Source organism: Roseovarius sp. (genome assembly GCF_048262375.1).
Lineage (GTDB): Bacteria > Pseudomonadota > Alphaproteobacteria > Rhodobacterales > Rhodobacteraceae > Roseovarius.
Map to the genome: position 1 here is coordinate 112,325 of NZ_JBLXFE010000001.1, position 54,832 is coordinate 167,156.

The 54,832-nt window shown below is 61.1% G+C and carries 57 protein-coding genes (2 of these 57 cut by a window edge); 37 read left to right on the plus strand and 20 right to left on the minus strand.

Annotated elements, in window-relative coordinates; all coding sequences use genetic code 11:
- Positions 1-1,465, plus strand: the 3' portion of a protein-coding gene (locus ACN0SW_RS00545) for a phosphomannomutase/phosphoglucomutase (RefSeq protein WP_417725932.1). It extends 32 nt beyond the left edge of the window; the window shows 1,465 of its 1,497 coding nt (coding positions 33-1,497); its start codon lies beyond the left edge, outside the window; the stop codon is at positions 1,463-1,465.
- 127 nt (positions 1,466-1,592) lie between these two features.
- Here ACN0SW_RS00545 and ACN0SW_RS00550 read toward each other — a convergent pair whose 3' ends face one another.
- From ACN0SW_RS00550 to ACN0SW_RS00575, 6 genes are all read right to left on the minus strand, one after another.
- Complete coding sequence (locus ACN0SW_RS00550; protein WP_417725933.1) at positions 1,593-3,605, minus strand: M3 family metallopeptidase; 2,013 nt, start codon at positions 3,603-3,605, stop codon at positions 1,593-1,595.
- Positions 3,583-4,653 carry a HesA/MoeB/ThiF family protein gene (locus ACN0SW_RS00555; RefSeq protein ID WP_417725934.1) on the minus strand — a complete coding sequence of 357 codons (1,071 nt, stop codon included), beginning with the start codon at positions 4,651-4,653 and terminating at the stop codon, positions 3,583-3,585. Before ACN0SW_RS00555 ends, ACN0SW_RS00550 begins: the two co-directional genes overlap by 23 nt.
- Complete coding sequence (dut, locus tag ACN0SW_RS00560; protein WP_417725935.1) at positions 4,653-5,108, minus strand: dUTP diphosphatase; 456 nt, start codon at positions 5,106-5,108, stop codon at positions 4,653-4,655. The genes ACN0SW_RS00555 and dut overlap by 1 nt, the downstream gene beginning before the upstream one ends.
- Before the next feature lie 36 nt (positions 5,109-5,144).
- Complete coding sequence (coaBC, locus tag ACN0SW_RS00565) at positions 5,145-6,338, minus strand: bifunctional phosphopantothenoylcysteine decarboxylase/phosphopantothenate--cysteine ligase CoaBC (protein ID WP_417725936.1); 1,194 nt, start codon at positions 6,336-6,338, stop codon at positions 5,145-5,147.
- A gap of 67 nt (positions 6,339-6,405) precedes the next feature.
- Entirely contained in the window at positions 6,406-7,176 is a 771-nt protein-coding gene (locus ACN0SW_RS00570) for a ChaN family lipoprotein (protein ID WP_417725937.1), read from the minus strand.
- Positions 7,173-8,006 (minus strand): RNA polymerase factor sigma-32, encoded by an 834-nt coding sequence (locus ACN0SW_RS00575; RefSeq protein ID WP_417726311.1) that lies wholly within the window; start codon positions 8,004-8,006, stop codon positions 7,173-7,175. Before ACN0SW_RS00575 ends, ACN0SW_RS00570 begins: the two co-directional genes overlap by 4 nt.
- Before the next feature lie 150 nt (positions 8,007-8,156).
- Between ACN0SW_RS00575 and cobU the strand changes: the two genes are divergently transcribed.
- From cobU to ACN0SW_RS00590, 3 genes are read left to right on the plus strand one after another with little or no spacing between them, the layout of a single operon-like run.
- Positions 8,157-8,684, plus strand: a complete 528-nt coding sequence (gene cobU / locus ACN0SW_RS00580) for a bifunctional adenosylcobinamide kinase/adenosylcobinamide-phosphate guanylyltransferase (protein ID WP_417725938.1) — start codon at positions 8,157-8,159, stop codon at positions 8,682-8,684.
- Complete coding sequence (locus ACN0SW_RS00585) at positions 8,681-9,253, plus strand: histidine phosphatase family protein (RefSeq protein ID WP_417725939.1); 573 nt, start codon at positions 8,681-8,683, stop codon at positions 9,251-9,253. The genes cobU and ACN0SW_RS00585 overlap by 4 nt, the downstream gene beginning before the upstream one ends.
- Before the next feature lie 58 nt (positions 9,254-9,311).
- A complete protein-coding gene (locus ACN0SW_RS00590) occupies positions 9,312-10,190 on the plus strand; it encodes a glutathione S-transferase (protein ID WP_417725940.1) in 879 nt (292 codons plus the stop codon).
- 7 nt (positions 10,191-10,197) lie between these two features.
- Here the strand turns inward: ACN0SW_RS00590 and ACN0SW_RS00595 are convergent, their stop codons facing one another.
- Complete coding sequence (locus ACN0SW_RS00595; protein WP_417725941.1) at positions 10,198-11,199, minus strand: DUF2125 domain-containing protein; 1,002 nt, start codon at positions 11,197-11,199, stop codon at positions 10,198-10,200.
- 72 nt (positions 11,200-11,271) lie between these two features.
- On the opposite strand from ACN0SW_RS00595, the gene ACN0SW_RS00600 reads away from it, so the two are divergent.
- From ACN0SW_RS00600 to ACN0SW_RS00610, 3 genes are all read left to right on the plus strand, one after another.
- Positions 11,272-11,796 carry a gamma-glutamylcyclotransferase gene (locus ACN0SW_RS00600; RefSeq protein ID WP_417725942.1) on the plus strand — a complete coding sequence of 175 codons (525 nt, stop codon included), beginning with the start codon at positions 11,272-11,274 and terminating at the stop codon, positions 11,794-11,796.
- Between the two features lie 67 nt (positions 11,797-11,863).
- On the plus strand, positions 11,864-13,090 hold the full coding sequence (locus tag ACN0SW_RS00605; protein WP_417725943.1) for a biopolymer transporter ExbB: 1,227 nt from the start codon (positions 11,864-11,866) through the stop codon (positions 13,088-13,090).
- 2 nt (positions 13,091-13,092) lie between these two features.
- Entirely contained in the window at positions 13,093-14,925 is a 1,833-nt protein-coding gene (locus tag ACN0SW_RS00610) for a peptidoglycan -binding protein (RefSeq protein WP_417725944.1), read from the plus strand.
- Positions 14,926-14,943: 18 nt separating this feature from the next.
- On the opposite strand, the gene ACN0SW_RS00615 is transcribed toward ACN0SW_RS00610, so the two are convergent.
- The 3 genes from ACN0SW_RS00615 to gloB all read right to left on the minus strand — a co-directional run bounded on the left by ACN0SW_RS00615 (position 14,944) and on the right by gloB (position 19,176).
- Entirely contained in the window at positions 14,944-15,921 is a 978-nt protein-coding gene (locus ACN0SW_RS00615; protein ID WP_417725945.1) for a M23 family metallopeptidase, read from the minus strand.
- Positions 15,918-18,254 (minus strand): ATP-dependent Clp protease ATP-binding subunit ClpA, encoded by a 2,337-nt coding sequence (clpA, locus tag ACN0SW_RS00620; RefSeq protein ID WP_417725946.1) that lies wholly within the window; start codon positions 18,252-18,254, stop codon positions 15,918-15,920. The genes ACN0SW_RS00615 and clpA overlap by 4 nt, the downstream gene beginning before the upstream one ends.
- 154 nt (positions 18,255-18,408) lie before the next feature.
- The gene (gene gloB / locus ACN0SW_RS00625) at positions 18,409-19,176 is read right to left on the minus strand and encodes a hydroxyacylglutathione hydrolase (RefSeq protein WP_417725947.1); all 768 of its coding nucleotides are present in this window, start codon (positions 19,174-19,176) and stop codon (positions 18,409-18,411) included.
- Between the two features lie 63 nt (positions 19,177-19,239).
- Here gloB and ACN0SW_RS00630 point away from each other — a divergent pair, with 63 nt between their 5' ends.
- The gene (locus ACN0SW_RS00630) at positions 19,240-19,980 is read left to right on the plus strand and encodes a methyltransferase domain-containing protein (protein ID WP_417725948.1); all 741 of its coding nucleotides are present in this window, start codon (positions 19,240-19,242) and stop codon (positions 19,978-19,980) included.
- 45 nt (positions 19,981-20,025) lie between these two features.
- Here ACN0SW_RS00630 and ACN0SW_RS00635 read toward each other — a convergent pair whose 3' ends face one another.
- Positions 20,026-20,448: an Rrf2 family transcriptional regulator gene (locus ACN0SW_RS00635; protein WP_417725949.1), complete on the minus strand. Its 423-nt coding sequence runs from the start codon at positions 20,446-20,448 to the stop codon at positions 20,026-20,028.
- Positions 20,449-20,564: 116 nt separating this feature from the next.
- Here ACN0SW_RS00635 and ACN0SW_RS00640 point away from each other — a divergent pair, with 116 nt between their 5' ends.
- The 10 genes from ACN0SW_RS00640 to tsaA all read left to right on the plus strand — a co-directional run bounded on the left by ACN0SW_RS00640 (position 20,565) and on the right by tsaA (position 29,411).
- A complete protein-coding gene (locus tag ACN0SW_RS00640; protein WP_417725950.1) occupies positions 20,565-21,260 on the plus strand; it encodes a 5-formyltetrahydrofolate cyclo-ligase in 696 nt (231 codons plus the stop codon).
- A complete protein-coding gene (locus ACN0SW_RS00645) occupies positions 21,257-22,462 on the plus strand; it encodes an NnrS family protein (RefSeq protein WP_417725951.1) in 1,206 nt (401 codons plus the stop codon). Before ACN0SW_RS00640 ends, ACN0SW_RS00645 begins: the two co-directional genes overlap by 4 nt.
- Position 22,463: 1 nt before the next feature.
- Positions 22,464-23,129: an NnrU family protein gene (locus ACN0SW_RS00650; RefSeq protein ID WP_417725952.1), complete on the plus strand. Its 666-nt coding sequence runs from the start codon at positions 22,464-22,466 to the stop codon at positions 23,127-23,129.
- Positions 23,130-23,514: 385 nt separating this feature from the next.
- Positions 23,515-24,081 (plus strand): F0F1 ATP synthase subunit delta, encoded by a 567-nt coding sequence (locus ACN0SW_RS00655; RefSeq protein ID WP_417725953.1) that lies wholly within the window; start codon positions 23,515-23,517, stop codon positions 24,079-24,081.
- Positions 24,082-25,620 carry a F0F1 ATP synthase subunit alpha gene (gene atpA / locus ACN0SW_RS00660; RefSeq protein ID WP_417725954.1) on the plus strand — a complete coding sequence of 513 codons (1,539 nt, stop codon included), beginning with the start codon at positions 24,082-24,084 and terminating at the stop codon, positions 25,618-25,620.
- 15 nt (positions 25,621-25,635) lie between these two features.
- Positions 25,636-26,511 (plus strand): F0F1 ATP synthase subunit gamma, encoded by an 876-nt coding sequence (locus ACN0SW_RS00665; protein ID WP_417725955.1) that lies wholly within the window; start codon positions 25,636-25,638, stop codon positions 26,509-26,511.
- A gap of 18 nt (positions 26,512-26,529) precedes the next feature.
- Positions 26,530-27,954, plus strand: coding sequence for a F0F1 ATP synthase subunit beta (gene atpD / locus ACN0SW_RS00670; protein ID WP_417725956.1), 1,425 nt, complete (start codon positions 26,530-26,532; stop codon positions 27,952-27,954).
- Between the two features lie 66 nt (positions 27,955-28,020).
- On the plus strand, positions 28,021-28,446 hold the full coding sequence (locus ACN0SW_RS00675) for a F0F1 ATP synthase subunit epsilon (RefSeq protein ID WP_417725957.1): 426 nt from the start codon (positions 28,021-28,023) through the stop codon (positions 28,444-28,446).
- A gap of 114 nt (positions 28,447-28,560) precedes the next feature.
- Positions 28,561-28,914, plus strand: a complete 354-nt coding sequence (locus ACN0SW_RS00680; RefSeq protein ID WP_417725958.1) for an H-type lectin domain-containing protein — start codon at positions 28,561-28,563, stop codon at positions 28,912-28,914.
- Between the two features lie 14 nt (positions 28,915-28,928).
- A complete protein-coding gene (tsaA, locus tag ACN0SW_RS00685) occupies positions 28,929-29,411 on the plus strand; it encodes a tRNA (N6-threonylcarbamoyladenosine(37)-N6)-methyltransferase TrmO (protein WP_417725959.1) in 483 nt (160 codons plus the stop codon).
- Positions 29,412-29,501: 90 nt separating this feature from the next.
- Here tsaA and ACN0SW_RS00690 read toward each other — a convergent pair whose 3' ends face one another.
- On the minus strand, positions 29,502-30,452 hold the full coding sequence (locus ACN0SW_RS00690) for a fatty acid desaturase (RefSeq protein ID WP_417725960.1): 951 nt from the start codon (positions 30,450-30,452) through the stop codon (positions 29,502-29,504).
- A 108-nt stretch (positions 30,453-30,560) separates the two neighbouring features.
- Here ACN0SW_RS00690 and ACN0SW_RS00695 point away from each other — a divergent pair, with 108 nt between their 5' ends.
- Entirely contained in the window at positions 30,561-31,424 is an 864-nt protein-coding gene (locus ACN0SW_RS00695) for a helix-turn-helix domain-containing protein (protein ID WP_417725961.1), read from the plus strand.
- A gap of 141 nt (positions 31,425-31,565) precedes the next feature.
- Here the strand turns inward: ACN0SW_RS00695 and ACN0SW_RS00700 are convergent, their stop codons facing one another.
- Positions 31,566-32,609: an aldo/keto reductase gene (locus ACN0SW_RS00700; RefSeq protein ID WP_417725962.1), complete on the minus strand. Its 1,044-nt coding sequence runs from the start codon at positions 32,607-32,609 to the stop codon at positions 31,566-31,568.
- A 244-nt stretch (positions 32,610-32,853) separates the two neighbouring features.
- Here ACN0SW_RS00700 and ACN0SW_RS00705 point away from each other — a divergent pair, with 244 nt between their 5' ends.
- The gene (locus tag ACN0SW_RS00705; RefSeq protein ID WP_417725963.1) at positions 32,854-33,219 is read left to right on the plus strand and encodes a cupin; all 366 of its coding nucleotides are present in this window, start codon (positions 32,854-32,856) and stop codon (positions 33,217-33,219) included.
- A gap of 251 nt (positions 33,220-33,470) precedes the next feature.
- Here ACN0SW_RS00705 and ACN0SW_RS00710 read toward each other — a convergent pair whose 3' ends face one another.
- Genes ACN0SW_RS00710 through ACN0SW_RS00725 form a run of 4 tightly spaced genes read right to left on the minus strand, consistent with a single transcriptional unit; the run spans position 33,471 to position 35,962 of the window.
- A complete protein-coding gene (locus tag ACN0SW_RS00710) occupies positions 33,471-33,998 on the minus strand; it encodes a DUF6505 family protein (protein ID WP_417725964.1) in 528 nt (175 codons plus the stop codon).
- Positions 33,995-34,705: a DUF4444 domain-containing protein gene (locus ACN0SW_RS00715; RefSeq protein ID WP_417725965.1), complete on the minus strand. Its 711-nt coding sequence runs from the start codon at positions 34,703-34,705 to the stop codon at positions 33,995-33,997. Before ACN0SW_RS00715 ends, ACN0SW_RS00710 begins: the two co-directional genes overlap by 4 nt.
- Positions 34,702-35,766 (minus strand): Mrp/NBP35 family ATP-binding protein, encoded by a 1,065-nt coding sequence (locus ACN0SW_RS00720; protein ID WP_417725966.1) that lies wholly within the window; start codon positions 35,764-35,766, stop codon positions 34,702-34,704. The genes ACN0SW_RS00715 and ACN0SW_RS00720 overlap by 4 nt, the downstream gene beginning before the upstream one ends.
- Position 35,767: 1 nt before the next feature.
- Positions 35,768-35,962, minus strand: a complete 195-nt coding sequence (locus ACN0SW_RS00725; RefSeq protein ID WP_417725967.1) for a DUF6494 family protein — start codon at positions 35,960-35,962, stop codon at positions 35,768-35,770.
- A 63-nt stretch (positions 35,963-36,025) separates the two neighbouring features.
- Here ACN0SW_RS00725 and ACN0SW_RS00730 point away from each other — a divergent pair, with 63 nt between their 5' ends.
- Positions 36,026-36,805: a hypothetical protein gene (locus ACN0SW_RS00730; RefSeq protein ID WP_417725968.1), complete on the plus strand. Its 780-nt coding sequence runs from the start codon at positions 36,026-36,028 to the stop codon at positions 36,803-36,805.
- On the opposite strand, the gene ACN0SW_RS00735 is transcribed toward ACN0SW_RS00730, so the two are convergent.
- The gene (locus ACN0SW_RS00735) at positions 36,799-38,754 is read right to left on the minus strand and encodes a 4Fe-4S binding protein (RefSeq protein ID WP_417725969.1); all 1,956 of its coding nucleotides are present in this window, start codon (positions 38,752-38,754) and stop codon (positions 36,799-36,801) included. The two genes, ACN0SW_RS00730 and ACN0SW_RS00735, sit on opposite strands and share 7 nt — an antisense overlap.
- Positions 38,755-39,142: 388 nt before the next feature.
- Between ACN0SW_RS00735 and ACN0SW_RS00740 the strand changes: the two genes are divergently transcribed.
- From ACN0SW_RS00740 to ACN0SW_RS00785, 10 genes are all read left to right on the plus strand, one after another.
- Positions 39,143-39,697: a DUF3305 domain-containing protein gene (locus ACN0SW_RS00740; RefSeq protein ID WP_417725970.1), complete on the plus strand. Its 555-nt coding sequence runs from the start codon at positions 39,143-39,145 to the stop codon at positions 39,695-39,697.
- Positions 39,694-40,308: a DUF3306 domain-containing protein gene (locus ACN0SW_RS00745; protein WP_417725971.1), complete on the plus strand. Its 615-nt coding sequence runs from the start codon at positions 39,694-39,696 to the stop codon at positions 40,306-40,308. The genes ACN0SW_RS00740 and ACN0SW_RS00745 overlap by 4 nt, the downstream gene beginning before the upstream one ends.
- Positions 40,305-40,934, plus strand: coding sequence for a TorD/DmsD family molecular chaperone (locus ACN0SW_RS00750; RefSeq protein ID WP_417725972.1), 630 nt, complete (start codon positions 40,305-40,307; stop codon positions 40,932-40,934). Before ACN0SW_RS00745 ends, ACN0SW_RS00750 begins: the two co-directional genes overlap by 4 nt.
- A gap of 54 nt (positions 40,935-40,988) precedes the next feature.
- Positions 40,989-41,180, plus strand: coding sequence for a ubiquinol-cytochrome c reductase iron-sulfur subunit N-terminal domain-containing protein (locus ACN0SW_RS00755; protein WP_417725973.1), 192 nt, complete (start codon positions 40,989-40,991; stop codon positions 41,178-41,180).
- 104 nt (positions 41,181-41,284) lie between these two features.
- Positions 41,285-44,170, plus strand: coding sequence for a formate dehydrogenase subunit alpha (locus ACN0SW_RS00760; RefSeq protein WP_417725974.1), 2,886 nt, complete (start codon positions 41,285-41,287; stop codon positions 44,168-44,170).
- 12 nt (positions 44,171-44,182) lie between these two features.
- Positions 44,183-44,779 (plus strand): formate dehydrogenase FDH3 subunit beta, encoded by a 597-nt coding sequence (fdh3B, locus tag ACN0SW_RS00765; protein WP_417725975.1) that lies wholly within the window; start codon positions 44,183-44,185, stop codon positions 44,777-44,779.
- 126 nt (positions 44,780-44,905) lie between these two features.
- A complete protein-coding gene (locus ACN0SW_RS00770) occupies positions 44,906-46,114 on the plus strand; it encodes a formate dehydrogenase subunit gamma (protein WP_417725976.1) in 1,209 nt (402 codons plus the stop codon).
- Between the two features lie 2 nt (positions 46,115-46,116).
- Positions 46,117-47,427, plus strand: a complete 1,311-nt coding sequence (locus ACN0SW_RS00775; RefSeq protein WP_417725977.1) for a c-type cytochrome — start codon at positions 46,117-46,119, stop codon at positions 47,425-47,427.
- Positions 47,428-47,431: 4 nt separating this feature from the next.
- Positions 47,432-47,569 carry a hypothetical protein gene (locus tag ACN0SW_RS00780; RefSeq protein WP_417725978.1) on the plus strand — a complete coding sequence of 46 codons (138 nt, stop codon included), beginning with the start codon at positions 47,432-47,434 and terminating at the stop codon, positions 47,567-47,569.
- Positions 47,566-48,927, plus strand: coding sequence for a sigma-54-dependent transcriptional regulator (locus tag ACN0SW_RS00785; protein ID WP_417725979.1), 1,362 nt, complete (start codon positions 47,566-47,568; stop codon positions 48,925-48,927). The genes ACN0SW_RS00780 and ACN0SW_RS00785 overlap by 4 nt, the downstream gene beginning before the upstream one ends.
- Positions 48,928-48,948: 21 nt before the next feature.
- Here the strand turns inward: ACN0SW_RS00785 and ACN0SW_RS00790 are convergent, their stop codons facing one another.
- Positions 48,949-49,683 carry a FadR/GntR family transcriptional regulator gene (locus tag ACN0SW_RS00790; RefSeq protein ID WP_417725980.1) on the minus strand — a complete coding sequence of 245 codons (735 nt, stop codon included), beginning with the start codon at positions 49,681-49,683 and terminating at the stop codon, positions 48,949-48,951.
- Between the two features lie 85 nt (positions 49,684-49,768).
- On the opposite strand from ACN0SW_RS00790, the gene ACN0SW_RS00795 reads away from it, so the two are divergent.
- From ACN0SW_RS00795 to ACN0SW_RS00820, 6 genes are all read left to right on the plus strand, one after another.
- Positions 49,769-50,503, plus strand: a complete 735-nt coding sequence (locus ACN0SW_RS00795; RefSeq protein WP_417726312.1) for a DUF2182 domain-containing protein — start codon at positions 49,769-49,771, stop codon at positions 50,501-50,503.
- Positions 50,504-50,521: 18 nt separating this feature from the next.
- Positions 50,522-51,151: a DUF1326 domain-containing protein gene (locus ACN0SW_RS00800; RefSeq protein ID WP_417725981.1), complete on the plus strand. Its 630-nt coding sequence runs from the start codon at positions 50,522-50,524 to the stop codon at positions 51,149-51,151.
- Complete coding sequence (locus ACN0SW_RS00805; RefSeq protein ID WP_417725982.1) at positions 51,151-51,666, plus strand: DinB family protein; 516 nt, start codon at positions 51,151-51,153, stop codon at positions 51,664-51,666. The genes ACN0SW_RS00800 and ACN0SW_RS00805 overlap by 1 nt, the downstream gene beginning before the upstream one ends.
- Positions 51,663-52,775 carry a dimethylsulfoniopropionate demethylase gene (locus ACN0SW_RS00810; RefSeq protein WP_417725983.1) on the plus strand — a complete coding sequence of 371 codons (1,113 nt, stop codon included), beginning with the start codon at positions 51,663-51,665 and terminating at the stop codon, positions 52,773-52,775. Before ACN0SW_RS00805 ends, ACN0SW_RS00810 begins: the two co-directional genes overlap by 4 nt.
- A 109-nt stretch (positions 52,776-52,884) precedes the next feature.
- Positions 52,885-53,877 carry an acryloyl-CoA reductase gene (gene acuI, locus ACN0SW_RS00815; RefSeq protein ID WP_417725984.1) on the plus strand — a complete coding sequence of 331 codons (993 nt, stop codon included), beginning with the start codon at positions 52,885-52,887 and terminating at the stop codon, positions 53,875-53,877.
- Between the two features lie 71 nt (positions 53,878-53,948).
- Positions 53,949-54,446, plus strand: a complete 498-nt coding sequence (locus ACN0SW_RS00820; RefSeq protein WP_417725985.1) for a GNAT family N-acetyltransferase — start codon at positions 53,949-53,951, stop codon at positions 54,444-54,446.
- A 2-nt stretch (positions 54,447-54,448) separates the two neighbouring features.
- Here ACN0SW_RS00820 and ACN0SW_RS00825 read toward each other — a convergent pair whose 3' ends face one another.
- Positions 54,449-54,832 carry the 3' portion of an alpha/beta fold hydrolase gene (locus tag ACN0SW_RS00825; protein ID WP_417725986.1) on the minus strand. It continues 411 nt past the right edge of the window, so only the last 384 of its 795 coding nucleotides appear in the window; its start codon lies beyond the right edge, outside the window — the gene reads right to left on this strand; it ends in the stop codon at positions 54,449-54,451.

Here is a 54,832-nt window from a genome sequence, read left to right on the forward strand (position 1 = left end):
TACTTGGGAATTTCTCCGGGACCCGATGATCGCCCCCACAGGGTTTCGCGAATATGACGCACGCTGGAAATATCCGGATCAGATCAATCTGCCGGGCATCACCGCGCTTGGCCTTGGTCTCGGCACGCAAATCCACGCGCGCGGCATCGAACCGGTGATCGCGGTCGGCAATGACTACCGCGACTATTCACTGTCGATCAAGAACGCCCTCATGCTCGGCCTCATGCAGGCAGGCATGACCGTCAAGGATATCGGCCCCTGCCTGTCCCCCATGGCCTATTTCTCGCAATTCCACCTTGATGTTCCCGCCGTCGCCATGGTCACGGCCTCGCACAACCCGAATGGCTGGACCGGGGTCAAGATGGGCTTTGAGCGCCCGCTCACGCATGGCCCCGACGAGATGTCGGAACTGCGCGACATCGTTCTTGAGGGGCGTGGTCAATCCCGGCCGGGCGGTGCGTATGAATTCGTCCCCGGCGTGCGCGAGGCCTACCTCAATGACCTCGTTGGCGATTTCAAGATGACCCGCAAACTGCGCGTTGTCTGCGCCACCGGTAACGGCACGGCCTCAGCCTTTGCGCCCGAACTTTTTGAGCGTCTCGGCGTCGAGGTGATCCCGTCGCACAATACGCTGGATTACACCTTTCCGCATTACAATCCCAACCCCGAGGCGCTGGAAATGCTGCACGACATGGCCGCGACTGTCCGCGCCACGGGCGCTGATTTCGCGCTTGGCTTTGACGGCGATGGCGACCGGTGCGGCGTCGTGGATGACGAGGGCGAGGAAATCTTTGCCGACAAGGTCGGTGTCATCATGGCGCGCGACCTCTCGAAACTCTATCCCAATTCCACCTTCGTGGCAGACGTGAAATCCACCGGGCTTTTCGCGTCAGATCCCGAACTGATCAAGAACGGCGTCACGGCGGATTACTGGAAAACCGGCCATTCCTATATGAAACGCCGGGTCAAGGAATTGGGAGCGCTCGCCGGCTTCGAGAAATCCGGCCATTACTTTCTCGCCCATCCCATTGGGCGCGGCTACGATTGCGGCATGCGGGTCGCGGTCGAGATTTGCAAGCTGATGGATCGTAATCCGGACATGTCCATGTCTGACCTGCGCCGCGCGCTCCCCATGACATACTCGACACCGAGCATGTCACCCTATTGCGCCGATACCGAAAAATATGCGGTGCTTGATCGCATCGTCGCTAAACTTGTGGCGCGCCATGCGGCGGGCGAACCGCTCGCCGGACGCGACATCAAAGAGGTCGTGACCGTCAATGGCGCCCGCGTCATCCTCGACAACGGCTCTTGGGGTCTGGTGCGCGCCTCGTCCAACACCCCGAACCTCGTTGTGGTCTGTGAGAGCAGCGACAGCGATGCCGAAATGCGCGCGATCTTCGCTGATCTCGATGCGGTGATCCGCACCGAACCTAGCGTAGGTGCCTACGACCAGACCATCTGAATCCGGGCCTAATCTGGCCCAAAATACCTCAGGGGAGTCCCGGATGAAATCCGGGGCGGGGGCAGCGCCCCCAATCCCCCGGCAGAGCTTACAAAATCCGTCCGAAACCTTACAAAGCTTACAAGGCTTACGCCGCCAATCCGCGCCCCTTGAGCAATGCCTCAACCCCCGGCATCCGGCCTCGGAATTTTAAATAGAGCGTTTCGGCATCCTCCGATCCGCCGCGCGAAAGAATGTGTGATTCCAAGGCTTTGGCCCGCTCTGGATCAAATGCGCCACCGGCTTCCTCAAAGCTGGCAAAGGCGTCCGCATCCATCACCTCGGACCACATATAGCTATAATAGCCACTGGAATATCCATCCCCCGAGAACACATGCGCGAAATGCGGGCTGGCATGGCGCATGGTAATGGCGCGCGGCATGCCAATATTATCCAATACTTCCAATTGCTTGATCATGACATCCTCGGGCGCGTCGCCCTCATGAAACGCCAGATCGACGAGGGCCGAGGCGACATATTCCACTGTCTGATAGCCTTGATCGAAATTTGCAGCCTTCAGCAATTTATTCAGCAATTCCCGTGGTATAGCCTCGCCGGTCTCGACATGCGTTGCGTAACGCTCCAGAACCTCGGGCACTTCCAGCCAATGCTCATAGAGCTGCGAGGGCAATTCAACAAAGTCACGCGCCACGGAAGTCCCTGAAATACTTTCATAATTTACGTCCGACAGCATCTGGTGCAGGGCGTGGCCGAACTCGTGAAACAGCGTGCGCGCATCGTCGTAACTCAGCAGTGATGGCGTGCCCTTGGCAAAGTTACAAACATTGATCACCACCGGCCCCTGCACCTGAGGCCGTTTTGCCTGTCCTCGCATCGCAGAGCACCAAGCGCCCGACCTTTTGGAGGCGCGTGCGAAATAATCACCAATGAAAACAGCAACATGATCGCCGTTCCTCGTCACTTCCCAGGCCCTGCAATCGGGGTGATAGAGCGGCACATCAAGGGCACGAAACTCCAATCCAAACAGCCGATTGGCACATCCGAACGCCGCCGCAATCATCGCGTCCAGCGAGAGGTAGGGCTTTAGCGCTGCCTCCTCCAAATCATGCTCGGTCTGCCGCCTTTTCTCGGCGTAGTAGCGCCAATCCCATGCCTCCAATTCTCCATTGATTCCATCGGCTTGCATCATTTCGGCCAAGCGCCTGGCATCCCGGTCCGCCTGCGCTTTCGCAGGTTCCCAAACCGCCATCAGCAGATCGCGCACCGCCTCTGGCGTCTTGGCCATCTCGGTTTCCAGCTTATAGGCTGCAAAACTTTCATAGCCCAACAGCGCCGCCCGCGCCGCGCGCAGGCGCAAAATCTCTGCGGCCACCTCGCGATTGTCGGTGTCACCGCCCATGGCCCCCCGTGAAACCCATGATTCATATGCTTTTTTTCGTAGATCACGCCGAGGAGAGAATTGCAGAAATGGCACAATCAGTGATCGTGACAGGGTGATTACCGGTTGATCCAACCCCTTCTCGCGCCCCGCCGCGCGGGCCGCATCAACCACAAAATCCGGCAAACCCTCCAGATCCGCCTCGGTCAATTCCATATGCCAACCTGCCTCATCCGCCAGTAAGTTCTGGGTAAATGCCGTTCCCAATTCCGCCAACCGCGCCATGATCTCGCGCATCTGGATTTCTTCAGCCCCGGCCAGTGCCGCCCCCGAGCGGCGAAAACCCCGGTGCGTCAGCATCAATAGGCGCGCCTCCTCCGGTGACAAACCCAGAGTGTCGCGCGCCTCCCACAGGGTTTCAATTCGCGTAAAAAGTTTTTTATTTCCATATAGTTCCGAAGAATACGCAGCCAGTTTTGGGCCAAACTCCCGCTGCAGTTCCTGCCGCTTGGGATTGCTGTCTGCTCCGGCCAATGTGTAGAAAACCGAGAGCACACGGTCCAATCGCTTGCCCGAGGCTTCGAGCGCCTCGACCGTGTTGGAAAAGGTGGGCACATCGGGATTTTCCGCAATCGCCACAACCTCAGCCCGCGCTTCGGCCAATGCGCTCTCGAACGCTGGCTTGAAATCTTCGTCTTTAACCCTGTCGAACGGTGCCAAAGCAAAGGGCGTTTGCCAGTCAGCCAGCAATATGTTGGTCATCATTCTCTCCTTGTTCCCCACATATGGGGCAATCTTTACGGCGGTTTAATCCGATCTTGCGGCTCTCACCATAAAGCGCGTCATATATCAGCATTTCACCGCGCAGAGCGTGCCCTGCGCCGATGATCAGTTTGATCGCCTCAGCCGCCATCATCGCCCCCACCACTCCGGGCAGAGGCCCCAAAACGCCCGCCTCGGCACAAGAGGGGGCTAAACCCGGGGCAGGGGCATTGGGGAAAATGCACTGATAGCAGGGCGCGCCATTGGCCGGATCGAAAACGCTCAATTGCCCTTCCCATTGCGACAATGCACCTGAAATCAAAGGCTTGCCTTGGGCTGCGGCGCTTGCATTTGCCAGATAGCGGGTGTCGAAATTGTCGGTTCCGTCTAGGATCAGGTCATAGTCCGCAAAGAGATCAGCGGCGATCTCTGGCGTCAATCTCCGTTGATAGGGTCGCACCACAATATTTGGATTTTGCGCCAGCATCGCCGCCATCGCCGAGTGCACTTTGGGCAGGCCGATATCCTTGTCTCGGTGAATGACCTGCCGTTGCAGGTTGGAATTGTCCACGAGGTCATCATCGATCACCCCAATCGTGCCCACCCCCGCTGCCGCCAGATAGAGCAGTGCCGGAGACCCTAATCCCCCTGCACCGATCACCAGAACCCGCGCCTCCTTCAGCGCCTTCTGCCCCGGTCCGCCGATTTCACGCAGCACGATGTGGCGCGCATAGCGCTCTAGTTCTGTACCTGAAAACAATGGCTTGCGTACTGGTTGCGCCTCCCTGGCTTGCGCGGAACGCGTTCGCAAGCGGCGCAATCCCGCGCGGTACAAGAGCACGATCGCCACCGTCCCTCCGAGCATCAGCCAGAACGCGGGGCTCTCGCCGGTGGCCATGCGGATCGGATGTCCCAATGGCAGCACCAGATGGGTCAGCACCACCGCCGCCCACAACCCGGCGATCATTCCCCAACGCAGCCGACGAGGCGTCCCCAATGCCGCGCCAATGCCCCAGAGCACCGCCGCCATGATCACCACCAAAAGCATCAGCCGATCCCTGTAGAGCCAAAACCACCAACGCCGCGCGCCGTATCATCAAGGTTCTCGGCCAGTTCAAACCGCGCTTGAACCACTGGGGCAACAACCATTTGCGCGATCCGCGCCCCATGGGTAATCACGAACGGTTCCGACCCGGCGTTCATTACGATTACGCCCAAAGGCCCGCGATAATCGCTATCGATCGTACCCGGGCTGTTGGGTAGGGTAATCCCATGTTTCAGGGCCAATCCTGACCTCGGTCGTAGCTGCACCTCATATCCCGCTGGCACCGCCAGCCGCAGCCCGGTGGACACCAGGACACGGGCCTGCGGAGCCAGCGTCACGGACCCGCGGTCCGGAAAATTTGCCCGCAGATCTGCCCCCGCAGCTCCGTCGGTCTCATAGGTGGGCAGGCCAAGGGATTGATCCGCCCCCTCATCCCATTGAAACGTGACTGTCAGCATCAGCCCCTCTTCACCTTGCCAGAAATACTCAAATGCTCAGGCCAGGGCCTTGGCAATTCGCTCTGCCAATTGCCGGGCCACCTGATCTTTGCCCATGCGCGGCCAATCCTCGGCCCCCGCTGCGGTGATCAGGGTCACAGCGTTTTCCGAGCCGCCCATAATTCCCGTTGCGTGGCTTACGTCGTTGGCGATGATCCAGTCACAGCCCTTGCGCGCCCGCTTTGCCGTGGCGTTTTCGATCACGTCATCGGTTTCGGCAGCAAAGCCGATGACCAGACCGGGCCGCCCTGTCACCATCCCGGCGACGGTCGCCAGAATGTCGGGGTTCTCGGCGAATTCGAGCCGCGGCAGACCTGCTTTGGTCTTCTTGATCTTTTGGTCAGAAGCACTGGATACATGCCAGTCAGCCACAGCCGCAGCGAAAATAGCGACCTCGACCGGAAGCGTGGTTTCGACTGCCGCAAGCATTTCCTTGGCGGTTTCTACGCGGATCACCGACACCCCTTCGGGGGGGGGCACCGTTGCGGGGCCAGTGATAAAGATTACCTCTGCCCCGAGCGCGGCCAAGGCGCGCGCAATTGCCGTGCCTTGCGCTCCCGATGAACGGTTGGCGATATAGCGCACCGGGTCGATGGGTTCGTGTGTGGGGCCAGAGGTCACCAGCACACGGCGGCCGGTCAGGGGCCCTTCGCGCAGTGCGGCTTCTATGGAAGCGATGATTTCAGGCACTTCGGCCATGCGGCCTGGACCGTGTTCTCCACATGCCATATCGCCCTCATTCGGGCCGACAAACCCAATCCCGTCTTTGCGCAAAACCTCGATATTGCGCTGTGTGGCGGGGTGTTGCCACATACGCACATTCATAGCGGGTGCGATCAGAACGGGGGTGTCGGTGGCGAGGAGCAGGGTGGAGGCCAAATCGTTGGCCTGTCCTTGTGCCATCTTGGCCATCAGATCTGCCGTTGCGGGGGCCACGACGATCAGGTCGGCTGAACGGCTGAGTTCGATATGCCCCATCTCTGATTCAGCGGTCAGGTCGAAAAGATCGGAGAACACCTTGCGTCCGGCCAAAGCTGAAACTGACAAAGGCGTGACAAACTCTGACCCCGCACGAGACAGCACAGGTGTAACGGTGGCCCCGCGTTCGCGCAGGCGCCGAATAAGATCGAGCGCCTTGTAGGCCGCGATTCCGCCGCCGATGATCAGAAGAATATGTTTTGAACCGAGCATGGGCGCTTCCTTTGACATGCGCCTTGACACTAGGGGGCGGGCCGGGGCCGCGCAAGGGTGCGCCACGTTACTGAAAGGCCGCGCAGGGATCGGGGCGTTCAATTGCAGGGGCGCTCTTGATCTCGTCAAATCCACCCTCAAGAGGGCGGTCATCCTCGGTCTGGCCCAATACCCAGATTTCTACATCAGGGGCGGCCTCAGCAATATATGCGGGCACACCCCAATCTCGGCGGGCATGACCATTGCCGGTGATCACAGCGACTGGTCCGCCAGTGGACTCAATAGCCTGCAAAACCGACCGCGCCAGAACCGCGTCGCGCAGGCGCTGGATCGCTACCATGCCGGGCAACAGGTCGACCGGCAGCGCGTTGCAATGCGCCTCCATTTGCAACGCCTCGCGGGCGGCTTGCTGATCAGGTGTCAAATTCCGGTCCAGACCATAGAGTGCGGCCTCTACCCCAAACACAGTTTCCGCCCCCTCGACAAGCACGGCTTGCGATGCGTCTCGCGTTATCTGTGCTCCAAAAATTTGGGCGTCTGGGGCCGCTTGGAATATCGGGTAGTACATGGAAAACTCCGGCCAGCCGCTCTCGGCCCAGTTTAGGGCCCCGGCCAAGGCTGCTGCATCGCGTCGGACTTCAGGTGTCACTTGGGCTGCCTGATCCTCGGTCAGCATCTCAAAGACAATCGCCTTTGGTTGTAGCTCAGCCACATACGCAGCCTGAACCGCATGATGCGCCGGGTTGTCATGCACCTCGCCCAATATCATCACGTTCTGCGCCGCTATCGGCTCAGCGAGGTTCAGGCAGAGCATGAGGACCAAACTGCGCAAGATCATGCGAGCAGGTTTTGCACCTCGCCGCCATGCTTTTCAAGATGCTTGCGCATTTTCTGAAACGCAGCCGCCTCAAGCTGTCGCACCCGTTCCTTACTGAGGTTAAGCTCGTCGCCAAGGCTCTCAAGGGTGCGGGGGTCGTCCCGCAGCTTGCGTTCGCGCACGATAAAGCGCTCGCGTTCGTTCAGGTCGGCAAGTGCATCGGCCAGCCATCGGCGCAGGGCGTGTGTGTCATGGTGCTGCTCGACGATCTGATCGGCGCGCGCGCCTTCATCCTCAAGCGTGTCGATCCACTCGCGGCCCTCTTCCTCTGACGATTGTGTCGCATTAAGCGAGAAATCCGAACCTGACAGCCGCCCTTCCATCAACTCGACATCGCGCAGCGGAACGCCAACCTCATGCGCAATCATCTCGCGCAGCTGGAAGCCGTCCAGTTTTTGTCCATGGGACATAGCCTCGCGTTCGAGCCGTGCTTGTACGCGGCGCATGTTGAAGAACAGCGATTTCTGAGAAGAGGTAGAGCCGGTGCGCACCATTGACCAGTTGCGCATCACATAGTCCTGAATACTGGCTTTGATCCACCACACGGCGTAGGTCGAAAACCGCACCCCTCGATCAGGGTCAAACTTGTCTGCGGCCTTCATTAGACCGAGGCCCGCTTCCTGGATCAGATCATTCATTGGCGCGCCGTACCGGCGAAATTTTGACGCCATTGAGATGGCCAGGCGCATGTAGGCGGTTATCAACCTGTGCAGCGCCTCTTCATCGCGTTGGTCGCGCCAAGCGTAGGCGAGCGCCAGTTCAGTTTCTGCGTCCAGCATTTCGGCCTTCATGGCGGTGCGGGACATGGACCTTTGCTGCGGTGCGTCGAGTGGCATCGGAATTTCCCCTATCGGCGGTGTGATTTCGTTGCGCCCTTTTTCCTATCGTCGCTAAGTGCTACGCAGCGCGAGCGTGACCGGATTAAAAAAAGGAGAGGCCCATTGTCGGACCTTCCAAGATTAAGCCTAGTTCTTGGCGGTGCGGCCTCGGGCAAATCCAGCTTTGCCGAGTGGCTTGTTACCCAAGCAGGGCGTGAGCGTGTTTACCTCGCCACGGCGCAGGCCTTTGACGAAGAGATGCGCACCAAGCTGACGCGTCACCGTAAGATGCGCGGACCGGATTGGCGCACTGTAGAGGCGGCGTTTGATCTGGCCCCCGCACTCGGACAGGCAGGCGCGCATGAGGTGGTTCTGCTGGACTGTATCACAATGTGGCTCAGCAATCACCTCCTAGCGGATCACGATCTTGATCAAGAGCAAGTGAAGCTCTTTGCCGTACTCGAATCCTGCACCGCACCAGTGGTGATGGTGTCGAACGAGGTGGGATTGTCTGTCGTTCCGGAAAACGCCCTTGCCCGGCGGTTCCGCGAGGCACAGGGGCGTCTAAATCAACAATTGGCGGTGCGTTCTGATCTGGTGGTCAATGTCATTGCCGGTTTGCCGCAAGTTCTAAAAGGTGCAATGCCATGAGCCGGTTTTACTGGGTGCGTCACGGACCGACGCACGCAAAGGCCATGGTGGGCTGGTCAGATATTCCGGCTGATCTACGTGATCGTGCCCAGTTGGCGCGTCTTGCCGCCCACTTGCCTGGCGATGCGCTTGTGATTTCGTCTGACCTAATCCGCGCGCGCACCACTGCCGACGCCATTTTGAGGGGGCGGACGCGACTGCCCGATGATCCAGACCTGCGCGAAATCCATTTTGGAGCCTGGGAGTTGCAGGCCTTCGATGCCGTTCCCGATCAGAGCCTCTTGCGCGCCTTTTGGGAAACGCCCGGTGATATACGTCCCCCCGGTGGCGAAAGCTGGCACGAGGTCTCAGCCCGCGTGTCCCTTGCCGCCGCACGGCTCCGTGCCGCGCATCCGGGGCGCGATATTATTGCCGTGGCGCATATGGGGGCGATCCTGACCCAAGTGCAGGCGGCTCTTGGCGTGTCGGCCTATGAGGCATTTGCTCACCGGATAGACAACCTCTCCGTCACCGAACTGCATTGGGCAGAAGACGGCTGGCAGGTGCAGGCGATCAATCACGCTCCGTGATTGGATCACCAACAAAATGTTGCTGGGCGGGCGTCGAGACCGGCGCTAAGCTTTCTTTATGACATATGATCTTATCCTTGGCGATTACGCCTATTCCTCTTGGTCTTTACGCGGCTGGCTCTTGCTCAACCGTTTTGGCCTGCCCTACCGGGTGCGTATTCTGGATTTCGATGCCGTGGCCAGTGTGGCCGAACAGATGGCCGATCTTGCCCCGGCCCGAACCGTGCCAACGCTGATTACGCCAGAGGGGGCCGTTGTCTCTGACAGCCTCGCGATGGCCGAGGAACTGGCCACGCGCCACCCTGACGCAGGCATATGGCCTGCAGATCCCCGCGCCCGTGCCATAGCCCGCACGCTGGCGGCCGAGATGCATTCAGGGTTCGGTGCCTTACGCTCGGATTGCCCGATGAATCTCCGAACGGCCTACCGCGGTGTTGAACCCTCTGCGGCGGTTCAGGCTGATCTTGAGAGACTCGAAACCTTGTGGCACCATGCGCGCGAAACCTGCGCACCAAATGGGCCGTGGCTTTGTGGTGAATATAGCGCGGCGGATGCGTTCTTTGCGCCAGTGGCTGCACGGATCGCGGGCTATGGCCTGCCGGGTTCGGAACCTGTCCGCGCATATGTTGCGGCACATCTGAATGATCCTGCATTTCGGCGGTGGCGGGCGATGGGGCTGGTGCGTGGCGCAACCCTTTCGCGCTATGCCAAGCCCTTTGCCACGACCGACTGGCCCGGCCCGACACCGCGCCCGGCGCGAGCAGTCAAGGACGGGACCCCAGAGAACACAGCCTGTCCTTATTCGGGCGATCCGGTCACTGACTTGATGGAGAGTGAGGGCCGCATTTTTGGCTTTTGCAACCCGTTTTGCCGCGACAAGACGATGGTCGATCCTGATGCTTGGCCCGCCTTTACAGCCATGCGTGACGGCGCATAGCCTTCGGCTATCTCAGGTGCAGCAGCGGGGCCGGGCCGATGGGGATCGGCCCCAGCAAGATGCGCCCGTTGCGAAAGCTCAATGGCACATCGAGTGTATTTGGATTGCCTGAGATCTGCGCAATAAGGGCTAGCCCGCTCTCGATCGTTCCCAGCAGGGTCTCCGGCACAGCTCCGCTCTGCGCCGCAATGCCCAGAATTTCACGCCAGTTGCGTGCCTTGAGGGTGATCTCGCCTTCGGGCACCCCTTCGGGCGTCACACTCACCTCGCCCGCCGCCTGCAGGTGTAATTGCCCCCATTTGGCATCTGCCAGCCGCACCTTGATCGCGGTCGGTTGCGGGCGTGCCTGCTCGATGGCGCTGCGGTCCCAAAGTTTGTCAAAGCTCACTGTTAAATCGGCATGCAGTCCGGAAATCTGTGTAGGTAGGAGGCCTTGCGGATCAAGTTGCTTGCGCCAAGGCGGCGACAGGGTCAACCCCTCGGCGCTCAGACCCAATCGGTATGTGGCATCTTGCTGGCGTTCCGCAGCGAGGGTCAGCGCGGTTAGCGCGGTTGTCTCATCTGACCGCGCCTCAGGCGTAATCCGCAAAAACTCAGCAGTCAGCGTGGCGCGTTCTGGAGTTAACCTTGAATTTGGCGCAATCCGCAGGCTGGCGCGCATGTCGCGGCTCTTAATGCGAAATTTCTCAATAGGGGTGGCGATCAATTGGGTGTCTGGCCAGACGGCGATGACATGGTTGGGCTGGTAGCTGAGCGCAAGGATCTGAAAGAACGGTGCCTCCCATGCCAATCCTGTGTCGGGGTCGGCCAGCACCAAATTGCTGAGTCCGGTGTCGAACCGGTTGGGAAAGCCCTGAATACGCAAGTCAGATGTGTCTGCCACCCAGCCTTCGGCGCGCCGCGCCTCAAACCACGCTGAATAGCCACGCTGCAACCCGTTTTGCCCAATGAACCAGTAGCCGGACCATCCCAATGCGGCGATTACGATCACGGCAAGCAGAAATCTCATGGTGCGCGCCCCTTTCATGCCTTTTGAGAGGTGTTTATAGGGGGCTGAGTGTGAGGAACAGGGGCAAAGGCAATGTGGGTATTCGGCTATGGGTCACTGGTGTGGAATCCCGGCTTTGATGCGACCGAACAGGTGATTGCCCGCCTGCCGGATTATCACCGAAGCTTTTGTATGCGCAGCATTCATCATCGGGGCACGGACGAGGTTCCTGGTTTGGTTCTGGCGCTTGATGCATCACCCGGCGCGCTGTGCCAAGGGGTCGCTCTGCGTGCCGATCCGGCGCAGGCAGAGGATGTGCTGGGGTATCTACGGGAACGCGAATTGATCTCTTCGGCCTATCTTGAGAGGATGCTTGAGATTGATCTTGCGGATGGTCGCCGAGTCGAGGCGGTGACCTATGTCATTGACCCGGATCACGTGCAGTATTGTGGCGGGCTCGAGCTTGAGGAACAGGCGGTGATCATTGCCCGAGCAGTAGGGGGGCGGGGCCCCAACACCGAATATCTCTTCAATACCGCCGAGCATCTTGAACAGCTAGGTATCCATGACAAGGAACTCGACTGGTTGGTGCGGCGGGTGCGTCATATCTGTGGATAAATCCTTGGCTTGAGCGTCCAAGCCGCGTAGGGTTGACCCAAGAAATCCAAGTGTCGGGAGCGTCCAGATGGACCAGCCGGACCGTGAGGTCGAGCCGCAGTTTTCATATCCGTACCGCCAGATCATTTTGATGCTGGTGGTTCTTGGGCTGACCTCACTCGGGGCCTTTGTTGCCCTCCCTAATGTATTGCCGGTGTTTCAGTCCAATCTGTGGCTCAACGGGTTCATCTTCTTTGTCTTCATCATCGGGGTGATCGCGACCTTTTGGCAGGTATTGCAGCTGATTGGTTCTGCTCGTTGGATTGACGGCTTTGCCGGACAGATACCTGGCCATGATGTGACCCGCCCCCCTTCAATGCTGGCCCCATTAGCCACAATGTTACGCGCACGCGGAAAACGGATGCAGATTGCCTCTACTTCGGCCCGCTCAATCCTCGATTCGGTGGCGCAGCGCATTGATGAGGCGCGCGAGATCACCCGATATATCGTCAGCCTGCTGATCTTCCTGGGGCTTTTGGGGACTTTCTACGGTCTTGCCACTACGGTGCCTGCGGTCGTCGACACGATCCGCAGCCTCGCACCGCAAGAGGGCGAAGAGGGGATTGCAGTTTTCAATCGCCTTATGACCGGGCTCGAGGCGCAATTGGGTGGCATGGGGGTTGCGTTTTCCTCGTCGTTGTTAGGATTGGCAGGTTCGCTGGTGGTTGGATTGCTCGAGCTTTTCGCGAGCCACGGCCAGAACCGTTTTTACCGAGAGCTTGAAGAATGGATGTCCACCATTACGCGCGTCGGTTTTGCCAGCGGTGACAGTGAAGGTGGCGACGGAGGTGCGGTGGCGCATGTGCTCGACCACATGGCCGAGCAGATGGACGGTCTGCAAACCATGTTCAGACATTCGGACATGAGCCGCGCGATGGTTGACCAGAAACTGGGAGTTCTGGCGGATTCCATTGAGAGGCTGACCCACAGGATGAGCGACCAGAATCCGGTTCAGGTCGCGTTGATGCGGCTGGCAGAGGGGCAAGAGCGCCTGATTGCCGCGCTGGAGTCGCGTGAGGTCACGCCGCATGAAGGAATTGATGCCGAAAGCCGCATGCGCCTGCGTTCGATTGACGTGCAAATGCTGCGTATTCTTGAGGAAATCAGCGCCGGACGGCAGGAAACCATGACCGAATTGCGCACCGATTTGGCGGCGCTGACCCGTGTGTTGGGGCAAAGGCACTCCACCGCAGCCCCCCGCGCTGTGCGACCGTTCATGCAGCGCCCTGATCCGGATCACGGCGAGGGAGGCTGATCATGGCCCTCTCACGGCGCACCGGCGCACGGTTTCAGGCTTCGATCTGGCCAGGTTTTGTCGATGCGATGACTGGTCTTTTGCTCGTGCTGATGTTTGTGCTGACGATCTTTATGATGGTGCAATTCGTGCTGCGCGAGGAAATCAGTGGGCAGGCCACCCAACTTGATGCGCTCTCCGCCGAGGTCGCGGCTTTGTCTCGCGCGCTTGGGCTTGAGCAGGATCGTAGCGCCAACCTTGAGAACCGGGTCGGTGCATTGAGCGCTACCTTGAGCGACGCACGCACCCGTGAGGCCGAACAGACAGCGTTGATCAACAGCCTAAATGCGCAAAACACGGCTCAGGCTGAGGCGCTAAGTGCCGCGCAGGGCCGCATTGCAAGCTTTGAGGAACAGGTCGCGGGGCTTTTGTCTGAACGGGATATAGCACAGGGGCAAATTGCCGATCTGGAGGCGGTGCGCACAGAATTGCTTAGTGAGCAGGAACAATTGCAATTGGCCTTGGCAGGTTTGCGCGATGAGGTGGATGCTCAGGCAGAAGCCGCGCGTCTTGCAGCTGCCCGCCGCGAAGCGCTAGAAGCTCTTGCGGCAGATCTCCGGCGACGCAACGCCGAGGTCATTGAGGCGCAGGTGGCCCTGACCCAAGAAGTGACTGCGCTCGAACAGCAGTTGAGCCAAGAGGAACAGGCACGGTTGGTTGAGGCCGCTGCCGCCGAGGCGTTGCGTGCGCGGTTGGCTGATGCGGATGCTGAACTTACCTCTATGACGCTCGCCCTTGAGGAGCAGCGCAAGCATGCTGAGGAGACGCTGACACTATTGGCTGCAGCAGAGACCGCGCGTGAAGATCTCAACAGCCAACTGGCGCAGGCCCTTTTGGATGCGGAAGAAGGGGCTCAGGCGCGCGCGATTGAAGTTGCCCGCCTGAATGTGGAATTGGCAGAGAGTCGCGCGGCGAATGAGAATATTGCACAAGCGGCGCAGGACGCCGAAGCGGTGCGCGCGCAGTTGGTTGCAGCCCTTGCGGAAAAACGCGCCGCTCAAGCCGAGGCGGATGCCCGGATGACCGAGGCCGAACAGCGCGCTGCGCTTTTAACGCAGGCGCGCGCGCGTTTGGCGGAAGAACAGGAACAGGCATCGGAGGCACAAAAACAGCAGGCGCTTCTCAATCAGCAGGTCGCGGCCTTGCGCCAGCAGCTTTCAGGCCTTCAGGCCCTTCTTGACGCTTCCGAGGCCCGCGAGGCCGAGGCCGAGGTGCAATTGCAATCGCTTGGAAATGAGTTGAACACCGCCCTTGCCCGTGTGGCCGCCGAAGAGCGTCGGCGGCGTATTGCGGAAGAGGAGCGTGCTCGCCTCCTTGAGGCGGAAAAGGAAGATCTGGAGAAATATCGTTCTGAGTTCTTTGGCCGCCTGCGCGATGTGCTGGGTCAGCAGCAGGGTGTGCAGATTGTTGGTGACCGGTTTGTGTTCTCGTCTGAGGTGCTCTTTGCTCCCGGCGAGGCAGAGTTATCGCCAGCAGGGCAAGGCGAGATTGCCAAGGTGGCCGGTATCCTGCGCAACGTGATTGGTGATATTCCAGAAGGTATCGACTGGGTGCTTCAGGTCGATGGCCATACGGATAATGTCCCGATTATCGAAGGCGCGCGTTTCGCCGATAACTGGGAGTTAAGCCAGGCGCGCGCGTTGTCCGTGGTGCGGTATCTCACGGGTGTTCTGGGCTTTCCGTCAGAGCGGCTTTCGGCCAATGGTTATGGTGAATTTCAGCCGGTCAATTCTGACGATACTCCTGCTGCGCGTGCGCAGAACAGACGGATCGAGTTGAAATTGACAACGCGCTAAAGATTGGGCGTTTGCGGCTCAGCGTGTGACCTTGATATCGGCATGACGTATGGCCAGCACGGTATTGTCTCGCGTCAATCGTACATAACCCCGATAGTCGCCCTGCGGCCAGCCGCCGTCGGGCGCCTTGCGGCCAAAGGCACGAAAGAGTTGTGCCTGTGGTGTGTCGAGCGTTACGGTATGACGGAAAATTTCGCCCTCTGGCCCTTGGGCGGTGAGCATCAGGCGGTCGCCGGGCTGTGCATAGAAGACGTGACCGTAGAGCACGAGTGGTTGATCGGGCTGTGCCATTGCCATTCGGGCGGCACCAGACTGCACGGCGTCAAACTCTGGCAGGGCGGTGGAAAACCCTGCGGTGAAGAGGCCTGAGGGTGAATAGGGCAAAAAGGTCTGCCAGAGCCCGTGACCGAGGTCCGCCCCGCAGACGTTGCGATCATCTGGATTGAAAGGATCGACGATCTGGCCATCCTTGAGAACCCCCAAATGCACGTGAGGGGCGTTGGTCAGACCACTGAGCCCCACTTGGCCCAGTGTGTTGCCCACCTCTACGCGCTCGCCCTGCCGCACGGCCAGTGAGCCGTTTTTCATGTGGCAATAGAGCGTTTGCCACCCCGCACCGTGGTCTATGCGGACGGCATTACCGCATTCCTGCCCCTTGATCACATCGCGGGTTTCGGCCGTGACGGGCGTGTCGGGCATCCCGTCGCGCGTGGCGGCCACGATACCGGGGGCGGCGGCCAAAACATCAACGCCTGTTTCCATGGCATCAAACGACAAAAGCATGAAATCAATGCCGCGATGATCGTCGCGGCTCTTGATGCCGCAGGTGTAATCGCGTTGGCCGGGTCCGGGATCTGTATCGACATAGTCTTCGATAAAACAGGTCTGACCAAGCGTGCAATCCAGTGGGAGTGCTAGTCTAGGAGTGTCGGCGGCGGCCCCTGAGGCCGCCGCCATGATTACTACCGCAAGAGTTGCCCGGACTCGTGGGGTCATTCTGCCGTCAGCAGCGGCGGCTTTTTCTTGCCGGTCAGGCGACGTGTCACGGGACCTTCGACGATGAGGTCGATCTTGTCGTCCTTGACGCCAACCGTGACCACGCCACCCTTTAGGAGTTTGCCAAACAGCAATTCTTCAGCCAGCGGTTTCTTGATGTGCTCTTGAATGACGCGGGCAAGCGGACGCGCGCCCATTTTGTCGTCATAGCCCTTTTCCGCCAGCCATTCTGCCGCCGGTTCGGTCAGTTCGATGGTTACGTCGCGATCCATCAACTGTGCCTCAAGCTGCAACACAAACTTCTCAACCACCTTGAGGATCACCGACTTTGGCAGCGCCCCGAAGGAAATCACGGAATCCAAGCGGTTGCGGAACTCTGGGGTGAAGGTGCGCTCGATTGCGGCAGTGTCCTCGCCCTCGCGCCGGTCACGACCAAAGCCGATGGCGGATTTCGCCTGTTCCGCGGCTCCGGCGTTCGAGGTCATGATCAGCACGACATTGCGGAAATCCACCTTGCGTCCGTTGTGATCCGTGAGCGTGCCGTGGTCCATCACCTGCAGCAGGATGTTGAACACATCGGGGTGCGCTTTTTCGATCTCGTCTAAAAGGAGCACGCAATGCGGATGTTGATCGACCCCATCGGTCAAGAGACCACCCTGATCGAACCCGACATAACCCGGAGGCGCGCCAATAAGGCGCGATACGGCATGTTTCTCCATGTATTCCGACATGTCGAACCGCAAGAGTTCTACACCGAGGGTATCGGCCAACTGCTTGGCCACTTCGGTCTTGCCCACGCCCGTGGGACCAGCAAAAAGATAATTGCCAATCGGTTTCTCCGGCTCGCGCAGGCCCGCACGCGCAAGTTTGATTGCAGATGACAGCGCCTCAATGGCGGCATCCTGACCAAAGACCACCCGCTTGAGCGCGCCTTCGAGATCTTTGAGAACTTCGGCATCGTTCTTGGACACGTTCTTGGGCGGGATGCGCGCGATTTTTGCCACGACCTCCTCGATTTCCTTGACGCCGATGCTCTTGCGACGCTTGGAGGCAGCGAGAAGGTGCTGCGCCGCGCCCGCCTCGTCAATCACGTCGATGGCCTTGTCAGGCAGTTTGCGATCATTGATGTAACGGGCTGAAAGATCGACCGCAGAGCGGATGGCATCATTGGTGTATTTGACACTGTGGTGATCCTCGAAATACGGCTTAAGACCTTTTAGGATCTTGATTGCATCTTCGACTGTCGGCTCAGCCACGTCGATTTTCTGGAACCGTCTCGCCAAGGCGCGATCTTTCTCAAAGTGTTGACGGAATTCCTTGTAGGTGGTCGACCCCATGCAGCGCAGCTTGCCGCCCTGCAACGCTGGCTTAAGCAGGTTGGAGGCGTCCATCGCCCCGCCGGATGTGGCGCCCGCGCCGATCACCGTGTGAATTTCGTCGATGAACAGCACGGCATCGGGGTGCTTTTCCAACTCGGTTACAACGGCCTTGAGCCGTTCTTCGAAGTCGCCGCGATAGCGCGTTCCAGCCAGAAGCGCGCCCATGTCCAATGAATAGATCGTGGTCCGTGAAAGAACGCGGGGGGTTTCACCCGTGACGATCTTATGCGCCAGACCTTCGGCGATGGCGGTCTTGCCCACGCCGGGATCCCCCACCAATAGCGGGTTGTTCTTGCGGCGGCGGCAGAGCACCTGAATGCAGCGCTCGACCTCGGCGTCACGACCGATCAACGGGTCGATATCGCCCTTGCGCGCCTTTTCATTGAGATCGACACAGTATTTCGCAAGCGCAGAGTCGCCCGGCTCGACCGCGTCTGTCTCGGTCGACTTGGTCCCGCCTTCTTCGTCGTGGTTGCTAGCTCCTGTGACCGGACGGGATTCCCCATAGGCGGGATCCTTGGCTACGCCATGGGCGATGAAATTCACCGCGTCATACCGCGTCATATCCTGTTCCTGAAGGAAGTAAGCGGCGTTCGACTCGCGCTCTGCAAAAATCGCGACCAGAACGTTTGCGCCCGTCACCTCGGTGCGGCCCGACGATTGCACATGGATCGCTGCGCGCTGGATCACACGCTGAAAGGCGGCGGTCGGGACCGCTTCGGAGCCTTCTATATCCGTTACCAGATTGGCCAAGTCGTCATCGATGAATTCCACCAGTGTGGTGCGCAATTCCTCTGTGTTGACGCTACAGGCCTTCATCACGCGGGCGGCGTCGGGTTCGTCCACGAGGGCGAGCAAAAGATGCTCCAACGTGGCAAATTCGTGTTGGCGTGCGTTGGCGAGGGCCAATGCCGCATGGATTGCCTGTTCTAGCGTGTTCGAGAATGAAGGCACGGTCGTGCTCCTTCTGATCTTGGCCGGGGCGGGCTGCCCACAAACCTTGGCCTCATAATCTTAAAGTTTGGTCGATAACGGCCAGTCTTCAAGGATTTTTTAGTCAAACTGGCTCACATTTCGTTATGCCAGCGTTGTTTTTGATCACGACCCGTCAAAACCGGTCTTTGCGGGCGCGAATTTCAGCGAAGACATCGACCGGAGCGGCACCGGACATGCCCAGATGAGCCTGAATTTCTGCGTCACCGGCACGCAGAAACGGGTTGGTGGCCAATTCCTCGACCAGTATCGAGGGGACCGTGGGCCGACCGGCGGCGCGGGCAGCGCTGATCTCTTTGACCCTTGATATAAGAGCCGGGTTGGCTGGGTCAACGGTCAGTGCGAATTTCGCGTTGCTTTGCGTATACTCGTGGCCCGAGCACACCATGGTTTCGGGTGGAAGAGCGGCGAGTTTCCCAAGGCTTTCAAACATTTGCGGCATTGTCCCCTCAAACACACGGCCACAGCCCATGGTCATCAGGCTGTCAGCGGTGAAGACAGCGGCGCTTTGAGGAAAATGAAAGGCCAGATGGCCGACCGTATGGCCCGAGACATCCATGACGATGCCGACCTCTGAGCCGATTTTTATCGTGTCGCCTTCGGCCACACCGCGGTCGAGCGGGGGCAGGCGATGGGTGTCGCCGCTGGCGCCAATCACTTCTGCAGGGTGATGTGCAAGCAGTTCTCTCAGCCCCTGCACATGGTCTGCGTGGTGATGGGTGAGAAGCACCAGAGATGGCTTCCATCCTTTATTATCAAGAGCTTGCAGAATAGGCGCTGCCTCTGGAACATCAATCACGGCGGTCACATCTGTGTCCGGATCATGCGCCAGATAGGCATAGTTGTCAGTCAGGCAGGGGACAGTAACGATTTGCAGAACCATGGTATTTTCCCGATTGCCAGTTGGTGTTAGGGTCGAGAGTGACTGATCTTTGGCCGGGCTGCAATGCATCTGGACGTACAGGACCTGCGAAATTTTTACTACCGCAGCACATTGGGGCGAGCGGTGCAGAAAGCTGTGCGCGCGCAGGTTGCGGAGTTCTGGCCAGAGGCGCAGGGCCAGACTGTCGTGGGGTATGGGTTTGCAGTGCCGTTTCTACGTCCGTATCTGGCAGATGCCCGTCGCGTGATCGGATTAATGCCTGCACCTCAAGGGGTTATCGGGTGGCCGCAGGGCATGCCGAATATTTCCGTGCTGTGTGAAGAGACATTCTGGCCGCTGGAAACGGGGCATGTGGACAAGCTCTTGGTGGTGCATGGGCTGGAAACCTCGGACCAGCCCGGCGCGGTGCTGGAGGAGTGCTGGCGGGTGCTGGGGCCGGGGGGATCGGTGCTGTTTATTGTGCCGAACCGGGCCGGGCTTTGGTCGCGGACGGACCGCACGCCGTTTGGATTCGGGCGACCCTATAGCCAGACGCAATTGGAGAGCCAATTGAAAACACACAACTTTTTGCCAGAGCGCCATGCTACGGCCCTCTATCAACCGCCCTCTGAGCGCCCCTTTTGGCGCAAGACGGCCGGAATGTGGGAGCGGATGGGCGCGAAGCTGTCGGTCGTGGCGGCAGGTGGGGTGTTGATGGTCGAGGCCACCAAGCGGGTGCAGGCCCCGAGCGGACCGGGGCTGCGCGACAAGGTGCGCAAACCGCTGAGTGTGTTGCGTCCGCACCCCGAGGCCAAGCCGGTCTGAGTGTGTACAAAGTGTCCCTTGTGTACGCGGTTTGTGTACGCAGGTTCAGCGGGTGGGCGCAGCCGTGCGGGGGAGCGCGATATCGGCCAAGGTGCTGCGGTCGAGATCGGTGAGAAAGGCGCGCTCGGCGAAGCGCAACCGCATTTTCAATCGACAGCACCCATCCAGCGAACAGCTGCCTGCCTCTGTTCCGAAACAGGCGACCAACGTCTGTCCGGTTTCCAGATGTCGGACCACATCCCCCAAGCGGATCAATTCGGGAGAGCGGGCCAGCATTGCGCCGCCGCCGCTGCCGCGCCGGGTGTCGATCAGCCCGGCCTGAGACAGCCGCTGCATGATCTTGGCCAGGTGGTGGCGCGAGAGGTCGAACTCGGTCGCAAGTTCGGTGGTGGAGAAGGCGCGTTCGGGGGCGCTGGCCATGCGCATCAGCATCCGCAGGCCAAAATCGGTGAAGGCGGTGAGGCGCATGGTCGCTGTCGCTCCGGTTTAATCGGTATTTACAATACCTATTAGCAGGGTTAAACCAGAATGAAAAGCAGGACCGGCCCCACGCGCCCGTCCCGGACCAAGGAAAGGACTGCGGAATGTCCGATACGTCTAGGCCCACCGGCTATGCCTCGCCGCCTTGTATGGCGCAGGAGGTGGACCCGGCCTATTTCGACCCCCTTGCATCCGACCCCGAGCAGGCGCGCGATGTGGCGCGGTGGCGCAAGGCCAAGCGTGTGAGCCTGCGCGGGGCACGAGACGCATTGAGCGTGGCTGGGCGGCAAGAGGTTGGGCGGGCCTTGGCGGATCATCTGCGTGCGGTGGTGCAAGAGAAATTCAACGGCGCGCGGGGCAGGGTGTTGTCAGGCTATTGGCCGATCAAAGGCGAGCCGGATTTGCGGGGGCTGATGGCGGAGTGGCATGACAACGGCGTGCTGATTGCGTTGCCCATCGTCGAGGTCAAGGCCGCGCCGCTGGTGTTTCGCCGCTGGACGCCCGAAACCCAGATGGTGCGGGGGGACTGGAACATCCCGGTGCCGCCGCCCGATGCGGAGCGGGTGACGCCCGAGATCAGCCTTGCGCCGGTCATTGGCTGGACGGCGGAGTGCTATCGGCTGGGCTATGGTGGCGGGTATTTCGACCGGACGCTGGCGGTGCTGGAGCCGCGCCCCGCGTCCATCGGCATCGGGCTGGACGCGGCGCGAATCGAGACGATCTATCCGCAGCCGCATGACATCCCGCTCGACATGATCGTGACGGAAACCGGCCTTAAGGCGGAAAGGCGCGCGCGATGACGAGCACGGCAGAGCAGATGCGGGACTGGCGCGGTCCTGCGGTCCTGAGTTTCGGGTTTCGGCCCTTTTTCCTTGGGGCGGGACTCTGGGCGACGGGGATTATGGCGCTCTGGGTGCCGATGCTGGCGGGGGTGGTGCGGCTGCCCACGGCGTTTGATCCGGTCAGTTGGCACGCGCATGAATTTCTCTTTGGGTATCTGGCGGCGGTGATCGCCGGTTTCTTGCTGACGGCGGTGCCGAACTGGACCGGTCGCCTGCCCATTGTGGGCTGGCCGCTGGGCGGATTGGCGGCGCTGTGGTTGTTGGGGCGCGGGGCGGTGATGATCTCTGCCGGATTGCCGCCGCTGGCGGTGGCGCTGATGGATCTGGCACTGCCGGTGACATTGGGCGCGGTGATGCTGCGCGAGATCGTGGCGGGCAAGAACTGGCGCAACCTGATCGTGCTGGCGATGCTGGCGGTCTTTGCGCTGGGCAATGGGCTGTTTCACTGGGAGGCGGCGCAGGGCGATTATGCGGCGCAGGGCTATGGTCTGCGGTTGGGATTGGCGGCGGTGGTGATGATGATCGCGGTGATTGGCGGGCGAATTGTGCCGTCCTTCACGCGCAACTGGTTGGCGCGGCGTGGGCCGGGGCGGCTGCCGGTGCCCCCGATGCAGCGGTTCGACAAGCTGGCGCTGTTGGTGCTGCTGGGCGCGCTGGTGCTGTGGGGCGCGCGGCCTGATGCCCCGGCCACGGGCGGGGCGCTGATCGTGGCGGGGGGGCTGCATGTTGCAAGGCTGGCGCGCTGGGCGGGGTATCGCACCGGGGCGGAGCCGCTCGTTTGGGTGTTGCATCTGGGCTATGGCTTTGTGCCGCTGGGCGCGTTGGCACTGGGGCTGGAAGTGCTGAGCAGCGGCGTGTTCGGGCTGGCGGCGGTGCAGCATCTGTGGATGGCGGGCGCGGCGGGGCTGATGACGCTGGCGGTCATGACACGGGCAACGCTGGGCCATACCGGGCGCGCCTTGACGGCGGGGGCGGGCACGGTGGCGGTTTACCTGTCATTGGTGCTGTCGGTGCTGGCGCGGCTGGCGGCGGGGCTGTGGCCTGCAGAGGCGGGGGTCTTGCATGCGCTGGCGGGGTTGGCGTGGATCGGGGCGTTTGGTGGTTTTGTGGTGCTTTACGGGCCGCTGATGCTGCGGCAAAAGCCGGGCAAGGTGCGATGAGATGGCAGGCTGGGGCGAATTCAGTGCGGCCTTTGGGGTGTTTTTCCTGAGCCATTCGCTACTGGTGCGTCCGCCCGTCAAGGCGTGGCTGGTGGCGCGATTGGGGCCGGTGGGATTTACCATTGGCTATTCGCTGCTGTCGCTGGGTGTTTTGGCATGGGTTATCATGGCAGCAGGGCGGGCACCCTTTGTGCCGCTCTGGAACTGGGCGGCGTGGCAGGGGCATGTGACGTTGAGTGCCATGCTGGCGGTTTGCCTGATCTTGGGGCTGAGCATTGGTCGACCCAACCCGTTTTCCTTTGGCGGTGGGGGGTATGCGCGCTTTGATCCGGCACGGCCGGGGATCGTGCGGCTGACGCGGCATCCGATGCTGTTTGCGCTGGCGCTCTGGGCGATTGGGCATCTGGTGCCGAATGGCGATCTGGCGCATGTGATCCTGTTTGGCAGTTTCGCCGGTTTTGCGCTGATGGGGGGCGCGCTGATTGATCGGCGCAAACGCCGGGTGATGGGAGAGGGCTGGGCGCGGCTGGACCGCGCGCGGCAGGCGGCTTGGCCGGTGCCGCGCAGCCTGGGGGAATCCGTTGTGCGGGTGCTGCTGGGCCTCTGGCTCTATACGATCTTGCTCGGGGCGCATCCCTATCTGTTTGGTGTTTCGCCGTTGAGGTGAGGGGGGCGTTGCAAGGTGCCGGGCCGTGGAATGGGCGGCGATCGGCTGATCCTTGCAATTAGGCGTAGCGTATCTGCGAATCCATGATAGCGTTAACGTCAGCCGCACTGCCGGGTGGGGCGCGTGTAAGGGGAATCGCTAATTCGTAGGAAAAAGTGAAGTTTTTTGAAGAATAAAAAGCGCGCAATAGGTCGCACTTTGGTTAAGTATATGAAAGAAAACTGTATTCTTTGGTATACAATAGTTTTCAAGCGGCTTGCCCGCTTGGTAAGGCTCTGCTACACCGCAGCCGAATTTGGGTGTTTCGCAAGTCTCACCCTATGCCAACGCCCCCGGATGTGACCCCGCGTCATGCCTAACCAACCGGGGCCAGATTATCGGAAGGGTGGACGTGTCAGAACCAGCTTCGATCTCTACTGGCATTGCTGCGCGCTATGCCACTGCGATATTCGAGCTTGTGAGAGAGGCCAAATCACTGGCCAAACTCGAAAGCAATCTCAATGATCTGGCACAGGCGCTGACCGACAGCGACGATCTGCGTGCAATGATCTCTTCTCCGGTGTTGAGCCGTGATGCGCAAGGTGTGGCGATGTCCGCCGTGGCGGCCAAGATGAAGCTGCTGCCCGAGTTGCAGAACGGTCTGGCGCTGATGGCGCAAAAGCGGCGTCTTTTTGTGTTGCCGCAGTTGATTGCGCAGCTCAATGCGATGATCGCTGAGGACAAGGGCGAAGTGAGTGCTGATGTGACCAGCGCCAAGGCCCTGACCAAGGCACAAGCCGACAAGCTGGCCAAGACGCTGAAGGACCGCGTCGGCAAGGATGTCAAAATCAATGCGACCGTCGATGAAAGCCTCATCGGTGGTCTAGTCGTCAAGATGGGCTCGAAGATGATCGACACGTCGATCCGCTCCAAGCTCGATTCCCTGCAGAATTCAATGAAAGAGGTCGGATAAATGGGTATCCAAGCAGCAGAGATTTCTGCGATCCTGAAGGACCAGATCAAGAACTTTGGCCAAGATGCCGAAGTTGCTGAGATCGGTCGGGTTCTCTCGGTGGGGGACGGGATCGCACGGGTTCACGGGCTTGACAATGTTCAGGCTGGCGAGCTTGTCGAGTTTCCCGGCTCGATCATGGGCATGGCGCTGAACCTCGAAGCTGACAATGTCGGCGTCGTGATTTTCGGCTCTGACCGTGACATCAAGGAAGGTGACACCGTCAAGCGCACCAAGTCGATCGTGGACGTGCCAATCGGTGACGAGCTGTTGGGCCGCGTTGTGGACGGTCTGGGCAACCCGCTGGACGGCAAGGGCCCGATCAAGACCAAATCCCGCGGTCTGGCTGATGTGAAGGCCCCCGGCATCATCCCGCGTAAATCGGTGCATGAGCCGATGGCGACCGGCCTCAAGTCGGTGGACGCGATGATCCCGATTGGCCGCGGTCAGCGCGAGCTGATCATTGGCGACCGTCAAACCGGCAAGACCGCTGTGGCGCTGGACGCAATCCTGAACCAGAAGATCTATAACGAGGCCGCAGGCGACGACGAGAGCAAGAAGCTCTATTGCGTCTATGTTGCTATCGGTCAGAAGCGCTCGACCGTGGCGCAGCTGGTGAAGAAGCTGGAAGAGAGCGGCGCGATCAAGTATTCGATCGTTGTGGCCGCGACCGCATCGGACCCCGCGCCGATGCAGTTCCTTGCGCCCTATTCCGCAACCGCGATGGCCGAGCATTTCCGCGACAATGGCCGTCACGCGCTGATCGTTTACGATGACCTCTCGAAGCAGGCCGTGGCCTATCGCCAGATGTCGCTCTTGCTGCGTCGTCCGCCCGGTCGTGAAGCCTATCCGGGTGACGTGTTCTATCTCCACTCCCGTCTGCTGGAGCGTTCGGCCAAGCTGAACGAGGACAATGGCTCGGGCTCGCTCACCGCGCTGCCGATCATTGAAACCCAAGGCGGCGACGTGTCGGCGTTTATTCCGACCAACGTGATCTCGATCACCGACGGTCAGATCTTCCTTGAGACGGAACTGTTCTATCAGGGTATCCGCCCGGCCGTGAACACCGGTCTGTCGGTGTCTCGTGTGGGCTCTTCTGCGCAAACCAATGCGATGAAATCTGTCGCGGGTCCGGTCAAGCTGGAACTGGCGCAGTATCGCGAGATGGCGGCCTTTGCTCAGTTCGGTTCCGACCTCGACGCGGCGACGCAGCAGTTGCTTAACCGCGGTGCGCGTCTGACCGAGTTGATGAAGCAGCCGCAGTATTCGCCGCTGACCAATGCGGAGATCGTCTGTGTGATCTATGCCGGCACCAAGGGCTATCTGGACAAGATCCCGGTGAACCAAGTGGGCCGCTATGAGCAAGGTCTGCTCAAGCACCTGCGCGGCAAGCATGCCGATCTGCTGGCGTACATCACCAAGGAAGACCCCAAGATCAAGGGTGAAGCCGAGGACCGTATCAAAGCTGCGCTGGACGAATTCGCCGCTGACTTCGCATAAGGGGGAGATAAGGCAATGCCGAATCTCAAGGACCTGAAAAACAGGATCGCGTCGGTCAAATCGACCCGCAAGATCACCAAGGCTATGCAGATGGTTGCCGCGGCGAAGCTTCGCCGCGCGCAGGATGCTGCAGAGCAGGCCCGCCCCTATACCGAGCGCTTTAACGCGGTCATGGGCAAGCTTGCGGCCTCTGTGGGCGATGCGGCCAATGCGCCGCGTCTGCTGGCAGGCACGGGCGAGGACAAGGTGCATCTCTTGGTGGTGATGACCGCCGAGAGGGGCCTGTGCGGTGGTTTCAACGCCAATATCGCCAAGCTGGCGAAACAGCACGCCGCCGAGCTGCTGGCCAAGGGAAAGACCGTCAAAATCGTGACCGTCGGCAAAAAAGGCCGCGATTCGATGAAGCGGGACTATGGCCAGTATTCGGTGGGTCACATCGACCTCAGCGATGTCAAACGGGTGGGCTATGCCGACGCGCAGGGCATTGCGGCGGATGTTCTGGCACGCTTTGACGCGGGCGATTTCGATGTCGCCAAGATCTTCTTCTCGCGCTTTGAGAATGTGGTCAGCCAGATCCCGACCCTGCAGCAGGTGATCCCGTTTGACGTGCAGGATGCGGGCGCGGTCGATACCGACAGCTTCTACGATTACGAGCCCGACGAGCAGGCGATCCTTGCCGATCTCTTGCCGCGTGGGGTGGCGACCGCGATCTTTGCCGCGCTGTTGGAAAATGGCGCATCCGAGCAGGGCGCGCGGATGTCCGCGATGGACAACGCCACACGGAACGCCGGTGATATGATCGACAAGCTGACGATCGAATATAACCGCTCGCGTCAGGCCGTGATCACCAACGAGCTTATTGAAATCATTTCCGGCGCGGAAGCGCTGTAAGAGAACCGGAGACGAAACATGGCAAATGCAAAAGGCAAGGTGACACAGGTCATTGGCGCCGTTGTGGACGTTCACTTTGACGGCGATCTGCCAGCCATTCTGAACGCGCTGCAGACCGATAACCACGGCAAGAAACTGATCCTCGAAGTGGCGCAGCATCTGGGTGAAAACACTGTGCGCACCATCGCGATGGACGCGACCGAAGGTCTGGTTCGCGGTCAGGCCGTGAGCGACACCGGCGCGCCGATTTCGGTGCCGGTGGGCAATGCCACGCTGGGCCGCATTCTGAACGTCATCGGTGAGCCGGTGGACGAGGGCGCGCCGATCAAGGCCACTGAATTCCGTTCGATCCACCAGCCTGCGCCGGAGTTTTCCGAGCAGTCGACCGCGTCCGAGATCCTCGTGACCGGCATCAAGGTGGTCGACCTTTTGGCGCCTTACGCCAAGGGCGGTAAGATCGGCCTGTTCGGGGGTGCCGGTGTGGGCAAGACGGTTCTGATCATGGAACTGATCAACAACATCGCCAAAGTGCACTCGGGTTACTCGGTGTTTGCCGGTGTGGGGGAGCGGACCCGTGAGGGTAACGACCTCTATCACGAGATGATCGAATCAAACGTGATCAAGCCCGACAATCTGGAAGAAAGCCAGGTTGCGCTTGTTTACGGTCAGATGAACGAGCCTCCGGGAGCGCGTGCACGTGTGGCCCTGACCGGCCTGACGCTGGCCGAACAGTTCCGCGATCAGTCGGGTTCGGACGTTCTGTTCTTTGTCGACAACATCTTCCGCTTTACGCAGGCGGGTTCCGAGGTGTCGGCGCTGTTGGGTCGTATTCCCTCGGCTGTGGGCTATCAGCCGACTCTGGCCACCGACATGGGTGCCATGCAGGAACGCATCACCTCGACCAAGCAGGGCTCGATCACGTCCATTCAGGCCGTTTATGTGCCTGCGGACGACCTTACCGACCCGGCGCCTGCCACGACCTTTGCCCACCTCGACGCCACGACCGTTCTGTCGCGCGCAATTTCCGAGCTTGGCATTTACCCCGCCGTGGACCCGCTCGATTCGAACTCGCGTCTGATGGACCCGCAGATCGTGGGCGAAGAGCATTATCAGGTTGCACGCGACGTGCAGGGGATTCTGCAGCGCTACAAATCGCTTCAGGATATCATCGCCATTCTCGGGATGGACGAACTGTCGGAAGAGGACAAGCTGACCGTGGCCCGCGCCCGGAAGATCCAGCGTTTCCTCAGCCAGCCGTTCGACGTGGCCAAGGTGTTCACCGGCTCTGACGGTGTGCAGGTGCCGCTGGAAGAGACCATCAAATCGTTCAAGGCCGTGGTTGCGGGCGAGTATGATCACCTGCCCGAAGGTGCGTTCTACATGGTGGGTGGCATTGACGATGTGCTTGCCAAAGCTGAACGCATGGCTGCTGACGCGGCCTGATAAGCGCCTGTAATGGCCTGTGCGGGGTGATCCCTGCGCAGGCAGGACACCATGAGGGAGGCCGAAATGGCTGACACAGTGCAATTCGATCTGGTGAGCCCTGAGCGGCTCTTGGCCTCGGTCGCTGCCCATGAGGTGAGCATTCCGGGTGCTGAGGGTGATCTGACCGCGATGGCCGATCATGCCCCGCTCATCACCACCCTGCGTCCCGGCATTGTCCGGGTGTCGGGGCCGTCGGGCGATAAGGAATATATTGTCACCGGGGGCTTTGCCGAAATTAGCGGCAAGACTGTTTCGGTGCTGGCAGAGCAGGCCATCGCGCGTGAGGATATCACGAAGGAAGAATTTCAGGCGATGGTCGGAGCGGCCACGGACAAGCTGGCGCATGCGCAGGACAAGTTCGTGAACGAACCGGGTCCGGTTGATGAGGCGGCAAAGCTCTTGGCGGATATGGTGGCGATTGGCGACCATATCGGTCTTTCGGCCAACTGAAGCATGAGCGCAGTGGGTATTTAAAGGGGTCGCATTGCGACCTCTTTTTTTCATTTCAGTCCTTAATTTGCCGATACTTACATAGTAATGGAGCTTAAGTCCGGAAGGCGTGCCATGAAATTTTTGATCAATCAGGCCATCGGAATCGAACAGGGTGATAATGTTCTGTTCCAAGATTTCGCAGATGGCGGGGATATGTGGACCGGGTCGGGCGCGCGGCTGCGGCGCAAAACAATCAGCTTTGGGGCCGCGTTCAAATCAGAGCCTGTGGTGCATGTTGCGCTGTCGCTCTGGGATATGGACAGTGCCACCAATGCCCGCGCCGATGTGACAGCAGAAAACATCACGCCTACAGAATTTGATGTGGTCTTTCGCACATGGGGCGATACCCGCGTGGCGCGGGTACGGGTGCGCTGGATGGCAATTGGCGAGGCGTTTCACGAAGACGACTGGAAAGACGTCTACTAACGCGAGGGGATGCGATGGACAGCAGACTGCGCCCTGGAGAAGTGGTGACGACCCCGCCCGAGGATCACGATGCCGGGCTCTATTTCATCGGGCGGATTCATACGCCATGGACGCGGCGCGAGGATTGCCCGCGACGGGGGCGGTTGGATGGGCCAGACTGTCGGATCGAGGTGTTCGCGCCGTGGGCGCAGGCACTGGAGGGGATCGAGGGTTATGGGCATCTTGAGATCCTCTATTGGCTGGATCGTTCGCGGCGCGATCTGGTGCGGCAGAACCCCAAGAAGGATGGAGAGACCTATTTCGGCACCTTCGCCCTGCGGTCGCCGCAGAGGCCCAATCCGATCGGAACCGCACAGGTGCGCCTGATCGCCGTAGAGGACGCGGCATTGATCGTGCGGGGGCTGGATTGTCTGGATGGCACACCGCTGATCGACATCAAGCCGGACCGCTGTGAGTTTACCCCCAAGGCCCCGGCCAAGGCGGCGGATGCGGGGTAGCTACCGGGGCGTGTAAGGCCATCCGAGCGGTCAGTTCTTAGCCTGAAGGGGCGTTGGGTCCGGTATCCCCTCAACGCCAAACTTTTCCCGCTACCGACCGCGCCACAGCGGGTGCGGCACCGGGTCTTTGGCACGCCACAAATAGCTGCGGAACACCTGTGCGTAGGAGCGATAGACATAACCATCGTTGCGCCGCAGGAAATGCTCGCGCCGTGCCGCATAGAGCGCGGGCAGGTGATACCACGGCACCTCGGGGTGCATGTGATGCACCACATGCAGGTTGTTGTTGAGGAAGATCCACGCGAGCGGTCCGCGATCCTCGATCACCACGGTGCGGCCACTGGCGCGCTCATGGGCGCGGTGTTCCAGAAAGGTGCGGATTTTCAACACCGCCAGCCCGATCCAGACGGCGAGCAGATAGGCCCAGACCGGCATTGGCGCATAGCTGATCCAAGCAAGCACGATCGCAACTGCCGGGATGTGCCAGAGCCAGGCGTAGAGCACGTCGCGGTCCCCCTTGCGGATGGCCTGCCAGTCGGATCGCATGAAGGACAGCTGAGCGACCAGCGGGCCGATCAGCATCCGCCCCGCCAGCGTATTGTTAAGCCGTAACACCGCGCGCGCCCATCGCGGCAGGCGCGCCCAGACTGCTGGATCAAGGTAATTCGCCTCGGGGTCGTCATAGGGGTCGGTGAGGAATTCTTCGCGGTGATGCGCCAGATGGGTATCGCGAAACCGCACATAGGGGATCACGAGGCACAGGCAGGGAAACACCAGCGTTTCATTCACGCGCCGCGATCGGGAGGGATGGCCGTGCAACGCCTCATGGCAGAGCGAGGAATGCAGCGCGATGGCAAGAGCCGTGAGGGCGATCCCCAGTGGAAGCCAGAGTGTGGCCGCCCCCGTGGTGCCATAAACCCAGGTTGCATAGCAAAGAGCCAGAAGGGCGAGGGTTGGCCACTCTACCCGCGCCCGGTCTTGTGAAGCGCGCCGGTTCTGGGGCTGTCCGGCCGATGGGGGGATGTCCAATTGCGGCTGCATTCTTGCTCCTGCTGGGTGGTAGAATGGGGCGACAATCGTTTCGATTTCCCTGCGGCGCCATTTGGAAAATGGTTAACATTTCTCCGCATTTGTGATTTAAATCACCAAATGATTAAAAGAATCGACAAGCGGCTGCGGGCCACCCTGTTTCGGGCCCGATTGACCGAAGCAATGCGTCTGCGGGACAGCAATCAAAGCGTGCTGGCCCGAGCGATAGGTGTTGACCGCTCGACCGTATCACAACTGCTCAGGGGGTCATCGGCGCGCTTGCCCAATGCGCAGGTGGTGGGGGAATGCGCGTCCGCTCTTGGGGTTTCGGCGGATTGGTTGCTGGGGCTGACCGACCGGCCCGAGACCGCCGCCGACATGCTGGCCAATACGCTGTCGTTGACCGAGGCCCCGCGAGCGCTGGTGGATGAACAGATTTTTGCATGGCATCGGGAGGCTGCGGGTTACAAGATCCGCCATGTGCCCGCTGCGTTGCCGGATATGCTGAAAACCCGCGCCATGCTGGAATGGGAATATGAGCCGCATTTGGGCCGGTCGACCGATCAGGCGATTGGGGCGTCCGAGGACCGCATGGCGTGGATGCGCGCCGCACAGTCGGATTACGAGATCGCCTTGCCGCTCTACGAGATCGAGAGCTTCGCGCGGGGGGAGGGGTATTATCGCGGCCTGTCGGCCCGGCTTCGGCGGGAGCAGTTGGATCATTTGATCGCGACCTCAACCCAGCTTTATCCCCGGTTGCGGCTCTATCTTTTTGATGCGCGGCGGGTCTATTCGGCCCCGATCACCATATTCGGGCCGCTTCTGGCGGTGCTCTATCTGGGGCGCAATTACATGGTTTTTCGCGATACCGAACGGGTGCAGGCGATGACCTTGCATTTTGACTGGCTGGTGCGCGAGGCGCAGGTGACGGCGCGGGCGTTGCCGGACTATTTGCGCCAGTTGCAGGAAGAGGCGACAGGCTAGGGTTGGGCGTGCCGTCTTCCGTATCCATGCGTGTGGCGCACAGGCACGGACCGCGCGGTTGCCGGGCCGTCTCGCGGCCCAGCGGTTTTGAAGCGTTGCATCACATGGGGCGGTCGCCCCCCGTCGCGGTCCTTCCCGCGCTCAATAGGGCATTGGATGCGCCTTGTGGGTGGTGTCGAGGTCTTGCAGCACCTCGTCGCTGAGCGTGAGTTCCGCCGCGCCGAGGGCCAGATCGAGCTGTGCCATGTCGGTTGCGCCAAAGATGGCCGAGCACATGAATGGCCGCGTCAGGCACCACGCCAGCGCCATTTGCACCGGGTCGAGACCATGTTTCTGCGCCACCGCGTGATAGGCTGCGACCGCCTCGAAGGCGCGGGGGGTCTTGCGCCCGCCAAGGTCGCCGTTGATCGCCATGCGCGAGCCGGTGGGCAGCGCGCCGTTCTGGTATTTGCCGCTGAGCAGCCCCGCCGCGAGGGGGGAGAAGGCCAGAAGGCCCACATCCTCGTTGACGCTCAGCTCTGCCAGATCGGTATCATAGAGGCGGCACATGAGCGAATATTCGTTCTGGATCGAAGCCGCGCGGGGCCCGTGTCCGGTCTCGGCCAATTCCAGCCATTGCGCCATGCCCCAAGCGCTCTCGTTCGAGAGACCGAAGGCGCGGACCGTGCCGCGCTCGACCTCGCGCTGCATGGCTTCGAGGCATTCGTACATATGCGAGAGCGTGTCCTCGCGGTTCTGGCCGGAGGGATCAAAGGCCCAATTCTGGCGAAACATGTAGCTGCCCCGGTTGGGCCAGTGGAATTGATAGAGGTCGATGTGATCGGTCTTGAGCCGTCGAAGCGAGCCTTCGATGGCCTGCGGGATGGTTTCGGCCGAGATGGCGGCCCCGTCGCGGGCGTGTTTAAAGCCTTTGCCGGAATGTTTGGTGGCCAGGATCACGTCGGCCCGCCGCCCTGAGGCCGCGAACCACTCTCCGATGATTTCTTCGGTGCGCCCGGTGGTTTCGGCACTGATGGGCGTCGTGGGATACATCTCGGCGGTGTCGATGAAATTCACGCCGCGCTCCAGCGCGCGGTCGATCTGGGCATGGCCCTCTGCCGGGGTGTTCTGAGAGCCCCATGTCATCGAGCCAAGGCAGAGCGCGCTCACCTCGATCCCGGTCCGGCCCAAGGGTTTTTTTTGCATGGTGTCTCCTAGGGTTTGGGTTTTGGGATGGGGATACGGGAGGAAGGGGGTGGAGGGAAGGGGGATGTTCAGCCATCCGGTAGCAAGGCAAAGCTCTTGGTGCTCGCGGTAGTGCGAGTGGCGTTTAGCGGACAGTCGTGCCTGATACGGGGAACTGCAGGTAGGAGCCCTTCTTGCATCTTTGTTGCATTGCAGCCAATGTCCGCTATCGATTGTAACTTAATCCCACAGAACGGGCGCAAAGATGAAATTCCAGAAGTTATTTTCCGACGCTGAAGGTGAAAGCCATTGGCAAGATATCGAGGTTGAATTGGAAGAACGAACCTTTGCGCCGCCTGCAAAGGCAATTGAGATTTCGCCACCTGAAGCTGTTAAACAAACTATGTTTCTGAGGCTTAAGTCGGGTTGGGACGAGCCGATTCACCCAACACCTGTAGCCCAGAAGCTCATATGCCTTTCCGGTGCTGTGCGTGTGACTGCAAGCGATGGCGAGTTCAGGGATATTGGACCAGGCGATGTTTGGCACATGGAAGACAAGCACGGCAAAGGTCACCACACTGTTGTCACTAGCGATGACGATTTTCTGTCGGTGATCATACAATACGAATGAGGCAGGTACCAAACGGACTGTTCTTGCCTGCCGAGCAAAGTGGACGTTGACCACTGTTTAACCAAGGTCCGCAAAGTCCCGCATTGCAGACCTTGCTGTGTATCGCGGCAAGTGTCCGCTTTGTCCCTCACCTTGCTCCCTAGTGCCGGACCACTCGAGCCCTAGCACGCCTTTTGTCAGGGAATGAGCGTCTCGGGCCATGCTTCCGCGCGACCTCAAACCCGTAACCCAATTAGCTTCATTAATGCGTCTCAGTGGTTGTGCCCATGCCCATGCCCATGCCCGTGATCATGGTCGTGATCGTCATCTAGGCTGCCGTGGATGGCGAATTGTTCCAGCCCGGCCTCTTGCGCCTCGATCACGCTGAAGGTTTCGCGCACGCCGGCCTCGGTCAGTTCGCGGATCACGGTGAGCAGGGTGTTGGGGGCATGGTCCTCGCACAGTTCGGCCATATGCGCCAGTTCCTCACGCGCGACGGGCAGGGCGGACGCCAGATCAGGAGCGCCGTAGATGTCGACGAAATGCCCGGCCAGAGACTGTGTCAGGGTCTCGATTTCGACCTCTTCCACCTGAGTCACCGCGACAAAGGTCACGCGGCCAAAGGTCTCGACCCCAAGCCAGCCATTGGCAAACGCCTGCCGGGATTTGCCGGTCAGATCGGCCTCGGACCAGTTGGAAAACTCGAACCCTCCTGAAATGCACCATTCCCCGGTGCGCGCGGGGCTGTGATAGACGCGCTGATCGCTCTCGTCGAAATGGATGGCACGGGCGAGTTTCATGCTTGGGTCTCCAACAGGGTGGTGAGCGGGATAAGGTGGGTGGTGTCATCATCGGCGCGCAGCAGCATGCCAAAGCGTTCATCCACGCCCATAAAGGTGCCGGTGAGGCCGCCTTGGGTGACCTCTTTGTCGACGGACCAGGCAAGGCCGCGCCATTCGGCGTGCAGGGCGCGCGCGCCGCTGTCTTCCCAGGTATTGATCCAGACAAGGGTATGGCGTGCCCATGCTTCGAGCAGTTGCACCGGGTCCACCTCGGCGCAGCCCTCGTCATAGAGGGCGGTCTGATCCGGCTGGTCGCCGGGCCGTTCGCTAATCTGCATCAGCGGCACTTCCAGCCCGATGACGAGCCAATCCGGTTCCAAGTCTGGATCGGTGCCCCCTGCGGCGGCGCGCAACCGCCCGCACGCGGCACCATTGAGGCGCAAACCGCCCGACCATTCCAGATGCACGGCAACCTCGGGCGGGGCGAGCGCGCCGAGAGCGTTCTGAAAGCCGATGCTGCAGGTGGGCAGCATCGTCATTGCGTCTGCCAGCGGCACTTCGGGGGCCATGACCAACGCCGCCATCAGGTGATTGGCGGTGATGTTATGCACAATCAGCCCGGCGTCACAGCCCTGCGCGGCCATGGCGCAGGCTGTGTCAAAGGGGTGGGTCGCGCCGCTGACGGCGAGACCCGACATCAGCGGCGGAAAGTTCGGCTCGGTCATGCCAGCCCTGCGTTGATGAGGTGGCGGGCCACCTCGCGGAAGGACTGTGCCTGCGGGCTGTCGGGTTTCGACACCACGATCGGTGCGCCCCCGTCCGAGGCGAGGCGGATGTCGAGATGCAGCGGGATTTCCGCCAAGAGCGGCACGCCCAGTTTCTCGGCCTCGGCCTTGACCCCGCCATGGCCAAACACATGTTCCTCATGGCCGCACTTGGTGCAGATATGTGTGCTCATGTTCTCGATCATGCCCAGCACAGGCACATGCAACTGATTGAACATGTCGATGCCTTTGCGGGCGTCCAAGAGTGCCACATCCTGCGGCGTCGAGACGATGATCGCGCCGTCCACCTGCGCCTTTTGCGCCAGCGTCATCTGCACGTCGCCGGTGCCCGGCGGCAGGTCCACGAGCAGCACATCGAGCGCGCCCCATTGCACCTGCATCAGCATCTGTTGCAGCGCGCCCATCAGCATCGGGCCGCGCCAGACAACCGCCTGACCTTCGTTGGTCATGAGGCCGATGGACATCATGGTCACGCCATGGTTGCGCATCGGCAGGATGGTCTTGCCATCGGGGCTGGCGGGACGGCCAGAGACCCCCAGCATACGCGGCTGACTGGGACCATAGACATCGGCATCGAGCAGGCCAACGCGCCGCCCCTCGGCGGCGAGCGCACAGGCGAGGTTGGCCGAAACGGTGGATTTTCCGACGCCGCCCTTGCCCGAAGCGATGGCGATGAGATGCGCCACGCCGGGCACCTTTTCGGGCCCTTTTGGTTCTGCCTTGCGCGAGGGTTTGAGATCGGGCGGGGCCTTGGTGGAATGGCCGGTAAGCACGACCGAGACCGTTTCGGCCCCAGTCAGCGCCTTGACTGCCGCCTCTGCCGCGTCGCGCACCGGGCCATAGGTTTGTGCCTTGGCCGGGTCGATTTCAAGCACAAACCGCACGGTGCCGCCGTCGACGGTCAGCGCGCGCATCACGCCTGCGGCGACAATGTCCGAGCCGCTGACCGGATCGGTTATTTTCTTGAGCGCCTCAAGGACGCCGTCCCTTGTCAGTGCCACGTCAGTCCTGCCCTTTGATGATGCCGGTCACAGTATGTTCGATGTCGAGCCCATCGACGGTCAGAACCACGCGTGCGGTGAATTCCTGTCCGGCAGTGGCACCTTTCTGGCGTAACCCGTCTTCGATGGCCTGCTGCGAGGTGACGCCCACCTGTTTGAGAAATTTACGCATCGACATGTTGAAATCGTCGCTCATTGGTCTCTCCCTTTTCTGTTCAGAACGCTTGACGCCGATATAGGCGGTTTTCTAGGCTTGGCTATGCGCCTGTTCACGCATCTCTGCAATCGGCTGTCCCGGATCGCGATGCTGTGGCTCGCGGTGCTGGTCTGGCTCTTGCCCGCCCCGGCCCGCGCTGACGACAAGCGCTTTCGCTTGAGTGCGCCCGCCGCGCTGAGCCAGAGTGGGCTGTTGCAGCATATCATTCCACGCTTCGCGCTCAAGACCGGGGTGCGGGTCGAGATTGTGCAGGACGGTATGGAGGCCGAGATCGCGCTTGGGCCTCAGGCGGGCCGTGCGGTGTTCGAGGGTGCGGGGGCGGTGTGGCGGCTGAGGGTCGATGGCACGCATCCCGGGGCGGTGCGGTTTGCCGATTGGCTGACGTCCGAGATCGGTCAGCGCACGGTCACCAGTTATGAGGTCGCGGGCGTTGCCGTATTCAGCCTGCCCGACGTCGTTGATGTGGCCGAGATCGGCCCGGTGTTTGAGGGCGATGTGGTTCTGGGCAAGCAGGTGGCGCTTGCGCGGTGCGGGCGGTGCCATGCGGTCTCTCCCGAGAACCAGATGACCACCATCGGCTCGACCCCGTCCTTTGCCGTGTTGCGGACCTTTGCCGATTGGGACGTACGATTCCAGAGTTTTTACGCGCTCAAGCCACATCCCGCCTTTACCCAAGTGGCGGGCGTGACCCAGCCTTTTGCGCAGAATCTGCCCCCGCCGATTGCGCCCATCGAGGTTACGCTCGAGGAATTGGAGGCGATCATCGCCTATGTGGCGGGGTTGACCCCCGCCGATCTGGGCGCGCCGATCCAAGTTCAGTGATCCTTGCGCTTGCTGAGGTAATCTTCGGTGCGGCGCACGCGCGGGCGTTCGCCCATTGCGAAGGGGTTGTCGGCTGAATTGAACTGCGCGTTGATGCGGCAACCTTCGCACATCTGGATCATGCGCGCGGCGTCAGAGGTGGCAAACATCGCGTGTTTTCCTGCCAGTTTTTCGGTAATCCGCTCGATGGTGGATTTTGACCCGAAGAGCACGCCGCATTCGATGCAGGCAAACGGCTCTTCCTCATTCAGCACCACTTGGGTCAGGGCTGTGTCGTCGAGATTCATACGCGGTTCCAGCGTGATCGCCTTTTCCGGGCAGATCGTCGCGCAGATGCCGCATTGCAGGCAGGCATCCTCTTGAAAGCGGAGTTGCGGCTTGTCTTCATTGTCCATCAGCGCGCCGGAAGGGCAGAGCGAGACACAAGAGAGGCAGAGTGTGCAGGCGTCAGTATTGACCAGCACCGCGCCGTAAGGGGCGGCGGCGGGCAGAGGCAGGGTGCCGCCCGACGGGTTCAGCGACTTGGCGGCGAGGCGCGCCACCTGTCGGCGGCTGCCCATCGGCAGGACCGGGTTTGCCAGCGGCGCGGGCGGTGTTGCGCCATAAAGGGCATCGCAGAGGGTGTCTGGGTCGGTGAGGTCAAGCAGTCGCACGCTGCCGGCCTCTGTCATGGCCTGCGCCAGCGGCACCTCTTGGTCGAGCGCATCGCGTTCGGTGGTGGGGGCCAGAAGGATCGAGACATCGACAAAGCCAGAGGCCAAGGCCGCCAGAATTTCGGCATGGCCAAAGCCCGAGAGCGCCGCCACCTCGATCGGGATCACATCGGCGGGCAACCCGCGCCCGTGGCGGGCGGCAAGGCGGATCATCTCGGCACCGTGACCCGCGTCATGCACCAGAAGGCGCGGCGCCGCGCCGCCTGCACGACGATAGGCCGAGGCCAGTGTTTGAATGCGCCGAAAGGTCATGTCGGGCGGTGGTGCGTCATAAGTGATGGCCCCCGAGGGGCAGCGCGCGGCGCAGGCCCCGCAGCCCGCGCAGATCATCGGGTCAATGCTGACATGATCGCCGTCGGGGGTGATGGCCCCGGTCGGGCAGATGTCGAGGCATTTGTTGCAGCCGGTCTGTTCGGCGCGGGAATGGGCGCAAATCAGCGGCTCAAGCGCCACATAGAGTGGCTTTTCGAAGGTGCCGATCATCTGGGCGGCCTGAAATACGATGTCTGATACCGCGTGCAGGCTGCCGGGGTCGGCGCGCAGGTAGCCGTCGCGTTTTTGCGGCGCGGGGAACATCGGCGTGCCGCCGGTGAGGTCTAGAATAACGTCGCATTGGGTCTGTCCGCCGTCGCGTGGTGTGGTCCAGCGCAGCGTCCCGCGTCCGCCGGGATTGACCTGTTGCAGCGCGTCGATGCGCAGGTCGAATTGCCCGAGGGTGCCGCGCGCCTGTGTGACCTGACCCCGGATCGTATCAAAATCGCGGGCCTCGGGCGGGTCAGTGTCATCGGTCAAAAGCACGGTGACACCCAGGAGCGGCGCCAGTTTTTCCGCCGCAGGCAGCACCACGTCAGAGGCGCCGATGATCAGGCAAAGCCCTTCGGAGATGACATCAAGGGTCTTTTCGGGAGGGATAGGCAGGCTGGCTTCGGCCAGAAGCGCGGCCATTTTGGGTAGTTTTGGGGCTGGATCGTCGGACCAACCGGCCCGATCGCGCAGGTCGATCAGGGCGGGGGGGGCCACCTCCAGCTCGGTGGCTATTTCCTCGAAAATGCGCCGTTCCTGAGCACAGCAAATAATTGCGTCCCCTGCCGCGATTGCCTTGGTCGCGGCCTCGATTTCATCGGTGCACAGCGCATTGTGGAGCCGCGAACAGGTCAACCCTGTCGCCTTGGAGAGCCCCTCGGAGTCGAGTGTTTGGGTGGCTGAGCAATCGCATAAAATCAGGCGTTTAGGCATGTTTACCCCGGTGTTTGGCACGTCTGGGAAGCGGACCTGAGCGGTCACATTGCGCAGAGATTAGGCATGATTCGAAGCCCTCGTAAACCGCAATTCAAATCGCCTGAGGGGGGGAAGGGGGGGTAAAGCGAGGTGTTTTTAATCCCGATTGATTCTGTTTGTTTTCAATATCTTGTCATGCGGCAGTGCAGCATTGAAGAGGGCGATGTGGACAATCTGTCCCTATTGGTTGGCCGGGTTCCACGCGGTGGTTCAAAATGTCCGAATCGGACTTGTTGTGGACCGATGCACACAAAAAGGGCTTTGCGCGGTCAGGAAACTGGACCAATCTTAGAAGGACGCAGCAAAGGGATGGCACGACAGAGTGATCCACAGCCACGACAAACAGATGATGGTGCCCCTTGGCGTTGTCATGCGCCGCACGCCCGGAGTGACCCGCTGGGCGGCATGGGCGTGGCGTGCTGTGGCTGTGCTGCCCGGTGCATCGCAAGCGGATTGGCGTGAGTTGCGTCGCGAAGGTGACGCCGTGGAATATCATGCCGGAACCGTGCTTTTGGATCTGCACCACACTCAGACAGAGGCCTATTTGCAGGGTCTCTCTGCCAAGGTACCGTCGGTTTTTGTGATCTTGCGCAAGCGCAGCGGGTCGGATGAGGCGCGGGCCCCGTTCGAAGTGGTTCTGGTCACGGCCTCGCCCTTTGAGGCGCAGGATTATGCGGATAACGGCGACGATATCGTGGAAAAGGTGCCGATGCCTGAGGGGTTGGTGGCGTTGATCCGCGATTTTGTCGAAGCGCATCACGAAGAAGAGGCGTTTCAGAAACGTCGGCGTGACAAGCTGGGCGATGCTCCGGCGCAGGACGGAATTGGCGACCCGCGCATTGTGCAGGCGCGTGATGTCTTTGGCACGCCGCAGCGCACCCGCCGGGGGAGGCTGAATTGAGCCGCGGGTCGGATTTCTGGTCCCGCCGCAAGGCGCGGGTCGAGGCAGAGGCGGATGCCGAGGCGCGTGCCGCAGAGCTGCAAGAGCAGAGTGCGCGCGCCGCAGAGCTGGAAGAAAAGAGCGATGCGGAGCTCTGCGAGGAATTGGGTCTGCCGGATCCCGATACGCTGCAACTGGGCGATGATTTTCGCGCCTTCATGAGCAAGGCCGTGCCGGATCGGTTGCGACGCCGGGCCCTGCGGCGGCTATGGGTCAGCAATCCGGTGTTGGCCAATGTCGACGGCTTGGTCGATTATGCCGATGATTACACGGACAGTGCCATGGTCGTGGAAAACATGAAAACCGCCTATCAGGTGGGCAAGGGTATGCTGGCGCATGTCGAGGAAATGGCCCGGCAGGCCGAGGCTCTGGCCAACCCGCCCGCCGCGCAAGAGCCTGAAGCCGTGACCGAGGGTGAGGCCGAAGCGCCCGAGGCGGAGCTGGCGCAAATGGCATCAGAGCCCGAGGCGGAAGCATCTGGGCAAGAGGCAGAAGAGGCGTCCGACGAGATGGTCGCGCCGCGCCGCAGGATGCGGTTTCAATTCGACGATCAGGCCGGAGTACCCGCATGACCCAACACGAGGCCATCATGGACCAAGCGACCACAGCACCCGAGATTGCCGCAGAAGACCGTCTGCGGGCCGATCTTTATGATTTTCTGGCCGCCATTCTGGCGCGGCCACCGGGACAGGATCTTTTGACCAAGACGGCGGGGCTGAGTGGGGATGTGACCCCGATGGGAGAGGCTGTGTCGTCGTTGGCGCGGGTGGCCAAGGTCAGCAAACCCGTCGCTGTCGAGCGTGAGTTCAACGCGCTCTTTATCGGGTTGGGGCGTGGCGAATTGCTGCCCTATGCCAGCTATTACCTGACCGGGTTTCTGAATGAAAAGCCGCTTGCGGGTCTGCGCCGCGACATGGCTGCACGGGGCATGACCCGCGCGCAGAACGTCTATGAGCCTGAGGATAACATCGCCTCGTTGATGGAGATGATGGCGGGGCTTATCCGGGGACGCTTTGGCAAGCCTGCTTCGCTTGCCGATCAAAAGGCGTTCTTTGGCAAGCATATCGGCCCTTGGGCCGGGCATTTTTTCACGGATTTGGAGGCAGCGACCCATTCGGTTCTCTATGCTTCGGTCGGCGCTGTCGGCCGGGTTTTTATGGAGATCGAAGCGCAAGGCTTTCGAATGAGCGGGGATTAACCCCGTGACGCAACCGGCGGAATTATCCGTCACAACGAGGGGAGGGAGACCTTCATGACCCGGAAAACCGAGGCTGGCAGCAGCCGCCGTGATTTCCTCAAACTGGCCGCTACCGGCGCACCTGCTGTTGCGGTTGCAACCATGGTGACGGCGGGCAAGGCAGAGGCCGCAGAGCCTGACCTGACATCCAGCGAGATGCAGGATACCGCGCATACCCGCGCCTATTTCGAGAGCGCCCGTTTCTAGGACCGGACGAAATCACCCGCCGCTGACGACTGGTTGCACGAAGCCCGACTGTCAGAGCAAACCGCAGTACCTAGCCCAACAGGGCCGAGGGAGGAGATAGAAACATGCTGAGGAAAAAGACCAACGGGGTTGCACGACGCCCCCAGCGGACCAGTATCCTGTCTGAAGTCGCCGGGTCTTCCGTCGACCGCCGCGCGTTCCTGCGTGGCAGCGGTCTGGCCATAGGTGGCCTTGCCGCACTTGGTGCCATGGGAGGCACCGTGACCCGCGCCAACGCGCAGAGTGCCGCCAATGAGGCTGTCAAGACGGTCAAATCCGTCTGTACGCATTGCTCGGTCGGTTGCACGGTCGTGGCCGAAGTGCAGAACGGTGTCTGGACGGGGCAAGAGCCCGGCTGGGACAGCCCGTTCAACCTTGGATCGCATTGTGCGAAGGGTGCGGCGGTGCGCGAGCATGCGCATGGTGAGCGCCGCCTGAAATACCCGATGAAAAAAGAAGGCGGCGAGTGGAAGCGCATCAGCTGGGAGCAGGCGATCAACGAGATCGGCGACGGCATGATGAAGATCCGCGAAGAGAGCGGCCCGGATTCCGTCTACTGGCTGGGATCTGCAAAGCATAACAACGAGCAGGCTTATCTGTTCCGCAAGTTCGCCGCCTATTGGGGCACGAACAACGTCGACCATCAGGCGCGGATCTGCCACTCGACCACCGTTGCGGGTGTTGCGAATACATGGGGCTACGGCGCCATGACCAATAGCTACAACGACATCCACAATTCCAAAGCCATCTTTATCATTGGCGGCAATCCGGCCGAGGCACATCCTGTCAGCCTGTTGCATGTGCTGAAGGCCAAGGAACAGAATAACGCGCCCCTGATCGTCTGCGATCCGCGCTTTACCCGCACCGCCGCGCATGCCGATGAATATGTGCGCTTCCGTCCGGGGTCGGATGTGGCGTTGGTCTGGGGTATCCTTTGGCACATCTTCGAGAACGGCTGGGAGGACAAGGAATTCATCCGCACCCGCGTCTGGGGCATGGACCAGATCAAGGACGAGGTGAAGAAGTGGACGCCCGAAGAGACCGAGCGCGTGACCGGCGTGCCGGGCAGCCAGTTGCGCCGCGTGGCGCGCACCCTGGCCAACAGCCGTCCGGGCACGGTGATCTGGTGCATGGGTGGCACCCAGCACACCAACGGTAACAACAACACCCGCGCCTATTGCGTGCTGCAGCTGGCGCTGGGCAACATGGGTGTGGCGGGTGGCGGCACCAATATCTTCCGCGGCCATGATAATGTGCAGGGCGCGACTGACCTTGGTGTTCTGGCGGACACGCTGCCGGGCTATTATGGTCTGTCGGATGGTGCCTGGGCCCATTGGTCGCGCGTCTGGGAAGAGGATCTGGACTGGCTGAAAAGCCGGTTTGCCGATGTGTCTTATGGCGAAAAGAAGATCATGAACCTTAACGGCATCCCGGTCAGTCGCTGGATCGACGGTGTCCTTGAGGACAAGGAGAACATGGACCAGCCCAATAATGTGCGGGCCATGGTGCTCTGGGGTCATGCGCCCAACAGCCAGACACGCGGCAAGGAAATGAAAACCGCGATGGAAAAGCTGGACATGCTGGTCGTGGTCGATCCGTTCCCGACGGTGTCTGCCGTCATGAACGACCGCACCGATGGCGTGTATCTGCTGCCGGCCACGACGCAATTCGAGACGCGCGGTTCTGTGACCGCCTCGAACCGGTCGTTGCAGTGGCGTGACAAGGTCATGGACCCGCTGTTCGAATCCAAGGTGGACCACGAGATCCTCGCATTGTTCTCGGAAAAATTCGGCTTCCATGACCGGATTTTCCGCAACATTGCGATTGATGAGGGTGGCGAACCCAACGTCGAGGACATCACCCGCGAGTTCAATCGCGGCATGTGGACGATTGGCTACACCGGTCAGAGCCCTGAGCGGCTCAAGCTGCACATGGCCAACCAGCACACCTTTGACCGCACCACGTTGCGCGCCAATGGCGGCCCGGCCGATGGTGACACCTATGGTCTGCCGTGGCCCTGCTGGGGCACAGCGGAGATGAACCATCCGGGTACCGCAAATCTGTATGACATGTCGTTGCCGGTGTCGCAGGGCGGTCTGACCTTCCGCGCCCGGTTCGGTGTGGAACGCGATGGTGACAACCTCTTGGCCGAGGGCGTCTATTCGGCGGGATCGGACATTCAGGACGGATACCCGGAATTCACCATGCAGATGCTGATGGATCTGGGTTGGGATGGTGAGCTGACCGCAGAGGAACGCGCCGCAGTTGATGCGGTGGGTGGTCCGACGGCCAACTGGAAAACCGACCTGTCGGGCGGGATTCAGCGGGTGGCCATTGCGCATGAGTGCGCGCCCTTCGGCAATGCCAAGGCGCGGGCCGTCGTGTGGACCTTCCCTGATCCGGTGCCGCTGCACCGCGAACCGCTCTACACGAGCCGACGCGATCTGGTGGCGGATTATCCGACCTATGAGGACCGCAAGTTCTGGCGTCTGCCGACCATGTATGCCTCGATCCAGAAGAACGACTTCTCGAAAGAGTATCCGATCATCCTCACTTCCGGCCGTCTGGTCGAATATGAGGGCGGCGGGGACGAGACCCGTTCTAACCCGTGGCTGGCGGAGCTTCAGCAGGACATGTTCGTCGAAATCAATCCGCGCGATGCCAATAATCTTGGTGTGCGGGACGGCGCGCAGGTCTGGGTTGAAGGGGCCGAAGGGGCCAAGGTCAAAGTCATGGCGATGATTACCGAGCGGGTGGCAGAAGGCGTCGTCTTTATGCCGTTCCACTTTGGCGGTCATTTCGAGGGCCGGGATCTTCGGGAGAATTACCCTGCGGGTGCTGATCCCTATGTCTTGGGCGAAGCCAGCAACACGGCGCAGACCTATGGCTACGATTCGGTCACGCAGATGCAGGAGACCAAGTGTACTCTCTGCAAGATCATGCCAGCGTAAGGAGACAGAGAAATGGCAAGAGCAAAGTTTCTATGCGACGCCGAACGCTGCATTGAATGCAACGCCTGCGTCACAGCCTGTAAGAACGAGCACGAGGTGCCGTGGGGGATCAACCGCCGCAAGGTGGTGACGATCAACGATGGCAGCCCCGGTGAGCGGTCGATCTCGGTGGCGTGTATGCACTGTTCGGATGCGCCCTGTATGGCGGTCTGTCCGGTGGATTGCTTCTACCAGAACGAAGAAGGTGTGGTGCTGCACTCTAAGGATCTGTGCATCGGTTGCGGATATTGCTTCTATGCGTGCCCGTTTGGTGCGCCGCAGTTCCCGCAAGCCGGCAACTTTGGCAGCCGGGGCAAGATGGACAAGTGCACCTTCTGCTCTGGCGGTCCCGAAGAGAACCACTCTGAGGCCGAGTTCCAGAAGTACGGGCGCAACCGGATCGCTGAGGGCAAGCTGCCCATCTGCGCGGAAATGTGTTCGACCAAGGCGCTGTTGGCAGGGGATGGCGACGTGGTGTCGGCCATCTACCGCGAGCGCGTCGTGGCCCGTGGTTTCGGCTCGGGCGCCTGGGGCTGGGGCAGCGCCTACGGCCAGCAGAGCGGCGGCTAAGCGCATTCACGCCGGTGCCGGGGGTTCGCTCTCGGCACCGGTCCGAACGCAATCGGAAACTTGAAAAGTTTCCGTTCCGATTTCTTTTGAAGAAATCGGACACAACAAATTAAGATCGAGGACATCATGCGCGCATTACTCAGCTTGGCTTTGTGTTTCCTGCTCGCACTACCGGCCACGGCGCAGGACACGTCGGGGGCCGCCGGGATTGACCGTTCCGCCACCGGTGGGGCGCAGACGCTTGAGGATATTCTGGCTCGGCAGCGTGGTGAGAAGGTCGCGCCCAAGAGCAATGGCGCCACATCCGGTGGCGATAATGCCGCTGCCATGGCGGGACAGTTGGGCACCCTTGGCGGGGCTTCGGATGCCGAGGTATGGCGCGGGCTGCGCTATGGGCTGGAGGATGTGAAGGTCTCGGCCGGGGGACCAGAGGCGCGTGTCCTCATTCAGGACGGCGGCATGAACTGGTTGCAATTCCGCAAGGGGCCACTGTCCACCTATGGGGCCTATCTGCTGGGGGGAACGCTGGCTCTTTTGGCGCTGTTTTACCTCATCCGGGGCAAGATCCGGATCGATGGGGCCAAGACGGGCCGCACTGTGACCCGCTTTAAGGCGATTGAGCGCTTTGGTCACTGGTTGATGGGGGGATCTTTTGTGGTCTTGGCAATCACCGGGCTACTTGTGCTTTTTGGCCGTATGGTGGTTATTCCGCTGTTGGGACACGACGCGTTCTCGACCATCGCGGTGGGGTCGAAATGGGTGCATAACAACATCTCATGGGCCTTTATGCTGGGCCTTGTGATGGTGTTCTTCATGTGGGTTCTGCACAATATCCCCAACCGGACAGACCTGAAATGGCTGGCGGTGGGGGGCGGAATATTCACCAAGGGCGTGCATCCACCAGCCAAGAAATTCAATGCTGGCCAGAAAATGATCTTTTGGTCGGTCATCGTGTTTGGCGCGTCAATCTCGGTCTCGGGTCTGTCGCTGCTGTTTCCGTTCGAATTGCCGATGTTCGCCAAGACCTTTGTCTTTCTCAACCAGACCGGATTGCCGGAGGCGGTTGGGTTTGGAACCCTGCCCGAGTTGTTGGCCCCGCATGAGGAAATGCAACTGGCGACGCTTTGGCACAGCATCATGGCCTTTGTGCTGACCGCGATCATTCTGGCGCATATCTATATCGGTTCGGTCGGGATGGAGGGGGCCTTTGACGCCATGGGATCGGGCGAGGTCGAGGAACAATGGGCGCGCGAGCATCACGGGCTATGGCTCAAGGAGTTGCAGGAAAAAGGTCACGCGCCCGATCACGGCAAGGCCGCGCATCCTGCGGAATAGGCATGGGGGCGCGCGCCGTTGGGGTCTGGTTCTGGGTGCTGGCGGGGGCGAGCCCGCTGGCGGCTGAGGACTTCACCACGCTCAAAGGGCATGGGGGGCCTGTGATGGGCCTGACCGTTCTGCCGACGAGCGGTCAGGTGATTTCGGCCAGTTTCGACAACTCTGTCGGTCTCTGGCAGGAGCGCACACCCCGCTGGTTAGAGGGCCATGCCGCAGCGGTTGTCACCGTCGAAGTGCTGGATACCCACCGGTTGGTGTCGGGAGGGGATGATTTTACGGTGATCGTCTGGGATATGGCGACGGGACAGGGCACCCGGCGAGAGGGGCACAAGGGCAAGATTGCGGCGCTGGATGTCTCGCCCGACGGCCAGTGGATCGCTTCGGCCAGTTGGGACGGCTCTATCGGGATATGGCCGGTTGCCGGGGGGGCTGCGCGGTTTCTCACGGGGCATGATGCGGCGGTCAGTGACGTCGCGTTCAACAGCGATGCGTCACTGCTCTATTCATCCTCTGCCGATGGGAGTTTGCGCGAATGGCGCTGGCAGGAGATGGGGGGCGCGCCGCGCGAACTGCTCAATCAGGGTTTTGGCATCAATCGGATCGTGCTTGGACCAGACGACGCTTGGCTGGCCTATGGGGCGGTGGACGGCGCGACGCGGGTGGTCGATCCACAGAGCGGTCAGCAGATCGCCGATTTCACGCTGGAACGTCGTCCGGTGCTGTCGATGGCCTATCACGCGGGAAGCGCGCAATTGGCGGCGGGGGACGGGCAGGGCTATATCATGGTGATCGACACCGCCGACTGGCGGATCACCCGCGATTTCCGCGCTATGGCGCGTGGTCCGGTCTGGGCGTTGGAATTTTCGCCCGACGGGGGTATGATTTATGCAGGTGGGCTGAGTGAGGTAGTCTATGGCTGGCCAGTGGACATGCTGGATAGTTTCGATCCTACGGGTGAGACTGAGCACAGCTTTTTGCGCCCGGCCCAGGAGATGGAGAATGGCGAACGGCAATTCATGCGCAAATGCTCAATCTGCCATGCGGTGACACCGCCGCCCTCGCGCAAGGCGGGGCCGACGCTCTATGGTATCTTTGGCCGTCGGGCGGGAACGGTCGCAGGCTATGCCTATTCCGATAGTCTCGACGGATCAGAGATTGTCTGGACTGATGACACGATTGACGCGCTTTTTGATCTTGGACCGGATCACTATATCCCCGGTTCCAAGATGCCGATGCAACGGATCACCGCGGCAGAGGACCGGCAGGATATGATTGACTATCTGCGCCGGGCCACCGCAACAGGAAGGAACTGAAAGAATGAAAGCAATGATTGCGGCCTTTGTCGTCTGTGCGGTGATCGCCGCCGCAGCCCCCACAGTCCTGCACGAGCTGGGGTATACATCCGAGGCCAAGCGCGCAGGCGATGCTGTCCGGTTGGGTGACGCGGCCGAATGAAGCCGCAGTCCGCGCCCGAGGATACACGGGACGATTATGGTCAAAACCTTGTGCATGCGTCGGTGTTGATCATCGACGACGAGCCGGGGATGCGCAATTTTCTGGTCAAGACGCTAGGACCGCGATGCCGCCATGTGGAGCAGGCCCGGTCCTGTGAAGAAGCGGCGATGATCCTCGATCAGGTGCATTTCGATCTGGTTATTCTTGATAATATCATGCCCGGCAAGACCGGCCTTGACTGGCTGGAAGAGCAACGGCGGGTGGGATTGTTTGCCGATACGATCCTGATCACCGCCTATGCCGATCTGGATACGGCGATCAAGGCGCTGCGCGCAGGTGTGACCGATTTCGTGCTCAAGCCGTTTCGCGCCAATCAGATCCTGAATGCCGTGGCGCGGGCGCTGGATCGCAAATATCTGGCGCGGGAAAACTACCTGTTGCGGCATGAATTATCGGCGGGCGGGCAGACGGCGCGCGGGCGGCTGCTGGGCCATTCGCCCGCTATTCAGGAGGTGCGCGCGATGCTGGGCAAGCTGGCAGCGGCGCCGACCTCGGTGCTGTTTACTGGCGCGAGCGGCACCGGCAAGGAGATTGCGGCGCGCACGCTGCATGGCTTGTCGACCCGAGCAGACAAGCCGTTTGTCGCGGTCAATTGCGCCGCGATTTCACCAGACCGCATCGCCGAGGAATTGTTTGGTGTGGTCGAGGATGGGCGCGCGCGCAAGGACGGCCTGCTGTTGCATGCCGACGGGGGCACGCTGTTGCTGGATGAGGTGGCGCAATTGCCCGAACATGTGCAGGCGGCGCTGCTCAGGGTGTTGGAGGATAAACGCATTCGCCCGCTCGGGTCCGAGCGGGAAATCCCGCTGAACCTGCGGTTCCTGTTCGCCACCAATGCCGATCTGAAAGAGGCGGTCCGGTCGGGCCGGTTCCGTGCCGACCTCTATCATCGCATCAATGTTGTAAATGTGGAGATGCCAAACCTGAAGGAGCGCACGGAGGACATTGTCGAGCTTGCCGCGCTGTTCATGAGCGAGTTTTCCAGCGCGCTGGGCATGAGGGCGCTGCAACTTAACGACGGTGTTTTGCTGAAACTGAGCCGCTATGACTGGCCCGGCAATGTGCGTGAGTTGCGCAACCTGATCGAACGCTCGGTCATTCTGGGGGCCTTTCCCGAGGAATTTGATGGCACTGGCCGCATGACAGGGCAATCTGCCATTGAAACACTGGAACTGGTCGAGCAGCGGCATATCATGGCGGTGCTTGATGCCTGCGGTGGCAACCGGGCCGAAGCCGCGCGGCGTTTGGGCGTCGCGCGCAAGACCATCGACCGCAAATGCGCCGCATGGGGGATTTGACCGGCGATGCGCCTGCGCGTTTTATGTGCTGGGCCGGGTGCGGGCGGCCATGACATCGCGGGCAAGAGTGAGGGTATAGGCCTCAAGCTCTGTCAGGGCGGTTTGTGTGGCCTCTGAATCCGAAGCGGCAAGCGCGTCGGCGATCCGGGTGTGAAGCCCGACGATAACCTCGCGCGAGCGGGCGGTGAAGGTGATCATGTTCATCAGGGGTTGCATCGCCTCGACCGCACCTGCGAGCTGATAGCTGAGCACCGGGTTGCCTGCGCTGTCCACCAGTGCGCGGTGAAAGGCCACGTCAGAGGCGCAGAACGCTTCATCCGTCAGTCCCGGTTGCGCCTGACGGTGGATTTCGGCGCGCATGGTGGCCAGTGTGTCGGGGCTGCGGCGCTGGGCTGCGAGCGGTGTGCAGGCGCGTTCCAGCGCATAGCGCGCCTCGCAGGCGACATCAAAGCTGATGTCGTTCATACTGAGCAGTAGCGTCGCGGTGGTGATCTGCTGACCGTAGGCCTCGGGGTAGCTGAGCCGGTTGACGAAGGCCCCGCCAAATGCCCCCCGCTGGGTGCGGATCAACGATTGTGCGGCCAGTCGTTTCAGCGCCTCGCGCACCGTGGGTCGCGACACGGCGAAGTGATCGGCAAGCTCGGCCTCGGATGGCAGGCGTTCGTCGACGATCAACTGGCCCGAGATGATCGCAGCGCGGATCGCCTCGGCTATCTGGGCCGAAAGGTCGGCCTTGTTGTCTGGATCAATTTTCATTTGTCTTACATTTAAATGTCTGACAATTTAAAAGCAAGAGGTGAGTCGCGGGAGTGAGGCGATGATAGCAGCACAGGTCAGACGAATGGGGGGATGGCACTGGTTGGTGCTGTTCGGTCTCATTCTGGGGGCTTGGACGCTGCTTTATGCGATGTCACTGCCGTCGGATCTGCGTGAGGGCGCGGTGATCTATGGGGCTGATTTTCTGCAAAGCCTGTGTATCGTCACCCCGGATGCCGCAGGCTTTGGCCGGATCGTGATCATGTGGATGCTGATGTCGGCGGCGATGATGGCCCCGACGGCCCTGCCGGCCTTTGCCACCTATGAAGAGTTGAGCCACACGGGCGAGACCCGGTTTGGCGCTCTGGTGGCGGGCTATTTATCGGTCTGGCTGGGATTCTCGGTGCTCGCGGCGGTGGCGCAGATGGGGCTGTTTCAGGCCGGTTTGTTGACCGCCTTTGGTGACAGCCGGTCAGGCGTTTTGTCGGCGGTGCTGCTTGCGGTGGCCGGGGCCTATCAGTTCAGCCCCGTCAAAGAGGCCTGCCTGTCCAAATGTCGCCGCCCGCTGTCTTTCTTCATGCAGCATTGGGATGAAGGGGCATTGCGCAACGGTGTGCGGCTGGGGCTGGTGTGTCTGGGGTGTTGCTGGGCGCTGATGGCGCTGGCGTTTGTGGGCGGGGTCATGAACCTCGCCTTTATGGGCCTGGCGACGGTGATCATGGTTCTGGAAAAGCTGCCTGATCTGGGGCGGTATCTGACGCGGCCTCTGGGGGCTGGTCTGCTGGCTGCGGCAGCATGGGTTTTATTCACGACAATCTAACACAGAGGAGGCTGAACGATGGCATTGGATGATGTGGGCACGGTGCCCTGGGCGATCAAAGGGGAACTGATCCTCAACTGCAACTGCACGGTGTTTTGCCCCTGCGTTGTATCCTTGGGTAAACATGCGCCCACGGAAGGATACTGTCAGGCGTGGTCGGGTGTGCGGATCGACGAGGGTCATTACGGCGACGAGGACCTGAGCGGGCTCAATGTGGGGCTGATGCTGGAAATTCCGGGCCTCATGGCGCGCGGCAACTGGAAGGCGGCGGCGTTCATTGACGAGCGCGCGAGCGATGCGGCCTATGACGCATTGGTCAATATTTTCAGCGGCAAGGCGCGTGGCACGACGGGTCTCTTTGGGGTGTTGGTCAGTGAATTTCTGGGTGCCGAGCGGTCGCCGGTCGTTTTTGAGACCGAAGGCAATGCGCGCCGCCTGATGGTGGGCAAGAAAATCCAGGGCGAGGTGGTGCCGGTGCCGGGCCACAAGGGCGAGGATATCGTTGTCACCAACACGGAATACTGGATGGGGCCGGATATCACCGTCGCCACCGCCACCAAGGGCCGCGTGCGCGCGTTTGGCCGGGTGTGGGATTTCGACGGGCGCAGCGCGGAAATCTGTCAGATCGACTGGAAAGGCCCGCGCTGATGATGCTGACCGCGGATTATGTGCGCCTGATGGCGCGCTATAATGCGTGGCAGAACGCGCAGATCACGCGCGCCATTGATGGCGCGAGCCTCAGGCTGTTGACCGAGGATCACGGGGCTTTCTTTGGCTCGATCCTTGGCACGCTGAACCATATTCTGTGGGCGGACCGGATGTGGCTGCACCGCTTCGGGGTGGAGCAGAGCCGCCCCGAAGGTGGCATTGAGCAGGCCACCACGCTTACCCCCACAGGTGCGGCCTGGAGCGCCGAGCGGTTCACGGTCGATGGTCGGATCAGCGCTTGGGCGGGCCGAGTCCACAGCATCGACCTGACCGGCGATCTGACCTTTTACTCTGGCGTCACTGGGGCCGAAATTACCCGTCCCATGGCCGCCTGTGTCATTCACATGTTCAACCATCAAACCCATCACCGGGGGCAGGTTCACGCGATGCTGACGCGCGCGGGGCTGTTGGCGCCGGTCACCGATATTCCCTTAATGCCTGAGGAGGCAAAATGAACGCACCGCTTCTGTCCCCGTCGCGCCGGTTGCGCCGCACCCCCTTTTCCCAAGGGGTCGAGGCGGCGGGGGTCAAGGCCTATACGGTCTATAACCACATGCTGTTGCCCACGGTATTCCGCTCGGTCGAGGAAGATTACCGACATCTCAAGGAGGCGGTTCAAGTCTGGGATGTGGCCTGTGAACGGCAGGTCGAGTTGCGCGGACCGGATGCGGGCCGCCTGATGCAGATGCTCACCCCGCGCGACCTGCGCGGCATGACGCCGGGGCAGTGTTTCTATGTGCCTATCGTCGATGAAACCGGCGGCATGCTCAACGATCCGGTGGCGGTCAAGCTGGCCGAGGACCGTTGGTGGATTTCGATTGCCGACAGTGACCTGCTCTATTGGGTCAAGGGGGTCGCGCAGGGCTGGAGGCTGGATGTGCTGGTGGATGAGCCTGACGTGAGCCCGCTTGCGGTGCAGGGCCCGCGCGCCGAAGATCTGATGGCGGCGGTGTTTGGCGATGGCGTGCGCGATGTCCGGTTCTTTCGTTTTGGGCATTTCGATTTTCAGGGCCGCGACATGGTGATCGCGCGCTCGGGCTATTCCAAGCAGGGGGGCTTTGAGATCTATGTCGAGGGGGGCGATATGGGCATGCCGCTCTGGAATGCGCTGATGGAGGCCGGGAAGGCCATGGATGTCTATGCCGGTTGCCCCAACCTGATCGAGCGGATCGAGGGCGGATTGCTGAGCTATGGCAATGACATGACCGACGACAACACGCCGCACGAATGCGGTCTGGGCAAGTTCTGCAATACCCATACGGCGATTGGCTGTATCGGGCGGGATGCCTTGTTGCGCGTGGCTCAGGAAGGGCCGGTGCAGCAAATCCGCGCGATCGCCATCGACGGTGGCGCTGTGCCTGCGTGCAAGGAGTGGTGGCCGGTGCTGTCGGAGAAGGGCAACCGGGTGGGCCGGGTGAGTTCAGCGGCCTGGTCACCGGATTTCGGAACCAATGTGGCCATCGGCATGGTGCGGATGACCCATTGGGACGCGGGCACGACCCTGCGGGTGATGACACCCGACGGAGAGCGGTGCGGCACGGTTCAGGCGGGGTTCTGGAGCTGAGCCGGGGATTGGGGGCGCTGCCCCCGCCGCCCGTTCCGGGCGTCCCCCCCCGAGGTATTTTGAGCCAGATGAAGCGGGGCGCTGGCCCTGCGTAGAAAAGGAGAAAGACATGTTCAAGGCATTGGTCGTCGACAAGGACGAAGAGAGCGGCAAGACATCGGCAACGGTCAAGACGTTGAGCTTGGCGGATCTGCCGGAGGCCGAGGTGACGGTTGCGGTCGAGTATTCGACGGTGAATTACAAGGACGGGCTCTGCATCGGGCCGGGCGGCGGTCTGGTGCGCAAATACCCGCATGTGCCGGGGATTGATTTTGCAGGCACGGTCGAGGCGAGCAGTGATGCGCGCTACAAGCCGGGGGATCGCGTAGTTCTGACCGGCTGGCGCGTGGGCGAGGCGCATTGGGGCGGCTATTCCCAGAAGGCGCGGGTCAAGGCCGATTGGCTGGTGCCGCTGCCTGCCGGGTTGGACACGCGGGCGGCGATGGCGGTGGGCACTGCGGGCTTTACCGCGATGCTGGCGGTGATGGCGCTGGAGGATCACGGGCTGCAACCGGGGCATGGCGAGGTGCTGGTTACGGGAGCGGCTGGCGGTGTGGGCAGCGTGGCCACGGCCATTCTGGCGCATCTGGGCCATGAGGTGGCGGCTGTCACCGGACGCCCCGAGCAGGAGGCGTATCTGCGCAGTTTGGGGGCGAGCCGGATCGTGCCGCGCGAAGAGTTGGCCGAAACCGTCAAGCGGCCGTTGGAGAGCGAAAATTGGACGGGCTGCGTTGACGCCGTTGGCGGTGCAATGCTGGCGCGGGTTCTGGGGCAGATGAAATACGGCGCGAGCGTTGCCGCCGTGGGTCTGGCCGGGGGCGCGGGGCTGCCAGCGACGGTCATTCCGTTTCTGTTGCGCGGTGTGAACCTGCTTGGCATCGACAGTGTTATGCAACCCTATGCCAATCGGGTTCGCGCCTGGGAGCGGATTGCCAGAGACCTGCCGATGGACAAGCTGGAGGCGATGATCACGCCTGCGACGTTGGACGATCTGCCGCGTCTGGGGGCGGATATCCTGAAAGGTCAGGTCAAGGGCCGGGTCGTGGTCGATTTGAACGCCTGAGGCTTGCCAAAGCGATTGGCCCCCGCTAGCCATGGCGGGCGGGGGAGTATGGTATGACAGAACGGGCAGCTATGACCATCAGATTGGCGCGCGAGGCGGATTTCCTCGCAATCTGGCCAATCGTGCGCGATGTAATCCGGGCGGGCGATACCTATGCCATCGAACCCGGGCTGACCCGAGAGGCGGTGCGTAGTCTGTGGATGGATGCGCCGCGCGCCACCTATGTGGCCGAGCGGGATGGTGAGATCCTCGGCACCTATTACCTCAAGACCAATCAGGCCGGGGGCGGCGCGCATGTGTGCAACGCTGGCTATATGGTGGCCGAGGCCGCACGCGGGCAAGGCATTGCACGGGCGATGTGTGAGCATTCGCAGGATGAGGCGCGCGAATTGGGCTATCTGGCGATGCAGTTCAATTTCGTGGTCGAGACCAACCAAGGCGCGATTGCGCTCTGGGAGCGTCTGGGGTTTGAGACCGTCGGGCGTTTGCCGCGCGCGTTTCGTCATCCGCAGGTGGGGTTGGTCGATGCGCGGGTGATGTTTAAGTGGCTGGGGGACGAAGCTGCGTAAACTCAGGCATGTTGGCTGAGGAATTGCGTGAGCCGTCCGGCAAAGGCCTGCGGCGCTTCGATCAGGCCAAGGTGACGTAGTCCGGGCAGGATCAGGCAGTGGCTCTGCGCGATCTCTCTAGCAATGGCGTGGGCCATCTCTGGGGTTGAGCCGCTGTCGTTTTCGCAGGTCATCACCAATGCTGGCAGGTGCAGAGGCGGCGTTGGCTGGATCAGTTCGGTGACACCCTGTGCGAGTAAAAGCCGGTGCGCCGCATAGCTGGCGGGGTCGGTGGCCAGAACGGTTTTACGGATGGCCTCGACCTCTGCCGGGCTCTGACTGCGGAATTCGGGGGTGAACCAGCGGTCAAGAGCCGCGTCTATGGTGGCGGCGGGCCCGCCTGCGCT

Bases quoted from the DNA above. Each gene is read 5' to 3' on its own strand.
- ACN0SW_RS00550 (WP_417725933.1), bottom strand. From the start codon at position 3,605: ATGACCAACATATTGCTGGCTGACTGGCAAACGCCCTTTGCTTTGGCA.
- ACN0SW_RS00555 (WP_417725934.1), bottom strand. From the start codon at position 4,653: ATGCTTTTGGTGGTGATCATGGCGGCGGTGCTCTGGGGCATTGGCGCG.
- dut (WP_417725935.1), bottom strand. From the start codon at position 5,108: ATGCTGACAGTCACGTTTCAATGGGATGAGGGGGCGGATCAATCCCTT.
- coaBC (WP_417725936.1), bottom strand. From the start codon at position 6,338: ATGCTCGGTTCAAAACATATTCTTCTGATCATCGGCGGCGGAATCGCG.
- ACN0SW_RS00570 (WP_417725937.1), bottom strand. From the start codon at position 7,176: ATGATCTTGCGCAGTTTGGTCCTCATGCTCTGCCTGAACCTCGCTGAG.
- ACN0SW_RS00575 (WP_417726311.1), bottom strand. From the start codon at position 8,006: ATGAAGGCCGAAATGCTGGACGCAGAAACTGAACTGGCGCTCGCCTAC.
- ACN0SW_RS00585 (WP_417725939.1), top strand. From the start codon at position 8,681: ATGAGCCGGTTTTACTGGGTGCGTCACGGACCGACGCACGCAAAGGCC.
- ACN0SW_RS00590 (WP_417725940.1), top strand. From the start codon at position 9,312: ATGACATATGATCTTATCCTTGGCGATTACGCCTATTCCTCTTGGTCT.
- ACN0SW_RS00595 (WP_417725941.1), bottom strand. From the start codon at position 11,199: ATGAGATTTCTGCTTGCCGTGATCGTAATCGCCGCATTGGGATGGTCC.
- ACN0SW_RS00600 (WP_417725942.1), top strand. From the start codon at position 11,272: ATGTGGGTATTCGGCTATGGGTCACTGGTGTGGAATCCCGGCTTTGAT.
- ACN0SW_RS00605 (WP_417725943.1), top strand. From the start codon at position 11,864: ATGGACCAGCCGGACCGTGAGGTCGAGCCGCAGTTTTCATATCCGTAC.
- ACN0SW_RS00610 (WP_417725944.1), top strand. From the start codon at position 13,093: ATGGCCCTCTCACGGCGCACCGGCGCACGGTTTCAGGCTTCGATCTGG.
- ACN0SW_RS00615 (WP_417725945.1), bottom strand. From the start codon at position 15,921: ATGACCCCACGAGTCCGGGCAACTCTTGCGGTAGTAATCATGGCGGCG.
- gloB (WP_417725947.1), bottom strand. From the start codon at position 19,176: ATGGTTCTGCAAATCGTTACTGTCCCCTGCCTGACTGACAACTATGCC.
- ACN0SW_RS00630 (WP_417725948.1), top strand. From the start codon at position 19,240: ATGCATCTGGACGTACAGGACCTGCGAAATTTTTACTACCGCAGCACA.
- ACN0SW_RS00635 (WP_417725949.1), bottom strand. From the start codon at position 20,448: ATGCGCCTCACCGCCTTCACCGATTTTGGCCTGCGGATGCTGATGCGC.
- ACN0SW_RS00640 (WP_417725950.1), top strand. From the start codon at position 20,565: ATGTCCGATACGTCTAGGCCCACCGGCTATGCCTCGCCGCCTTGTATG.
- ACN0SW_RS00645 (WP_417725951.1), top strand. From the start codon at position 21,257: ATGACGAGCACGGCAGAGCAGATGCGGGACTGGCGCGGTCCTGCGGTC.
- ACN0SW_RS00650 (WP_417725952.1), top strand. From the start codon at position 22,464: ATGGCAGGCTGGGGCGAATTCAGTGCGGCCTTTGGGGTGTTTTTCCTG.
- atpA (WP_417725954.1), top strand. From the start codon at position 24,082: ATGGGTATCCAAGCAGCAGAGATTTCTGCGATCCTGAAGGACCAGATC.
- ACN0SW_RS00665 (WP_417725955.1), top strand. From the start codon at position 25,636: ATGCCGAATCTCAAGGACCTGAAAAACAGGATCGCGTCGGTCAAATCG.
- atpD (WP_417725956.1), top strand. From the start codon at position 26,530: ATGGCAAATGCAAAAGGCAAGGTGACACAGGTCATTGGCGCCGTTGTG.
- ACN0SW_RS00675 (WP_417725957.1), top strand. From the start codon at position 28,021: ATGGCTGACACAGTGCAATTCGATCTGGTGAGCCCTGAGCGGCTCTTG.
- ACN0SW_RS00680 (WP_417725958.1), top strand. From the start codon at position 28,561: ATGAAATTTTTGATCAATCAGGCCATCGGAATCGAACAGGGTGATAAT.
- tsaA (WP_417725959.1), top strand. From the start codon at position 28,929: ATGGACAGCAGACTGCGCCCTGGAGAAGTGGTGACGACCCCGCCCGAG.
- ACN0SW_RS00690 (WP_417725960.1), bottom strand. From the start codon at position 30,452: ATGCAGCCGCAATTGGACATCCCCCCATCGGCCGGACAGCCCCAGAAC.
- ACN0SW_RS00695 (WP_417725961.1), top strand. From the start codon at position 30,561: ATGATTAAAAGAATCGACAAGCGGCTGCGGGCCACCCTGTTTCGGGCC.
- ACN0SW_RS00700 (WP_417725962.1), bottom strand. From the start codon at position 32,609: ATGCAAAAAAAACCCTTGGGCCGGACCGGGATCGAGGTGAGCGCGCTC.
- ACN0SW_RS00705 (WP_417725963.1), top strand. From the start codon at position 32,854: ATGAAATTCCAGAAGTTATTTTCCGACGCTGAAGGTGAAAGCCATTGG.
- ACN0SW_RS00710 (WP_417725964.1), bottom strand. From the start codon at position 33,998: ATGAAACTCGCCCGTGCCATCCATTTCGACGAGAGCGATCAGCGCGTC.
- ACN0SW_RS00715 (WP_417725965.1), bottom strand. From the start codon at position 34,705: ATGACCGAGCCGAACTTTCCGCCGCTGATGTCGGGTCTCGCCGTCAGC.
- ACN0SW_RS00725 (WP_417725967.1), bottom strand. From the start codon at position 35,962: ATGAGCGACGATTTCAACATGTCGATGCGTAAATTTCTCAAACAGGTG.
- ACN0SW_RS00730 (WP_417725968.1), top strand. From the start codon at position 36,026: ATGCGCCTGTTCACGCATCTCTGCAATCGGCTGTCCCGGATCGCGATG.
- ACN0SW_RS00735 (WP_417725969.1), bottom strand. From the start codon at position 38,754: ATGCCTAAACGCCTGATTTTATGCGATTGCTCAGCCACCCAAACACTC.
- ACN0SW_RS00740 (WP_417725970.1), top strand. From the start codon at position 39,143: ATGATGGTGCCCCTTGGCGTTGTCATGCGCCGCACGCCCGGAGTGACC.
- ACN0SW_RS00750 (WP_417725972.1), top strand. From the start codon at position 40,305: ATGACCCAACACGAGGCCATCATGGACCAAGCGACCACAGCACCCGAG.
- ACN0SW_RS00755 (WP_417725973.1), top strand. From the start codon at position 40,989: ATGACCCGGAAAACCGAGGCTGGCAGCAGCCGCCGTGATTTCCTCAAA.
- ACN0SW_RS00760 (WP_417725974.1), top strand. From the start codon at position 41,285: ATGCTGAGGAAAAAGACCAACGGGGTTGCACGACGCCCCCAGCGGACC.
- fdh3B (WP_417725975.1), top strand. From the start codon at position 44,183: ATGGCAAGAGCAAAGTTTCTATGCGACGCCGAACGCTGCATTGAATGC.
- ACN0SW_RS00770 (WP_417725976.1), top strand. From the start codon at position 44,906: ATGCGCGCATTACTCAGCTTGGCTTTGTGTTTCCTGCTCGCACTACCG.
- ACN0SW_RS00775 (WP_417725977.1), top strand. From the start codon at position 46,117: ATGGGGGCGCGCGCCGTTGGGGTCTGGTTCTGGGTGCTGGCGGGGGCG.
- ACN0SW_RS00780 (WP_417725978.1), top strand. From the start codon at position 47,432: ATGAAAGCAATGATTGCGGCCTTTGTCGTCTGTGCGGTGATCGCCGCC.
- ACN0SW_RS00785 (WP_417725979.1), top strand. From the start codon at position 47,566: ATGAAGCCGCAGTCCGCGCCCGAGGATACACGGGACGATTATGGTCAA.
- ACN0SW_RS00790 (WP_417725980.1), bottom strand. From the start codon at position 49,683: ATGAAAATTGATCCAGACAACAAGGCCGACCTTTCGGCCCAGATAGCC.
- ACN0SW_RS00795 (WP_417726312.1), top strand. From the start codon at position 49,769: ATGGGGGGATGGCACTGGTTGGTGCTGTTCGGTCTCATTCTGGGGGCT.
- ACN0SW_RS00800 (WP_417725981.1), top strand. From the start codon at position 50,522: ATGGCATTGGATGATGTGGGCACGGTGCCCTGGGCGATCAAAGGGGAA.
- ACN0SW_RS00805 (WP_417725982.1), top strand. From the start codon at position 51,151: ATGATGCTGACCGCGGATTATGTGCGCCTGATGGCGCGCTATAATGCG.
- ACN0SW_RS00810 (WP_417725983.1), top strand. From the start codon at position 51,663: ATGAACGCACCGCTTCTGTCCCCGTCGCGCCGGTTGCGCCGCACCCCC.
- acuI (WP_417725984.1), top strand. From the start codon at position 52,885: ATGTTCAAGGCATTGGTCGTCGACAAGGACGAAGAGAGCGGCAAGACA.
- ACN0SW_RS00820 (WP_417725985.1), top strand. From the start codon at position 53,949: ATGACCATCAGATTGGCGCGCGAGGCGGATTTCCTCGCAATCTGGCCA.